Below are 57,671 nucleotides of genomic sequence, written 5' to 3'. Positions count from 1 at the left end.
AATCCTGCGGCCCTAGCACGCCTCCTGTAGAGTTTTGGATGAAATGAAGGTCATCGCCAAGCTTTTCATCATTCACCACGACAAGACCCGCTACAACATCGCTGTGTCCCCCCAGGTACTTCGTCGCGCTATGAAGCACGATATCGGCTCCAAGTGAAAGCGGATTTTGCCAGTATGGCGTACTGAAGGTATTATCCACAATGGTGAGGATGCCGTTTTCTTTAGCTATTTTTGATACCTCTTCCAAATCGGTGATTTTCAATAATGGATTCGTCGGAGTTTCAATGAACAGTGCCTTCGTATTGTCCTTTATCTCTTTTTCGATCGAGTGAATGTCACTCGTATTGATGAACGTGGCTTCCACCCCGAAGCGGTTAAGCACTTTTGTGATGACCCGGAAAGACCCTCCATAAACGTCATCGGTCATCAATACATGATCACCATGACTGAACAGCATCATTACCGCAGTCATCGCTGCCATTCCTGATCCGAATGCGAAACCTCTTTTTCCTTCCTCGAGATCCTTGATCAATTCTTCGAGGGCATGGCGGGTTGGGTTGCCTGTGCGGGAATATTCATATCCCCGATGATTCCCCGGACCATCCTGTTTATAGGTGCTCACTTGATAAATCGGCACCGAAACCGCCCCTGTTTGTTCATCACCAAAAATGCCGCCATGGATCAATTGTGTTTTCTTTCTCATTTTACATTCCTCCCTGATAAATTTTTTTGCTTAAGTATCGTTCACTGGAATCCGGAAATATGACGACGATATTCTCCCCCCGGGAAGCCTCGGCTGCTTCTTTCATGGCCGCTGCAAATGCCGCACCGGAAGAACTGCCGACGAGAAGGCCTTCTTTAATCGCCAATTCCTTTACCATATGGAAAGCGTCACGATCGCTTATCGTATGGATTTGGTCAAAATACGTTTCATCCATATAGGCAGGTAAAAATTCCATCCCGATTCCCTCTGTTTTATGAGGTCCTGCTTTTCCGCCGTTTAAAATCGATCCTTCTGGTTCGACAATGACCGTTTTGACAGCAGCGTTCTTTTCTTTTAAATATCGCGATGTTCCCATGAATGTCCCGCCCGTCCCGGCACCGGCAACAAACACATCCACATCGCCTTCCATCTGTTCCCATATCTCAGGTCCCAGCGTTTTATAATATGCATCAGGATTGGATGGGTTGGCGAACTGCTGGGGACAATATGATCCTGGAATTTCAGCCAGCAGCTCCTTAGCCTTGGCAATTGCTCCTGTCATTCCTTCCTCTGTCGGGGTCTGGATCACATTCGCTCCAAGGGCACGCATCAATTCCTGTTTCTCGGTACTGAATTTCTCCGGAACACAAAATATCACGTCCACTCCGCTGTTTATCGCAGCCAACGCCAAGCCGATCCCGGTATTTCCGGCAGTCGGTTCGATGATCGTCCCGCCCTTTTTCACCTTCCCTGTCTGCAACGCTTTGGCTAACAGTTCTTGGCCAAGCCGATCCTTCACACTGCCTCCCGGATTGAAGTATTCCAGTTTGGCAAAGATACGGACTTCATCCGGAAGCGGGAAATGGGTGATTTCCATCATCGGCGTTTCCCCTATCAACTCATGAATGTTTTGAAAGACTTTCATATTCGGACATCCTTTCATAGTTATCCTACCAATTTAATAAGGATTATGCAATAAAGAATGATCAGCAGAAAGGCTTCCGCTGATCACTTACCTCTCATTTCATTTTTTCAACCATTTTCAAAATCAGTGACGCTGAATGAAGAGCCGCAGTTTCCAGGAATTTATCAAAGGAAATATTGGACTCCTTACCTGCGATATCCGAAAGGGAACGAATGATGACAAAAGGTGTTTTGAATTGGAAGGCTACCTGTGCAATGGCTGCCGCTTCCATTTCCACCGCGTATAAACCAGAGAATTTCCCTCTGACGAATTCAACCCTGTCAGGATCATTCATGAAAGAATCCCCCGTCACGATCAACCCTTTAGCAACTTGTATATCCTCGATTTCCTTTGCTGCTTCTTCTGCGATTGCAAAAAGCTTTTCATCAGGTGTGAAAGCTGCAGGCAGCTGAGGTACTTGACCGTATTCATATCCAAAAATCGTCACATCGACATCATGATGCCGTACTTCCGTGGATATGACCACATCCCCTACATTCAGTTCTGGATGATACCCGCCGGCAGAGCCAGTATTGATGACCGCATCCGGTTTGAATTTTTCCAACAGGATTGCAGTGGACATTGCCGCATTCACTTTACCGATACCCGATTTAAGCAAAATGACCTCGACACCATTCAGTGTGCCTGTATTGAACTCGGAACCGGCAATGGTCACCTGCTTCAAACCTTCCAATTTATCACGTAAAATCGTAACTTCTTCTTCCATTGCTCCTATTATGGCTACCTTCATTAGTAAAAACCTCTTCCTATAATTTTTCCGCCTCCATAATCCAGACAAATTGATTGCAGCGCTCGAAGTTTACTTTATATCCATTATCTTCAAGCACTTTTTCCAAAAAAGGAATCGTAGTATAATATTCCGTTTGCAAATCGCTCGCCAAATTATGAAAGCCTGCCTGCCTTGCATCTTGAATCGCTCGTTCATGCGCTTCCTTTGATTGATACATCGTATCCGCAAACACTATTTTACCATCAGTATTCAGTAACTTTCCATAGTTGACTATCGCTTTTTCTTTTTCTTCATCGGTTAAATGATGAAACGCGTACGTACTCACGATCGAATCAACCTGTTCCGGCTTCGGAAAATCAATAAAATCGCCATCTACAATTTCCGTTTTTCCGCTCAGCTTGCTTACCGCTATTTCCCTCATCGCAGGTGAAGGTTCTATTCCCGATACCTTTAGGCCTTTCTTCAAAAGCCTTTCCGTCAAATTCCCGGTACCTACCCCAAACTCCAGCACATGACCAAAAGCCCGATCGGTGACGCTGTCCAATATGCCATCATAATGTTTAAAAACCTCTTGGTACTCAATATCGTGTCCACCAACGGTATCATCATACGATATCGACCATTCTTCAAATAAATCTATAAATTCTCTGCCCATTTTTAATCACCTTTTATAATAAGATAATAAAACCTATAAGCATAGTATGAAATAAACTGAGAAACAGTTCTTGTTTTTAGGCAAATTCATTAGGTTCAGATTCTGCCAAAATGGTGTTAAACTAACAGTATCTGAATGTTGGAGGGGAACAGTCATGAGTTTTCAACTCGACTTAAACTTATTCGAAGATAAAATAGAATTTTTCGAGGCAGAAAGCATTAAGAATCTTGAAGAAAAAATTCAATCACAAATTGAAATCAATAAAGCGATCATGCTTCAGGTGGAATCCGTGTCACACCAAATGCATGTAAGTGAAGAGGGCAGACGTTTTTATAGTGCAGTCGTCCACTTTAAAGCAAAAAAATGATTACCATGAAAAACCCCCGAAAAGCGGAATTCCTTTCGGGGGTTTTTCGTTTATACATTTATGACCATTACCTTTTATCGTTTGTCTTCAGCTCTTCGACTTTTACAGGTTTCCAACCTGATCCGTCCACCCATTCAATATAAACCCGGAAGGTTTTAGGATTATCCCCTTCAGAAACGGTACCGATTGCTGTGGTGGTCGAACCGCCGTTTTGCAGCCACCATAGTTTCATGTTGCCTTCATCGATTCCAGCTCCACTTGCTATCGCTTTACTCATTTCATTCCAATCGACCGAGCCCTTTTCAAAGCTAGTAGTGTGCTCCCCGGATTGCTCCGTTCCTACTGGTTTCCAGCCCTCACTTGTATATGTAGCCGCAACGTTGCCATCGCCGCTGCCTTCCACTTCCACAAGTTCGGCATCTCCTGCTTTTTCTGGATCTGCATCATCTTCGGTCTTCTCTTCTGCATCTTCCTCTGTTGCTTTACTATCTTCTTTTTCGGCATCTTCTTCTGTTGCTTCACTATCACCTACTGCGTCTTCCTTCTCTGAATCCGTTTCTTCCTCTTTGCCAGAAGGTTTGTCCACTACTTTCCCCTTTTCTGTCTCGGCGACTTGCTTTGGTTCAGTCGTGGCTTTTTTTGATTCGGTGCCATCATCACTTAAGAAAATCGAGACTGCGACAATGACGATTAAAATGGAAACGATGGTGATTGCAATATTATATATTTTATTTACTTTTCTTTTTTGATCTCTCTGATTGAAACGTGAGCCCAAGGTCCATTCCTCCCTTACCATTTCTTACTGCCTCATTTTAACATGATTTAGCCAGAGATAGAAGGGAAGGGTTTCCTACACTTTTCGTCAATTCTCGCTCTTGTCCTGGTCCTTGGAGTACAGGACTTTTACAATATCTGAAAAAAGAGGCGTCATGCTGGAACTGTTTTCCTTCGTTTCAAAACTTACGGTAACAAGAGCATATTGGGGATCTTTATATGGAAAGTAGCCTGCAAACCATTTATTGAGCTCCCCTTTTTCGATATTGGTCTGAGCTGTTCCAGACTTGCCGGCGACCTCCACAGGCAAACCTCTCAAGGAAGCGCCCGTCCCTTTCTCTTCCGTCACGACCTTCCTAAGAAGATGCTGCATCTTCATCGTTGTATATGGAGAAAGTGTCGCGCCGCCAATACTTTGATTGGGAAAATCGACAACGGTCGTACTATTGTTAAATTCGACCTTTGAAACGGCTTTGACCTGTTCCTTCTTGCCGCCGCGGGCAATCGTTGCCATCATATTCGCGATCGCGAGCGGTGTCGTTTGGACATCCTGCTGGCCAATTGCCGTTTTGGCAATCATTTTGGGATCTTTTTTTAAATCGTCATCATGCCAGACCTTCCCTGTTTGTTCATGATGCAACTGAGTGACTTCAGTGTGATATACGTCCCCTTGCCAGCCCGTTTCACCAACCAGCCCTAACATTTTTGCATATTTATCCAAAAAGTCCGGATCCTTCTCTGCTATTTCCTGTGACAATTCGGCAAAAGTCCTATTGCAGCTTTGGGCAAAGCTATTTTCAAAATTAAGTACGCCCAGCTCCCTTTGTTTATCCGTTTTACCGTCTATCGTCAAATTACAATTAAATGTCCGGGTGGGACTAGCGGCTTCATAATCGATGGCCGCTGCTGCCGTGACCGTTTTAAAGACGGATCCCGGCGTTTTTTGAGTCAGCATCATATTGACGGCCCCTTCGCCATTCGGATCTTTTATATTAAGCGCCGGACGTGATACCATCGCAACGATTTCACTTTTTTCAATATCGATCAGTACGAGGCCGCCTTTTTTTATTCCGCGTTCATCGACGAGCTTCTCCGCTTTCTCCTGAATTTCTTTATCGATCGTCGTCATGACCTTCACCGGGTAAAGCGGATTTGCAGGTTCCACATATTTAACATCGACACCGAACATTGGTCCTCCGCTGGCGTCCACGTGAAAAACGAGCTTCGATTCCCCAGTGGAAAGCAAGAACTCATCGAAGGTCCTTTGCAGTCCTGTATTGCCTATTTTCGTCTCAGGAGATAAATTCATGTCCGGATAACGTTTTTTCTTTTCCGCATCTGATATGTTCGTCGTCCCGATCAATTGCGCTGCAGGCGTTTGATCATGATATAATTTCTCATTCACGGCAAAGACCCCGGGAATCTTCAATTCATTGATTGCCTTCGATTGGCTGGACGTCAGCTCTATCGGTTCATCACCGCCAAATACGAAAGGTTCATCCGCTTCTTCTATCGCACGTTTTAACTCCGCTTCCGATTTCCCTATTATCGAGGCCACTTCATCTATGGGCCATGTCATTTTCTTTAAAAATGGAAATAGGACGAGCGTCGGGATTTCTTCATGTGCAAGCGCTTCTCCATTTCTGTCATAAAACTTTCCGCGTCCATCATCAATCTTTAATATCTGTGAACGCTGATTCACGCTTGCTTCTAACAGGTTCACATCATGCTTTGAAAAAGATTCTGTCGATACAAGTTGGATGTAGGCAAGCCTGCCTATGAGCATCAGCATAAAAGTGGTCAAAAAAAGAGCCAGCAACCTCATTCGTTTCTTTTTCATAAAATACACCTCGGTAACCATTGTTGACGAGGTGCGAATTTTTAAACAATTATGAACAAATTTAACGCGGCACTTTTCCGCTAAAAAAGAGGATGCCCCCAAGGACATCCTCTTTTGCATTTTATTTAGTCGATGGAAACAATCTTGACACTCATTTCGCCGCCAGGAGTCATGATCGATACCTTGTCGCCGACCCGTTTCCCTATCAGGCTTTTCGCGATCGGGGAATCATTGGAGATTTTCCCTTCGAATGGGTCCGCTTCAACGCTTCCTACGATGGAATATGTTTCTTCGTCACCATCTGGAAGTTCCACGAATGTTACCGATTTTCCAAGTGAAACTGTATCTGTATCCGAATCATTGCCTTCAATGATTTTTGCATTACGGATCATGTTTTCGATTGTTGTAATACGTCCTTCAACGAAAGCCTGCTCTTCTTTTGCGGAATCGTACTCTGAGTTCTCGGAAAGGTCCCCAAAACTGCGGGCGATTTTGATTCTTTCCACCACTTCTTTACGTTTAACCGTTTTTAATTGTTCCAGTTCCTGTTCAAGCTTTAACTTACCTTCATTAGTCATTGGATATTCTTTTTCAATTGCCAAAACCCTTCACTCCTTCAAATTCTTTACAGCAAGCATTCGCTGTGACAAGTTTATGTACTATATAGTGCTTAACCCTAAATCGAGTCAAAATATATAATTGCGCGACTAAAAAGTCGCGCTTCGATACTAAGAAACAATCCGTTCCTTAGTATATAAACCGACTGCGGTGAGCAGCCGGTTCGTTCTGTATCAAGAATAGAGTATTGCGTTTTCCAACATTTGTCCAGTCTTTCCCAATAAATAAATGGGATTATTTTAATAAACGGAGGAAAATGGCACCTATCATTATTTATGCTATGTTATTACAAAAAAGACTTTTGTTCAAGGATTGTTTGTATTTTTGTCACCATAAGGTCAATCGCCACATGGTTCTGACCGCCTTCTGGAATGATGATGTCAGCATAACGCTTCGTCGGTTCTATGAACTGATTATGCATCGGACGGACGACACTGATGTATTGTTCGATGACGGAATCTATGGAACGGCCGCGTTCTTTAATATCACGGGTCATCCGGCGAAGGATCCGCAGGTCTGCGTCCGTATCAACATATAGCTTCATATCCATCAGGTCTCGGAGGCGCTCATCCTCCAGTACAAGAATCCCTTCAAGGATGATGACATCCTGGGGCTCAACTGTGATGACTTCTTCCGAACGTGTATGGATCGAATAATCATAAACGGGTTTTTCTATCGTTTCATAGCGCAGCAATGCGTTAATGTGATCGATTAGCAAATCATTATCAAATGCAAGCGGATGATCATAGTTCGTTTTCAAGCGCTCTTCAAAAGGCAGATGACTTTGATCTTTATAGTAATAATCTTGTTCGATCATCAAGATGGAATGTCCTTGAAAGAATTCAAAAATGGAACGGGTAACACTTGTTTTACCTGATCCCGACCCTCCGGTAACTCCGATGACCACTGGTTTCTTTCTTGTCATGTCAATTCTCCTTCCGCATCATATTGTTCACATAAACTCTATTATCTACTTGAATGCGGACAATTTGAAGCGGATGGCGGGCTGCCTCCAGCTCCTTACCTGACTCATCCCAGATCGTACCGATTTTTTGAGTGAAGTTTTCGATTTCCGGTCCAAAAAACTCCACTTCATCCCCAGGCTTGAAGAAGTTGCGTTGCTGCATGGTAACGATTTTAGTTTCCTCGTCGTAATCAAGCACCAATCCTGCGAAGTCGAAGCGAGTCTTTACGGTATGATTCCCGAACATTTGCTGTTTATACCCAGGAATTTCCCCTTCCATGAACGATGATGCCGTCTCACGGTTCGCACACTTATCAAGCTCTTCCAGCCATTCTTGTTTAATCTTGAAATTGTCCGGATCGGCACAATACGCATCAATCACTTTACGATAGACGCTGACAACCGTTGCGATATAGTGAATGGACTTCATTCTTCCTTCGACTTTCAAGCTGTCTATCCCAATTTCAATCATGCCCGGCAGTGATTCAATCAGCTTCAAGTCCTTTGGACTCATTGCGAATGGAGCATCTTCCTTATCGAATAAAGCCTTTTCCCCGTCTTGACCCAACTCATATAAATCATAATCCCAACGGCAAGACTGGCAGCAGCCGCCGCGGTTCGAATCACGCGCCGTCATATGGTTCGAAAGGGTGCAGCGTCCAGAATAGGCAATGCACATGGCCCCATGAACGAAAGCCTCGATTTCGATATCGACCTTCTCTTTCATTTCACGGATTTCATCAGCACTCGTCTCACGTGCCAAAACAACACGCTCCAAGCCTTCCTCTTTCCAATACTGAACAGCCTTCCAGTTCGATAGCGATTGCTGTGTGCTTAAATGGATCTCGACGTTCGGAGCGACCCTTTTACAAGTTTCGATGATTAATGGATCGGCGACGATGATACCATGAACCCCAGCCTCCTGAAGACCTTCCAGGTATTCATCCAGTCCATCGATATTTTCATTATGTGCGAAGATATTCGTGGTTACATATACTTTGGCACCATACTTACTAGCGAATTCGACGCCTTCCTTCATTTCCTCAAACGTGAAGTTGCCGGCATTCGAACGAAGACCATATTCCTGACCGCCAATGAACACGGCATCCGCGCCGTAATGGACGGCAATTTTTAATTTTTCCAGGTTGCCGGCCGGAGCCAGCAATTCCGGTTTTTTTACAATGACTCTCTTTCCATCAACGATCTTGGAAATTTTATCAGCAATAGCATTCAAGGCTATTCCTCCTCTTTCTCTTACCCTTTTCTTTAATAAACCGATTCTTTAAAGAAGAACCCGGTATCCAACTCACGGTTATCCGGCTGAACCGCTTTGACTTTTTCAAAAAGTTCCGATTTGATATCATCATAGCGGTCAGGGTCTTCAGCACATACGTCAATCGCTTCCCGATATAACTTTGTCATTTCAATGACATATTCCGGTGTTTGTAATAACCCTTCGATTTTCAGTGAATCAATTTCCGCTTCAATCAATTCCTGAAGTTCATCAATCATGCACATATCATTCGGACTCATGATATGTGTACCATTTTCATCTTCATAAATCGGGTATTTATTTTCACGTTCTTTATCATGCAAGAACATATTTCTATGTTCCTTCCGATTTTCCACTTCCAATGCCTTGCCTTGGTATTCAAAGTAATTACCTAGGAGCGTACGCTTTGATTGGAACATGCATGTCATGCCATGCACTTGCACTTCAATCTCCACTTCGGCATTTTCCTTCATTTCCACTATCTCGTCCAGACTTATCTCACGGGCAGCAACGGCACGGACAGCACCGCGTTTTCCCCAGTAATTACATGTGTACCAGTTCGTTACCGTCATCTCTGTATTCCAGTGCAGGGGCATATCAGGTGCGACGGCACGGACAGCCATCAAGACTGCGGGATCACCGAAAATGATCCGGTCGGCACCAGCCTGCTTAAGGAATGTAACATACCCTTCAAGCTCGTCCACTTTTTCATTATGAAAAATGGCGTTCATGGATACGTACACTTTCTTGCCCGCAGCATGTGCAAGCTCAATTGCCTTCTCTACATCTTCACGATTGAACTCCCCTGCCAGCCTTAGCGCATAACGTTGTTCGCCAATCACGAAGGCGTCAGCGCCAGCCTCGATGAGTTCTGTTATATGATCGACACTTGTCGGAGTCACGAGTAATTCAGGCTTTTTCATTTTTGTCACCTCTATGTTTACTAATGGCCACACCATCACCAATCGGCAAAATTACTGTATCGAAATTGGGATGGTCATGTAACCAGATGTTAAAGTCCCTGATTTTTTTGATAAGAGCTCGCTTTCTTCTCGTCATTTCCATTTCTTCAATGTTTTCGGCAACCAAGCCTTTGAATAAAACATTGTCAGTAATGATAATGCCAGCACCAGCAAGGAATGGTTCAAACAGTTCAAAGAATCGCTTGTACTGCCCTTTAGCTGCATCAACGAAGATGATATCAAACGGGCCATGTTCCATCACTTTCGGTCCCGCTTCAAGGGCATCCCCTTCAATGAGGGTGATCCTTTCCGACAGTCCCGCTTTCTTGAAGTTAGCCCTTGCCTGCTCAATTCGGGCTTCATTCCGTTCAAGTGTGACGATTCGAGCTTCCGGAAGGGTCTCAGCCATCCTTATGGCCGAATAGCCAATTGCCGAACCTACTTCCAATATCACCTTTGGCTGATGAAGCCTTAAAATCTGAAGCAGCACCTCAATTCCTTCAGGCTCCATGATCGGCACATTATTTTCCATCGCAAAATCTTCCAACTCCTTAACCAAACCCGTACGCTCCGGAATTAAGGAATGAAGATATTGTTCTATTTTTCCGTTCAAAACGTTTCCTCCATTTATAAGGAAAACAAAAGCGCTTGGTCAGTAACATGAAAAAATCGATTGAACAATTTCTTCACAAGGAGCTGAAACAAGTATGCTTGACGATCTACATTTCCTTATCTTTCAAAATAAAACCCGGCATTCGCCGAGTTACGTCACCGATAAGAATCGGATCAAAAATTCACTTGTACTATTCTATCATAAAAACAAGGGGAAAGTAATATCTCTCCCCCCTCAGTCTCATTGCATTTTTTTATTTATTTATTGGAAATATGCTCTGCCTTTTTGTTATTGTGGTCATCCAAGGTCTTGGAGTAAAGGACTTCCCCTTCAGGTGTTGCCAAAAAGTACAGGTAATCCGTTTTCTCAGGTTTCAGTACCGCATCGATCGATGTCGTTCCGGCATTTGCAATCGGCCCTGGCGGCAGCCCCTTGTTCTTATACGTATTATAAGGGGATTTCACCTCAAGGTCTTTGTAATACACCCTGCTCTTATGTGAACCCTTCGCATACAAAACGGTCGGATCCGTTTGAAGCGGCATATCTTCTTCAATACGATTGTAAAAGACGGAAGCTATTTTTCCGCGATCGACCTGTGCCGTCGCCTCTTCTTCGACAAGAGAAGCGAAGGTCAGCATCTCGTGTACGGAATAATCGTTCTTGTCCATTTGGCTCTCGTAAGCCTGCAATGTCTCTTCGGTTTTCTTCAGCATCTCGATGACGATCGATTCCAGGGTCGGCTTTTCCTCGTAAAAGTCATACGTAGCTGGGAAAAGGTACCCTTCAAGTGGATATAAAACCTTTTCATTTTCAATTTCCGAGGTCAAGAGCTGCGGAAACTTCTCTTGCATGGAGTTAACGAACTTCTTATCATTCAATTTCTTAAAGACCTTTTTCGGATCTTCACCCGTTTTCACTGCGATGATATCGGCAATTTGAGTAAGCTGTTTTCCTTCAGGAATCGTGATCTTCATTGCAGCTTCCTTCATGAGTTTTCCGGTTTTGATGCTTGTGACGATATCTTCAATCGGCATGGAAGGTGATAATTTATACTCCCCTGCCTGAAAACCGGATTCATTGCGGAATTTAATATAATATTTGAATACGCGTGCGTCCTTGATTATTCCCTGCTCTTCAAGCAGTGTGGAAATTCCGTTAACGGAAGAACCGATTGGGATTTTCACTTTCTTGATGGTGTCATCATCCGGATCGACTGGTTTCATGGCTGAGTTGATATATAAAAAGCCCACAAGACCAACTATTCCAATTAGTAAAATAAGCGAAGCTATCGTAATCATGATGATTTTACGAACCAGCTTGGCTTCTCCTTGCTGTTCTAACAATTTCATTCGGATATGTTCCTTTTTAGATAAATTTTTATCTTTTTCATCCATGTTCATTCCCCCTGCAAACTCACACCAACTACAGAATGGTTTCTAGATGATGCTTTCTCTAATTAATCTTTGCTTCGAACATTATACTAAAATCAACAAATAATTACATGTTTTTTGCAAAACTACATTCATCAATACTCTATTTATGGCAAAAATGCACTAGTTTTGTCAATATACAGGTATTATTTAATAGGAAAATAGTGATAACTTTGTCTACATTTTTTTTGAGGGTATGTTGATTTCCACTTCAGGCACTCGCTTTCCGCGGGCGTTCCGCCCTCGGCTTACGCCTGCGGGGTCTCCCCTAGACGCGCTTTTCCCGCAGGAGTCTCGCACAACCGTTCCAATCAACTTTGTTTTAATTATTTACTCAACTTAAAAATTTGTTTCCTTCATGTGTTAGGCATTTCAGGCAATGACAGGAATATTCATGTAGGAATGGTATTATTAATTTAAGATGAAGAAAGGTGTGGAGGAGTTGGATCATTCTTATTTTGTAGGTTGGGGGACATTGGCACTCATAAACGCTGGACTTGCTCAAGGTAAAAATAGAACGGCGCTGAATTGGTTCTTGCTATCATTATTTTTGGGCCCGTTCGCTACTTTTATGCTTTTATTCGTAAAGAAAAGATAAGGGGTTACTGGTACATAAATGAAAAACCGGCCATTATGTCTACAATTTGGTTTGTATAATTTGAACGTTGATTTCCTTTCCAGGCACTCGCTTTCCGCGAAGGAGTCTCGCTCACCCGCTCCAATCAACTTTGTTTTAAAATTTCAGATTGAGCCTCTTTTCAAAAAAAAACCGACCTAATAGGGGCCGGTTTTTTTCTGATCTTATTCTTCTTCCGCTTCTTCTTGGTCAAGGAATGTATTTAACATTTCTTCGACAAGATCCCACTCTTCTTCTGTTTCGATCGGTGTAAGTTCGCCATCTTTATTATCTTCGCTCGGTACGAATGATGAAGCGTGGATTTCAATTTCTTCCTCTTCATCTTCTGCAGACATTGGATAGTAAAGTACATAAGATTTGTTGAATTTATCTGAGTCGAATGTGAAAAGGATTTCGCATAGCTGCTCGTTTCCGTTTTCATCTACTACTGTAATGTTGTTTTCGCCGTGTTCCATTTGTATTCACCTCATATTGAATTTGTTTGTCTGTCCAAGAATCCTTGCAGAATCATGACAGCTGCCATTTTATCAATGACTTTCTTGCGTTTGCTTCGGCTCACGTCCGCCTCAAGAAGGACACGTTCAGCCGCCATAGTTGTCAACCGTTCATCCCAGAGAAACACCGGCAGCTTGAATTTATTTTCTAATCGTTTAGCGAAATCTTGGCTGATCTCGCCTCGCGGTCCAACAGTCCCATTCATGTTTTTAGGTAAACCGAGGACAATTTTAGAAACATCATGCTCTTTTATAATTTCATTGAGGCGTTTAAAGCCGAAGTCATTTCCAGCTTCGTTAATTTTGATCGTTTCCAATCCTTGTGCAGTCCAACCCATCGCGTCGCTCAGGGCAACGCCGATGGTTTTTGAACCTAAATCAAGTCCCATTGTGCGCATTAGTATTCCTCTCGATGGTTCTTAAGATACGACTTAACCAATTCTTCGATGATTTCATCGCGTTCAAGCTTACGAATAATGTTTCGAGCATCCATATGGCGCGGGATGTAGGCCGGGTCACCAGATAATAGATAACCGACAATCTGGTTTATCGGGTTATAACCTTTTTCCTGAAGTGCAACATAAACTTGAGACAATACTTCTTGTACATCTCTTTCGAATGGTTCTTCGGGAAAATTAAATTTCATCGTTTTATCAAAGGAACTCATTAACATGCACCTCTCCTCAGCGTCCAGAATCCACTATTACCTACATTGTACAACACTTTCCATTGATTATGAAATCGATAAGACCCATTCTTCAACAAAATTAAGTGCTGCATCCAATTTTTCAGGGTCTTTTCCGCCTGCTTGGGCCATATCTGGACGTCCGCCACCGCCACCGCCGCAACGGGAAGCAACTTCTTTGACCAATTTACCAGCATGGAAACCGCGGTCGATGTAATCCTTGGTCACCCCGGCAATCAAATTGACTTTATCGCCTTGAGCCGAACCTAATACGATAATGACAGAATCGAGCTTTTGTTTCAAATCATCCGCCATGGCACGCAGATTATTCATGTCGGTAGCTTGAACCTTTGCCACCAATACTTGAACCCCATTTACGTCTTTTACGTTAGAAACAAGGCTGCTTGCTTCAATATTACTTAATTTTGCAGTAAGGCTTTCATTCTCGCGATGAAGATCCTTCACTTCAGCCAGTACCGTTTCAATTCTTGAAGGTACGTCTTTCAAGTTCGTTTTCAATTTAGCAGCCGCGTCTTTCAAGACACCGATTTGATCAGTCATCAATTTGTACGCCCCGGCACCCGTTACCGCTTCTATACGGCGAGTCCCTGCACCGATGCCGCTTTCGGAAACGATTTTGAACAAGCCGATCACCGCTGTATTCGGGACGTGGACACCGCCGCAAAGCTCAAGACTGTAATCGCCTATTTGAACGACACGTACAATCTTGCCGTATTTTTCGCCGAACAAGGCCATTGCGCCCATAGCCTTCGCTTCTTCGATGTTTTTATAATCCGTATTCACTTGTAAGCTTTGCCAAATCTTTTCATTTACAATCGTTTCGATTTTTTCAATCTCTTCCGCCGTTATCTGGCCAAAATGAGAGAAATCGAAGCGAAGGCGCTCAGCCTGTACGAGTGAACCAGCCTGGTTGACATGTGTACCAAGCACATCTTTCAACGCCTGATGCAGAAGATGCGTCGCTGTATGGTTTTTCGTGATGTGGATGCGATTTTCTTGATTTACCGAAGCAACGATATTGGAATCTGCTGTTAACGTGCCTGCAGTAACTGTTACACGGTGCAGATTCTGGCCATTAGGAGCTTTTTGGACATCAAGGACATCTACCTTCACCGATTCACTGGCCATCGTTCCTATATCGGCTATTTGTCCGCCGCTTTCCGCGTAGAAAGGAGTCCTGTCCAGTATCACTTGAACTTCCTCTCCTTCTTGTGCCTCCGTTACAAGCTCGCCATTTTGTATGATGGCTGCAACTTTGGCTTCGACAGCAACTTGATCATATCCGACAAATTCACTTTCAACTTTAATATCGCCCAATACCCCGCCTTGGATTTGCATGGAATCAACATCTTGACGCGCTGAACGGGCACGTTCACGCTGTGCATCCATCTCTTTTTCAAATCCAGCTTGATCGACCGTCATGCCTTCTTCCTCTGCATATTCTTCCGTTAACTCAATCGGGAAACCATATGTGTCATATAAACGGAATGCATCGCTGCCTGGAATGGTCGTATTGCCTTTTTCCTTTTCCTTTTTAATGACTTCAGAAAGGATGGACAGTCCATCATTTAGCGTTTCATGGAAACGTTCCTCTTCATTTTTGATTACTTTTGCAATGAACTCCTTATTCTTGAGGACTTCAGGATAGAAGTCTTTCATGATTTCACCGACGACCGTCACAAGCTCGAACATGAATGGTCGATTGATGTTGATTTGCTTAGCATATCGAACCGCTCTGCGGAGTAAACGGCGCAATACATAACCGCGGCCTTCGTTTGATGGAAGAGCCCCGTCACCTACTGCAAAGGCTACCGTACGAATATGGTCGGCAATGACCTTGAATGCAACATCTTTTTCTGAATCAACACCATATTTCACATCGGATATCTCTTCGACTGCGCGGATGATTGGCATGAATAAATCCGTATCATAGTTCGTCGCCACATCTTGAACGACGGAAGCCATACGTTCAAGGCCCATCCCTGTATCGATATTTTTCTTTGGAAGCGGTGTGTAAGAACCGTCCGGATTATGGTTGAATTGAGAAAACACAAGATTCCATACTTCCAGATGACGTTCATTTTCCCCGCCTGGATATAGTTCCGGATCATTCGGATCATCGCCATATGCTGGTCCGCGGTCATAGAAAATCTCCGTATTCGGGCCGCTTGGACCTTCGCCGATATCCCAGAAATTTTCTTCCAGGCGAATGATCCTTTCAGCAGGAACACCGATTTTCTTATTCCAAAGTTCGAACGCTTCATCATCTTCAGGATGGATCGTCACAGCCAATTTAACTTTGTCGAACCCAATCCATTTTTCATCGGTCAAAAATTCCCATGCCCATGTGATGGCTTCTTCTTTGAAATATTCACCAATGGAGAAATTACCGAGCATTTCGAAAAACGTATGATGACGTGCCGTTTTCCCCACGTTTTCAATATCGTTTGTACGGATTGCCTTTTGAGCATTCGTAATCCTTGGATTTTCAGGAATCACCCGTCCATCAAAATATTTCTTTAACGTCGCCACCCCGGAATTGATCCATAGCAATGATGGATCTTCATGAGGGACCAGTGACGCACTTGGTTCGATGTTATGGCCTTTTTCACTAAAAAAATCTAAATACATTTGGCGGATTTGAGCACCAGTTAAATACTTCATATATATATCCTCCTTTTAAAAAATTATGTAATTTTGAGCACACAAAAAACCCCCATCCCAAAAACAGGGACGAGAGTTGACTCGCGGTACCACCCTGATTATGGACGCAGGAATTCATCCCAGGCCCATCACCTTCATAAAAGCCTTAACGCGGCATGACGGCAGGTATTAGCTGCTCTCAGGACTAGCTTTCTGCTGCTCTTCACCTGGCAGTCCCTTTCAGCCTGGGGGACCCCTCTCTTTAGATGGACTTCAGCATACTTCATCCTTCAACGAATTATCTTATGTTATGGATTATATTCACAAGACTTTTATTTGTCAATAAGGGGCGGCTTCTTTCTAAAGTGAACGCGGGCATGAAGTACAAAAACTTTCAACACAGCCAAGATGGGAATCGAAAGGACCATGCCCGCGATACCGCCTATTTCGCCTCCGGTCAATAATGCAAGCATGATGAACAGCGGATGCATATGGAGGCTTTTACCGACTATTAGCGGTGACAGGATATTTCCCTCAAGAAATTGAAGTACAAGCACGATGACCGCGATGATCAACACCATTTTAACTGACATTGTCGCGGCGATGACCACAGCAGGAATGGCCCCAATAATCGGCCCGAAATACGGAATGACATTCGTTATCCCGATTATCGCCCCCAAAAGAAGCGGATATTTCATTCCGACTATCCAGAAGAGCAGCGAGGAAATCAAACCGATCACGACACAGACGATGATTTGTCCGCGGATATAGCCGCCAAGCGATGCATCGACATCACGAACGAATGCCCGTCCCTGCTTGCGCCATTTTTTCGGGGTCATATACCATGCCATTTTTTTTAAAACGGTGAAATCTTTCAAAATATAAAAAGCTATGAATGGAATCAACGCAATCAGGACGATGAAATCAATCATCTTCATTGCATACTCCATCGCCTTTTCAGGAATACGCTTCAGCCAGCCTTCGAAAAGGGTGACACCCTCTTCGAACCTTTCATGAATTCCGAACGGCCAGGCCGCCGTTTGATGATTGAGCTTATCAATCCTGCCCCGGTACTGTTCAACCAGTTCCGGCACGCTTTCCGACAGCTCGCGAACCTGGCTGACGATCACTGGAATACCTTTATAAACAGCAAAACCGATCCCCCCGAAAAACAATAAATAGATGATCGTTATCGAAAGCCAGCGACGCATCCCTTTCTCATTTAAATATTCCACTACAGGGTGCAGCAAGTAACTGATGAACGCACCGATCAAAAAAGGCAGCAGTACCGTTACACATACAGTAACGGCAGGTCCCCACATGGGCTTAAGTTTCATAAAAATATAGATAACGAAAAATAAGAGCAATAAAAAACCCAGGCGATAAAACCACTTTAGACGAATACTCACAATAAACACCTCCCGCTCATTTATTCTTCGAAAGGCGGAAGGTTTTCATACATAAAAAAGAGTGCCCTCATTATCAGGACACCCATTCCTGCTATAATAATGACTTTAATCTTTTGCGTATTTTCTTCATGTTCCGTTTGATCATCTTCGAGTTCATCAAGTCCGAACCCATATTCATTAGAGTATTGCGTGAACGTCTAGCCATTGCAAACACCTCTTCCGTTAATTACATACTGAAGCGGCGGTCATTTTCCTCAAACAAATCGTCCAATGAGCTTAAACTTCCATCTTCCTCGACCTGGTGCGTATTGATGAGCCCTTCGGACAGAGTCATTTCAATAAAGCAATTCCAACAATAATATTGATTTACGCCAATCTTCCCAACATCTTTACTGCGGCAATTCGGACATTTAATTTCCAAAATGGACACCTCACTGTTCATAAACTGAAACAATGATGGTATCCTTCCCTAATGCAGGCGGCTGTTTTGATTCTATCACTGTCGACTCCGAGAAAAACCCATCCGTTGTTTCATACGCTATAATCGTGCCCATTTTTTCCTTGAAATATACATCCTGCAGTAAACCAAGTTCTTCGCCCATTTCTGAAAACAGCATGCGTCCCAATAATTCGTCCTTCGATAGGCAAATGGAATCCGCAGGCACTTTCCTGAAGGTCGAATCTTGTTCGCTGATGACGATCCCATCTGGACCGAATGAAGAAATATCGTCAAGTTTCAAATGAAAAGCTCTTTTGAACAATGCTTGCTGATGAACGACCAAGCCTGTTACCTGTCCCATTTCAGAAATTGATAAATCGTGGACCGTGCCGATTCTTTCTCCTTTGATTGTAAAAACCGGCATTCCTTTCAATAAAGAAAACGTCCGCAAGGTCATCCCGCCTTTCCGAACATTTTTATTATCTCTTTACTAATGAAAATAGATGTGCTGAAAGGTTTTCCATTGTTGGTCCAATACAGGGGCCATGCATAAAAAAAAGACCGGTTTCCCGGTCAGATCCACCTGCTTTCACCAGCCCCTGCTGGCACCTCCGCCACCGGAACTTCCTCCGCCGCCGCCTCGTGGACCGCCGCCGCCTCCACGGCCGCCGCCACCTCCGCGACTGATGAATATCAAAAGGATATTGATTAGCGTTTGAAGGAAAAACCCTTTAAAGAACTTGGCATCGAGGATGAATACGATGATGACAACGATGATAATGAGGAAAATCTGTAAACCTGATGGCTGAAAGGTTTCTGACTCAGGCTGGACGGAGAGATCTTGATAAAACTCGTCACCCAGGTTGTATTCTTTCGTGACATCGTTATATACGGCCTTATAGGTTTCCGTCAGGGCAACATCATATTTGCCCTCTTTCAGCGCAGGGATAGCCACATTGTCCAAAATCTGTCCAGATTTTATATCGGTAATGGCCCCTTCCAAACCGTACCCCACTTCAATACGGATTTTCTGTTCTTCCATGGCTAGCACAATGAGGACTCCATTATTCAGCTCGGCATCACCAAGTTTGAATGATCTTAACGCTTCGACCGAGTACTCCTCGATCTCGGATCCTTCCATCGAATCAACCGTCAAAACGGAAATTTGCGTTTTTGTGGCATCATCCAGTCGTTTCCCAAGTTCGATGAGTTCGGATTTTTCCTGATCATCCAGGACTCCGGCGAAGTCCTGAACATATATATCCCCAACTGGTTCAGGAATGTTAGGTTGTGCTGTGGCCACGTTTGCTAAACTGAACGTGAGATTGAAGAATAGCGCAAACACAGCGAGTTTTTTCATTATTTATCGCTCCCGAAATCAACCTTTGGCGTTTCTTTTTCTTGATCGGTCACTTCAAAATATGGTTTGGCATCGAACCCGAACGCTCCTGCCATCATATTCTTCGGAAAGCGTTTAATCATCTTATTATAGTTGGTAACTTCATCATTATAGTCTTTTCGTGCTACCGTCAGCCGATTTTCAGTTCCTTCCAAACTATCCATGAGTCCCTTAAAGTTCTCATTGGCCTTTAAATCCGGATAGTTCTCGACAACAACCAAAAGACGGCTCAAGGCCCCGCTCAATTCTTGATCAGCTTCAATCGCATCTTCAGTCGAATTGGCACCGGCCAGCTTCGAGCGGGCATCACTCACCGCTTTTATGGCTTCCGTTTCGTGCGAAGCATAACCCTTCACCGTTTCGACAAGATTCGGAATCAAATCCGCTCTTCGTTTTAATTGGTTATCCACCTGTGACCATTTATTATCGACGTCTTCACTGGCACTTACAAGTCCGTTGTACGAAGATGCCCCGTAAATGACCAGTAAAACGGCAACGACTATACCGATTATCCATCCTTTTTTCATCAAATCCCCCCTACTCTATCACATATAAGTTATATCCTTATTAGTTCCACCAAAACCATGAATTTTAAACAAAATTAACAAAAAGAACCTACATAAAATCATATGGTGTGACATTCTCCATCCCGATCATCGGGTCAGCATGCATAAGAATATCAAGATAACTTGCCTCTTGATGTACCTCTCCCTTTTCCACCGGCATTTCTTCTTCACTCAAAATCTCCCGCAGCTTTTCACGCAAAGTCGTTTTCCGGCGCATCTCATCATTACGCTCGATCCCTAAACGGAATGCATCTTCTTCACCACATAGGATTAAGAAATTTTTACTGCGGGTAATCGCCGTATACAATAAATTACGGCGGAGCATCCGGTAATAACTTTTCACTACAGGTAAAATGACGATCGGGAATTCGCTTCCCTGCGACTTATGGATGGAGCAGCAATATGCATGTGTAATCTGGTTCAAATCCTGTTTCGTGTAAGTCACTTCGATGCCTTCGAAAGATATGATAACTTTATCGACATGATCGGTATTTTCTTTAGCAAACAATATGGACACGATTTCCCCCATATCGCCATTAAAGACACCCTCCTCTGGCTGGTTCACCAGTTGAAGCACCTTATCTCCCGTTCTGTATATCACATCTCCGAATTTTATTTCCCGCCGCTTTTCACTCGCATTGCTATTGAACACTTCCTGAAGCATTTTATTCAGTGCATCAATCCCGGCAGGCCCTCTATACATGGGTGCAAGCACCTGTATATCCTTGGCCGTGAAGCCTTTCGTCCTGGCATTGGCTACCACTTTCTCGATTACTTGGGGGATTTGATTGGTTTGGCAGCGAATGAACGATCGATCTTCTTGCTGTTTCGTGACATCATCCGGAAGCCTTCCTTTTTTGATTTCATGGGCCAATTCAATGATCGATGAGCCATCAGCTTGACGATATATATGTTCCAGACTGACAGTCGGTACACAATTCGATGCAAGCAAATCCTTTAAAACCTGCCCAGGGCCAACAGATGGCAGCTGATCTTCATCACCAACCAATATCACTTGGACATTTTCCGGCAGAGCTTTAAACAATTGATGGGCCAGCCACGTATCCACCATCGAAACCTCATCGATGATTACGATACGGCCATCCAGCTGATTATCCTCATCATGGGAAAAGCCTTCACTCCCGTTCCACCCCAGCAACCGGTGGATCGTAACGGCGGGGAGCCCAGTCGATTCGGCCATGCGTTTCGCTGCACGGCCAGTAGGAGCCGCAAGTACGAATGGAAATGGATCGCTTCCTTCTTTTTTATAATCGTTAATGTCCATGGATACACCATGCAGCTCTGCATATAGCTCAACGATGCCTTTGATGACTGTCGTCTTACCGGTACCCGGTCCCCCCGTCAAGATTAACATGGGTGATTGCAGGGCTGTCTGGATCGCTTCCTTTTGGGCCGGGGCATAGGAAACATCCAGCCGCTCTTCCAGCTCCCCAAGTGCCAGCAAGAACTCCGATTCGGGGAACTGGTCCTCGTACTCGGTTTGAGCAAGCAGCCGCTTGATGTTCATCACGATTCCCTTTTCCGAATAGAATAGCGAAGGCGGATAAATTCGCTGATCCTCGACAACTATTTTCCCTTCTTGCGTCAATTCGATTATTTCCGAGGAAATGCTCGTGAACTCAATGCGATCCCGCTTATTTTCCTCCAGCAGCCGTTTGACCGCTTCCAAAAGCTGCTCGGCTTCTATGTAGATATTTCCGTCCTGGAGGCATTGGGATTCAAGCGTATACAAACACGCAGCCTTGATCCGGTCGGGATGGCTGCCGGAAATGCCCAGCTGATGCCCAAGCTCATCCGCCCGTCCAAACCCAATCCCTTCAATATCCTCTACGAGCTTATACGGATTTCCCTGAACCATCGTGATTGTATCCTGCTTATACATTTGATAGATCTTCATCGACAGCTGCGGACCGAAGCCATATTGATTCAGGGCGATCATCACCTGCTCCAGACCTTGATGCTCGACTAATGTATCATATAGGCCCTTTGCCTTCTCCCCGGATAGCTTCGGGATATCATCAAGTAGCGAAGGCTGAGCCAGAATTTTTGAAATGGCCTTTTCACCCAGTGTCTCAACAATGCTTTCGGCTGTTTTTTTCCCGATGCCCTTGAAAAGGTCACCTGATAAATAACTGACGATGCCCTCCTTGGATTGAGGCAGATCCTTACGAAAATGCTCTACATGAAATTGAAGCCCAAAACGCGGATGTTCCTTCATGGCCCCATAAAAAATATAGATCTCATCCTCATGCATCCTTGGAAAATAACCTGTTACGACCGCTTCCTTTTCTTCATAATTCAGATTCGTTTCATGCACACGAATTCTTACAACCGAGTACATATTTTCTTCATTATGAAAGATCGTCACTAAATGACTTCCTTTCATGAACATTTTCTCTTCTGAAAACAAATCCAATGAATCTTGCTGGCTCAACGCTTCTCCCCACCTTTCCATGCATATGCTTTTTATTTACTCAGCATTCATTTCTTCCAACAGTTTCTTACCGTGGGCAGCAAGCATATGGTCAGGCTGTGCTTCCAAAGCCTTATCAAAATAAACCATCGCGGCTTTAGCATCCTCACGATAACCAGCAAACGCAACGCCTAAATTATAATAAGCATCCGCATGGCCCGGATCCTGTTCCACAACTAAATTCAGTTGATTGATCAATTCATCATACAATTCCGCATTAGCAAGACATAGTGCATATTGGAATCTCGCATCAACATCCTCAGGGCTCAGCTCCACCGTTCTCTGTAGATAAGGCATCGCCAATTTCGGTTGATCCAACGCCATCAATGTCAATCCAAGCATGAAGTAAGCATCGCTGTTATCCAGTCCCAAACGGATGGCCTTTTCAAACATATCCTTCGCTTCGACCAGTTTAGAATCGGATTCATAATATAAGTTTCCTAATGAATAGTAAGCCGCTGCTGCATTTTCATCCAGCTCAATCGCCTTTTTGTAAAACTTGACCGCTTTATCCGTTTCACCCACGGCAGTCAATACATTCCCAAAGTTTATGTAGGCAACAGGCTCATTCGGATTTTCCTCGATCGCTTCATTAAAAACTTTCGCCGCTTCTTCGTATTTCCCTTGCTGCATAAATTCAATTCCTTGTTGATTTTTATCCATATCCATTCACACTCCATTTTTATATTAAAAAGTATAGCATAAGCCAGTGGTCGAATTCAGGCGGTACACCCGCAATCCAAAAGAAGTCCCCAACCGCAAACACAGCTGGGGACATGCTTATTTTACCCTACGTAAGTCAGTTTTTCACCTTTTTTAAATACTTCATCAATCGTACCGCCGCCAAGGCACACTTCACCATCATAGAATACGACTGCTTGTCCTGGTGTGATCGCGCGGACTGGCTCGTCAAAGATGACTTCGACATCACCATTTTCCAAGACCTTCACCTTAACACCGCTATCGTCTTGACGGTACCTGAATTTTGCCGTACATGTAAATTCATCAGCAGGCGTATGTTCCGCTACCCAGCTGACATTCACTGCACGAAGGGAATTCGAATACAGCACATCATTATCAAAGCCTTGACACACATATAGTACATTGCGCTTCAGGTCTTTTCCCGCAACAAACCAAGGTTCGCCGCTGCCGCCAATCCCCAGACCGTGACGCTGACCGATCGTGTAATACATCAATCCGTCATGCTTGCCCATTACCTTGCCATCCATCGTGACCATATCACCGGGCTGAGCTGGGAGGTAATTGCTTAAAAACTCTTTGAAATTGCGTTCACCGATAAAACAGATCCCTGTAGAATCTTTTTTCGTTGCCGTGGCAAGGCCAGCTTCTTTCGCAATTTCACGTACTTCCTTCTTATCAATGTGTCCAAGCGGAAACATGACTTTTTCCAATTGTTCTTGAGTAAGCTGGTTCAAGAAGTACGTTTGATCTTTATTATTATCGACACCGCGAAGCATTTTGTATTCGCCATCCCGGTATTCAACCTGTGCGTAATGACCTGTAGCCACATAATCGGCACCAAGGCTTACCGCATGTTCAAGAAAAGCCTTGAACTTGATTTCCTTATTGCACATTACATCCGGATTCGGGGTACGGCCCGCTTTATACTCATCCAAGAAATAAGTGAAAACTTTATCCCAATACTGCTTTTCAAAATTGACCGCATAATAAGGGATGCCGATTTGATTACAAACGGCAATTACATCATTGTAATCTTCCGTTGCCGTACAGACTCCGTTTTCATCCGTATCATCCCAGTTCTTCATGAAAATCCCGACCACATCATAGCCTTGATTCTTCAATAGCAGGGCAGACACAGAAGAATCCACGCCTCCTGACATACCCACGACGACGCGGGTGTCCTGTGGTGCTTTTCTCATTCTGTCACCTCATTTATTTAAAGTAAGAATTATCTTCCCACTAATCTATTAACTATTTTCACGGTGGTTTCAGCCGCCTGCCTTACTTCCTCTTCCGTGTTGTTCAGACCGAAGCTGAAACGAATCGAATTCTTCGTCCGCTCCGAATCTTTCCCGAACATCGCCACAAGCACATGCGACGGATCGATTGACCCGGCAGTACAAGCGGATCCGCTCGATACAGCAACACCTGCCAAGTCCATATTAACGAGCATCGATTCCACATTCGTACCCGGAAAACTAACATTCAGCAAATGCGGCAGCGACTGTTCCATAGATCCGTTAATTTCATATTGTACATCCGCCTCATCAAAGACGGCAAGCAATACGTCTTTAAATCGCTTGTATTGCTCCTTTTTCTTTCCCATCGTGCTTTGTGCAATTAAAACCGCTTCTGAAAAACCGGCAATTGCCGGCACACTCTCCGTACCAGCACGGCGCTTGCGTTCTTGTTCCCCGCCATATAAATGCGGATTCAGCTTCAATCCTTCACGAATATAAAGAAAGCCGATTCCCTTGGGACCGTTGATTTTATGCGCGGAAACACTCAGCAAATCCACACCCAACTCATGAACGTCGATGGAGATCAAACCATATGCCTGAACCGCATCCGTATGGAAAATGGCTTGATGACCCTTGAGCACCTGCCCTATTTCAGCAATCGGCTGGATCGTGCCAACCTCATTATTGCCGAACATGACCGAAACCAAAATCGTGTCGTCCCTCAATGCCGCCTTTAAATCGGCAATTGAAATAAGCCCCGCTTCATTCACAGGTAAATATGTGACCTCAAAGCCAGACTTCTCAAGGTATTGGCAAGTATGCAAGACTGCATGATGCTCAATCTCCGTCGTGATGATGTGCTTCCCTTGTTCTTTATAAGCATTCGCAACACCAATAATCGCCGTATTATCAGCCTCGGTTCCGCCGCTCGTGAAAATGATTTCATTCCGCCCAGCACCGATGCTTGCTGCAATGCTCGCACGCGCCTCATCCAAAACATGGCGCGCCTCCCGTCCGAAAGCATGAATGCTCGACGGATTTCCGAAATCATTGCTCATGACCCTCATCATCGTATCGATCACATTCGGATGCATCGGTGAAGTCGCAGCATGATCTAAATATATTCTGTCCACTTTTTCGTCGCCTCCATTAAAAAACGCAAGCGCCTACATAATAGGCGCATTGCTAATCACTTAAATATAGTACATATAAGAATCGATTTCACCCGTATCCTTGTAGCTTGCCAAATCCATAAGCGTCGTATTATCCAATACATCCTTCACAGCATCGCGAATCCGGATCCAAAGCTGACGCTTCACCGGCTCCTCATCCTCAATTCCTTCAACTGGCGTAATCGGCCCTTCCAATACACGAATGACATCACCCGAAGTAATCTCCTGAGGATCTTTAGAAAGGACATACCCGCCATACGCACCACGGACACTCTTCACCAACCCCGCATTACGAAGCGGCGCAATCAGTTGCTCCAAATAATGCTCCGACAGATTATGCGTCTGGGCAATCGATTTCAAACTCTTCGGTCCTTCTCCATAATGTTTTGCAAGCTCGATCATGATCGTCAAACCATAACGGCCTTTAGTAGATATCTTCATACATATACACCTCAAATTATTTATCCGTTTCTAAATTCTTTTGAAATTATAGCATATTCCCGCCGGAAATGCATTCACCCGCCCTTCCTTTGTCAAATTATCCTATTGGAGAGGTAGGAAAAGTGAAAATAAAGAATGAAATGTAACCGATCGATGTTGGGGATAGATCGAATTATTTGCTCGGACAGCCGGATTATCGTGAGGTTAGGTCGATTTATAAACCCTACAGCACAAATTAAATCCCCAAAGGGACCACCATAATAGGAAATCACCCCCTTTTACAGCATAATCAGCGCATTTCCCCCATCAATTGTGATACCTTATATAAAAAGGAGAGGTGCGCAATGAACATTAAACCGCTTGCTTTCCGGATGCGGCCTCGATCGATTGATGAGATCATCGGGCAGGAGCATCTGGTCGGTGAAGGAAAAATTATCGCAAGGATGGTGAAAGCCAAACAGCTTTCTTCCATGATCCTGCATGGTCCGCCGGGAATTGGCAAGACATCGATTGCAAGTGCGATTGCCGGAAGCACGAAGTTTGCTTTCCGGACGCTGAACGCGGTGACCAATAATAAAAAGGATATGGAAATCGTTGCAGCCGAAGCTAAGATGTCCGGTAAAGTGATTCTGCTGCTTGACGAGGTTCACCGGCTCGATAAGGCGAAGCAGGATTTCCTATTGCCTTATCTTGAAAACGGGATGATCACCTTGATCGGTGCAACGACCAGCAATCCCTATCATGCCATCAACCCGGCCATAAGAAGCCGGTGCCAGATTTTCGAGCTCAAATCATTGGTAACCAATGATATAACCAAAGCGCTGGAACGGGCCCTTCATGATGAAGAGCGTGGACTTGGTGCGTATAAAACCGAGGTCAGCTTTGATGCCCTTACACATTTCGCGACTGCTTCGAACGGAGATGTCCGCAGTGCCCTTAACGCACTTGAGCTCGCCGTCATCTCCACCGAACCCGATGAGTCCGGAACCATTCATATAGATCTGCAAATTGCCGAGGAATGCATGCAGAAAAAAAGCTTCTCGCATGACAAGGATGGAGATGCCCATTATGATGTTCTGTCGGCTTTCCAAAAATCAATTCGCGGCAGTGATGTGAATGCAGCCCTTCATTATTTGGGGCGCTTGGTCGAAGCCGGCGACCTTGTAAGCATTGCCCGCCGCTTGGTAGTCATCGCTTACGAAGACATAGCCCTTGCCAATCCCCAGGCTGGTCCCAGGGCCCTCGCTGCAGTCGAAGCCGCTGAACGGCTCGGTTTCCCTGAAGCCCGGATTCCACTTGCCAACTCAGTGATCGAGTTATGCCTATCACCTAAATCGAACACGGCCATTGTCGCAATTGATGCAGCTCTGTCAGACATTCGCAGCGGCCATAGTGGCGATGTACCAGATCATCTTAAGGATGCCCATTACAAAGGGGCCACAGAACTCGGCCGCGGCATCGGCTATCTTTATCCGCATGACTACGAAAATGGCTGGGTGAAGCAGCAATACTTACCGGACAAACTGCGCAGCAAAAAATATTACAAACCGAAAAAGAGCGGGAAATTCGAACAAGCCCTTGCCTCGGTCTATGAAAATATCGAGAAAAAGAAATAACTCCGGATCACTTCAAATCCGGAGTTTTTTATTGTGGCAAATGAAAACATTTAACATGCCTCATATAGTCAAAATCGCCTTCCCATAATCATTCATCATCTAATAATCTGCGAATGCATAACTAAATTGAGCACGACAAGAATATTGGTTTGTATACAGAAAAGTGTACAGCTATATTTCATTTAAATTAAAATCTAGTTCAATATATTGACCCTTATTCAGTTAAAAACCACCAGTAAGCCATTGTATCCAAATCATCCACATGAAGTATGTAAAACTGTAAGCCAAACGCTCCGGCTAGGCCTTTCTTAGTAAGGAAGCGCTTAGGCTAAATTCCTTTTGAATCGCCTTGCTTGGCCAATTTTTCCCGCAGAAACATTTCAATATATGATTCCAGACCGATAACTTTTACAACGATTAAATCCGGATTTTTCCAGACTGTAATCCGCATACTATTAGCCGCAGAAAAATCAGGCTGTTCGAATCTAGTAAATGGATTACAACCCTAGACTAATAGGATATGTCCATTACGAGTCTAGCGGCATGTCCCTTTACAAAAGAAGGCACAACAACTCTTTGGTTGCTGTACCTATATGGTCAATCTTCGTCTTTATAGATACCCTTCGATGCTTTGATCATATTATCCAGCCACATTTTCTTAAATATATTCACACGACGAGGACTGCCATTCTCCTCACCCTCGGCTGAATTTTCAGTTTCTTCTTCTACGGCCTCGGAAAGGATTTCATCTGAAATGCCTTCATCTGATGAGCTCTCCGTTGAACTGCTTTCATCTGATGAACTTTCCGTTGAACTGCTTTCATCTGATGAACTTTCCGTTGAACTGCTTTCATCTGATGAACTTTCCGTTGAATCACTTTCGTACGATGAGCTTTCCGTTGAATAACTTTCGTACGATGAGCTTTCCGTTGAATCACTCTCGTACGATGAGCTTTCCGTTGAATCACTCTCGTACGGTGAGCTTTCCGTTGAATCGCTTTCGTACGATGAGCTTTCCGTTGTATATTCCATTTATTCTTTAACCTCCAATATTTATTTATCCTTTAGGGATATCCGTACTGCATATATATGTCCCTTCTTTCTAATAGGGACTTTGCTTATCACCCATTTTAAAGGAAATCTTCTTTCTAATTTAACTATTTGTTAAAGCTGATTAGCTTTCAGTTGAACTACTTTCATCTTCTGATAAGCTCTCCGTTGAATCACCCTCGTCCGATGAGCTTTCCGTTGAATCGCCCTCGACCGATGAGCTTTCCGTTGAATCGCTTTCGTACGATGAGCTTTCCGCTGAATCGCCCTCGACCGATGAGCTTTCCGCTGAATCACTTTCGTATGATGAACTTTCCGTTGAATTACTTTCGTCGTATGATGAACTTTCAGTTAAATATTCCATTTATGCTTTAGCCTCCAATATTTATTTATTAATTCTTTAGGGATATCCGTATTGCATATATATGCGCCTTCTTTCTAATAGGGACTTTGCTTATCACCCATTTTGAAGTAAAAATTCATTCATTCGGAAATTTTCAGGAATCCATTTTACTTGGTCAAATTTATTAGATTCAAAGTTTTTTTCTCCCTGCATCGGAATCTTTTCCGAAGCTATTTTATTATTCCTTCATTTAGCTATGATTTCCCTTTAGCCAACCGACTACTGATTTCCCACTAGATTCACGAAGACCCTCGACATTTTCCTTGGAGATGATCTCACCATCGTTAATCCGAATGAATTATCCATTGGCCCCTAACACCCCATAAATCTTCCCCACTTCAAACATCAAGGGCAGTAAAGCTGGCTGTAAGATCATGATTATCCAAGCGCAATATAAAAAAAGCTATGCAACAATTATCTGTAATCTAAAAAAGAAATAAACACTAGGCCAAATTGCACAACCAATAACCAGAGAAGTGGAGATTTTCCGATCAGCCACTCCTTTAGCAAAAAACTTTAAATGAAGATTTATTCTAGTTAAGTTTCACTAAAATATGCCAAAGGTATTATAAAATAGCAAAATATACTATTCTTTTACTATGAAATTAAATATAATAGATGAAGTGGTTACAAAAAGAGGAAGGAAGTAAACTATGAGACATGAAAAAAAGAAGAAAAAGAAACGGACATGGCTGAAGATAGTTGGTATAATTGTCCTACTTTTTATACTAGCCGGGGGAGCCTTTGCTTACTCCGTATGGAATTCACTGACAAAAACCGTTGACACGATGCATACACCAATAGACCGTACCACGGATAAACGAACGAAAGACCTTGCACTCTCAGATCAGGAGCCCTTCTCGATGCTCATGCTCGGTGTCGATGAACGTGATGGCGACAAAGGCCGTTCAGATACAATGATCGTCTTGACAGTCAATCCACAAAAGAAATCGGTCAAAATGCTAAGCATTCCGCGTGATACACGGACCGAGATCGTCGGTCATGGGACACAAGATAAAATCAACCATGCATTTGCCTTCGGGGGCGCGAAAATGTCCATGGATACCGTTGAAAACTTCCTGGACATCCCAATCGACTATTATATGAAGATCAATATGGAAGGCTTTAAGGATATCGTTGACGCAGTCGGCGGCGTGACCGTGCAAAACGATTTGGACTTCACTTATGAAGGCGTCCATTTTGCAAAGGGAAGCATTAATCTTAATGGAGAAGATGCACTTAAATATTCGCGAATGAGGTATGAAGATCCTAACGGTGATTATGGCCGTCAATCCAGACAACGTGCCATCATCGAGGCTGTCATCAAGGAAGGCGCTAGCCTTTCATCGCTGACAAAATATGATGATGTTTTCGATGCATTAAGTAAAAATATCCAAACGAATTTGACGTTTGATGACATGATGGACATCCAAAAGAACTACAGGGACGCAAGCAGAAGCATAACCCAAGCGACCATTCCAGGAAATGGAACGAAAATCGACGGAGTCTACTATAATATTGTGTCGGATCAAGAAAAAGAAAAGGTTCAATCCGAATTAAAAGAACAATTATCCATCAAATAAGAAAAAATGAAAAAGCTGTCCGGACCCGCATCCTGCCAGCTTTTTCATTTTCCACATCCAATATTCTGACAAAAAACGAACACCAATTGTAGAGATTTGTTGGAATATTTGTTGTTTATTAGGCATAAAAAGACGGTATAATCTAATATGAGCTGACGATTCCATCTTCCCTTTGCCCCTTTCATCACTTGACACTAATTATTCTTTGGACCCGGAATTCCATCAACCATCATTCATCAACTATAATAAATGATCCTAAACAAAAGGAGTGGATTTAAATGAAAATCAAAGCAGGCAGCTGGGCTATGCTAAGCAAACAGGACAAAATGTTTATTCTGAAAGCCATCAGTGACCGTTCAAGAATGAAATATGTTTCATGAGAAGTAACTCTTTTCGCCATTACATGAGGGCATCGCCTCTCCCTTTTCAATAAAACGAACTTGAGCCTGAAAAAGGAGAGGAATCTATTTAAACTGGTAACCCATATAAACACCATTCGCCTTTTTCCTTTACGACATAGCAATTTTTGTTCCAAAATAAACATCCCATAGCGAGAAATGAAGACCTGTGTAACTCTGGTATTTCATAGGCTAGTTTATGCTGCCTCCCAACCTAATCCAGACCCCAGTTCTTTACTTTATTAATCAGTCTACAAATCTATATACTGTGTAAAATATTTATTAGGTTCTTACTTTTTCTCCTCGCGCAACACAGGTTATCATTCATAAACAACAAAAAAAGAAGCATGTTATAGACATGCTCCTTCAAAATATGTAGCCCTATGAGTTCTTCAGATTCAATGGCGGCTTCTTCATCGAAACAAGAAAAGAAGCTTCCTAGCAAACGCCAAACATGTCCAGCATGGCATCCTGCCATAAAGGGGTACGGCCACCGGTTAGTTTCCAATCACCCAAAATCAATAAGATTGTGACGAAGTATCTATGAATCATATACTATCAGGTTCTTCAATGATCCCGCTTAATTTCTCCTTAATCTCTTCCACAAGTTCATTTACTGTAATATCCTGACCAGACTGTCCTTTTGCAAAAGTGTCTTTTAAAATATCAAAAAAATCCATTTGAAATTTCCACTCCAATATATAATTGAGCCACCATTTCATACTGTTGTCCTAATCCTTTTTTCAAAAATAAGGAATATAGCTCACTTATTTGATAATCACATATATAGTAGGGATTGGCAAGCGGAAACTCGTTTACCAACAGAGAATTCACAGAAAATTAACAATTACTAAACATTAGTAGAAAGGAATACTAGTAAAACTAAATTATTTATGTGATTTAAAGAAAACAAAAAAAGGCCGATTCCTCAGCCCCTCGACACCCCATATTATGCTTGTCCCATAAAATAAGTCATTAATGAAATCAATACTAAAATAATAGTAATATAAGTCCCAATAAAAATTTTCTTGCTTCTTTGTTTCTTTTCATAAACTTCCTCGAACGTAATAAATTTGTTTTTTGTCATCAAATAGTCTCCTTATATTTTGATGGCTGCTATCTGACATCGCCTTTGCGAAGTCCCTTTGCTTGATCTCTATAATTAGTATCGGCACATAACCAAAAATTCTTAAGTATTATTAACTATTTTTTATAGGCTATATTTCTTAATTTTAAATGAGGTTACGACTAACGAACTATGTATAATAACTAAATTCTATCATCATCCTGTTAAATCCTGCCTAGATATCATTTTAATAATCTAAATATTAAGCGTTTACTTGATAATAGTCATTATTATTTTTATCCAACCAATAAATGACAACCATAGAGGTATACTGAATAAAGTTCCCCATATTAATCCCTTCATAAAAGCATTAAGTCCATCCATAATAAGAATCCCTCTCAAATAGGTTGCATTTTTATTATTATCCCCATGTTCTTTATTTTAGATACCTTTGTAATTTCCGAGAATGGAAACAAAAAAAAAGACTGTATAACAGCCTTCCCTAACGAAACTTTATTAATCTCTAATATCTGCTTTCCCCGTCCATTTTTCCCTTAATGAACTCCCGCACATCTTTAATAGATAATCCTAGATTTTTTGCCTCTAAAATTAGAGCAACCCATTCTTCCCGTTCATTATTAGTTTCCATGACAAATCCCACCCAACTTGTGATAACACAGCCATCTTAGAATTAAGCCCTAGACCTGTAATTTTGCGTCCCTACTTTTCAATAGGTTTAACTTTCTCAAGAATATTTCACATTATTATTAACCAAGATTAATAAATCTCTTGAATCCTATTTCCATGGTACTAAATAAACCATCTAGCACTAAAAACATATCCCGTTAATTAAAACTATATTAATGTTAATTATACTTAAAAACGTAATAATAGTTCTTAATACTATTCGTTTTTTTATGTCATTTTTCAGCATCTTTCATCAAAAAATGACATCACAATGTAAAAACGCTGTTATATTACGTTTTCTTTAAAACACTTTTATATAAAATAAAGATATCACCGCTCAAATTAACTCCTATTTACTATTCTGAAAAAATAACTTCCGAATTATTAATTCAGTTTTATTAATTCTCCTCAAGAAAAACAGCCAGCATTACAAACCATAAGATGGGCTGTAACCTGACTGTTCGTAAATATTTACACACTTGATTCCATTTGGATACCTAATAAACTGCTAAACATTCCTCTTTTTTCATTCGCTAACTTGTTATATTCACCGACCTGAATGATTTCTCCCTGATCCATGACCAGCACTTGATCGGCATTGCGAATCGTCGATAATCGGTGAGCTATTACGATGATGGTCATTTTTCCTTTTAATCTTTCAATAGCGGATTGAATCTTCGCTTCGTTCTCCGTATCCAAAGCACTCGTCGCTTCATCCAATACCAGGATGGCCGGTTTACGTAAGATCGCTCTGGCTAACACTAGACGCTGCCTTTCCCCTCCTGACAGTCGGACACCTCGGTCACCAATGAGTGTATCCAGACCTTGTGGAAGCTTACTGACAAACTCATCAGCTGCAGCGAACTCCAAAGACTCCCATATGGATTTCTCACTTGCATCAGGGTCAATGATCAGCAAATTTTCCCTTATTGTTGCATTAAAGAGAAATGGATCTTGCGGGATATAACTTATGGACCTCCGCAGTGATAATAATCGGTCATTAGTAAGGGGAACATCATCTATTCTGACTTCGCCCCTATTAGGGTGATTCAACCCCATTAATATATCTATTAAGGTGCTTTTCCCTGCACCTGATCGTCCTACAATAGCGGTCATACGGTTAGAGGGAATGTGTATGCTTATATTTTTCAGGGCATATGTGCTCTCTTTTTGATCATAACTAAAATAAACATTACGGCAATCTAACCCTCTTTTAATTTCAATAGGCATGATATTTTTATAATCGGATTCATATAACTCTCTTGCTTCTCTACATTCGTTTTGTAAATCCGACAATGCTTTAAAAGATGGAAGCGTAGATCCTATTTGCTCTAAATTTGATTGAATGCTAGTAAATCTTGGCCATAACCTTGAAAAAATAACCATTATCAGCATTAGTTGAGCTGGCTGGGCCATGAACATCTTTATCGAAAAAAACACAAAAATGGCAATTAAGACTGAAGATACAATTTTGAAGATCATCTGGGACGTCGTATTTAAAGTCGTTAACTTGATTCTGTTTTTTTCCATTCTCTCACTTAAAGACAGAAACCAATTCAAATGAGATTCCTCAAGTGAATTACTTTTGATATCTTTCATTCCATTAAGGTGATCAGTCATGCCCGCTAAATAGGTTTGTGTAAGCTGAAAGGTTTCCTTTCCAATAGACTGAGACTTTTTCACAAATTTCCGTGACGAAAAAATGAGAATGCCCCCAAAGGCTATGATAAAACTCGTCATTGGAACAGATAAATAAAAAGCTATTCCGATTTGAATCAAAGTAAAAATAAGAGAAGATATAAACTGTAAAAATAAATTAATACCTGCACTTACATTGAAGGTTTCATTTGTCATGATGTTGATAATATCGGATTTCCTCTTTTTTAAGTAAAATCCCCAATTGACCTGCAGCAGACTTCCATACGCCTCATCCCTTAACTTTCTAACAAAACCTTGTTGGATTTTGACTCCCAAGATTGTTTGATTCCGCTTAAATACACTTTGTCCGACCATTAATATCACATAAACACCAAGTATTAATAAAAGACTGAGCGTTTCCGGAATTCCTGTGAATAATCCATTAATCCAGCTTAAGAAAGGAACGTCATCCGTTTTTATGTCCATTACACCGCTCAATCCAATCAATGGGATCAATAAGAAAATTCCTACGCCTTCTAAAAAGCCTATTAAAATCATACAAATAAGATTGATATATAATATTTTCCCCGAATAATCATGTATTTGTTTCGTAAAAAGTAAAAGATGCTTCATTACCATATCCTCCATTTACAGGCCATATTTAACCGTTTTCCTCCATGTTACATGTGGTAAAGCGCGAAAATGGAAGGAAAGGAATTGGCTATCACTTTTCTAAAATTATTATTTTAATGAAGATATAAATGAGTATATGTGGGGTTAGTGACGCGTGGACTCCTGGTGAAAGGTTTATTTGGTTCAAATAGAATGTTTTCAGATTAACTAGATTCTTGTTCTTTCATACCCTTAATTATATTCTCTTTAGAGAACATAGAAACAACAGTGAACCTATCCATCACTTCAGCTCCCGTTATGTAAAAAGGTCCACTACGCAGCCAAGCATGTGCAATGAGCTCTCCATTCTCATCTTTGGCTGTTCCTAAATAAAGAGTGCTATCAATCTCACGTTTTTCCAGCATCTTCATAGCCGCCATTGCCTTTACAAGACACTGGCTTTCCCATATGGTGTAGCGGCTCATAATATTTATAGCTCGCGATACATTTGCTAAAATCTCTTTATCCCCTATATTTAATTCATATGATGACTCTTTCATCTGTTCACCAATTGTTGGGGCTACTTTTGAAAAGGAAATGCTTTTAAGGTAACGGGCCCAGCCTAATTGTAAAAAGGCTTCGATATACAGCAGCTTTATCTTGAAATCTAATCGAAGAAAAGTCTGAGCTTTCTTTACGATATTCATAGTTTTAGCCTCCTAGACTAAAGATTCATGATACTAGGAATGGATGCTGACTAAGCCTTGTTCCAGCAATTGACTTAAAAAGTCCGTGACATGCTCTTTACAATCGGTTTGATCGACATTGTATTGTGACTGTAATGTTGTAACTAACTCATGAATTGTGATGGGCTCCTTCATTAACTCCCATATTTCCCCGCCCAGTTCACCTAAATTATAATATTTACCGTTAGAAACACTTAACATCACTTTTTCCCCATCCATGTCACTTACTATGTTTCCTGGACTTTGGCTATATTTCGTATCAAGTTGATTAATAATCATGAACTCTTACCTCCCGTTTTATTTAATACGTTTAAAATTATTTCCGATAAGTCTGGCGCCGTAAAGCGATTCGTTGGTCTACGTAATTGGAAAAACTCGATTTTCTTAATCATTTTGGCAGAAGTATTAAAATGCCAGTCCATCAATCCAGATTTTTGGATAAAAAAATTACGGTATGTATGATGATACAATTTATAAAACCTTTGAAGGGATGGTATAGGCGTAATACCTATCTCGTCATTTCCTCCCTTGATCAATTCAAATACACCAGCAAGCGGGAGTTGTTCGGTAATAAACTGATCTTGGACCGGAACAGCGAATTTATCTTCTCTAACAATGAGTGGCTGATAGTGATTTGAATCCATTTCAAAATGATTTAAGCTCTCCAGCCATAATTTTTGTTGTGGATATGAAGGTGTTACAATTGGAATATTTTCATCATTTAGTGTTACTGGTATGACATCATCACTCATGAGCTTATAGCCCCTTTTTAAAAAAGCTGAAGCAAGAGTGGATTTGCCAGCACCAGAATCACCAACAATTGCATATGCCTTTCCATCTATGGCCACCGCACTTCCATGTATAGGAAGAATTTTTCTTTGCATCAAAATGGCTCCCATGCATGTTCCGAGGATATAAAGACGAATCTCATCCTCTTGTGCTTCATCAATTGGACAAAATTCTATTCTATTTCCGCTTTGGATCAAGAAAATGGCCGTATTGGAAACATGAAACATGATCCAGTCTTTCTTAATGATAAAATCATCATCAGGAACTGAGTGCTCAAACCATAATGTATGTAAATCAGCTTTTTCAATAACAATATCAGCTTTATCATCCTCTATATTAATAGGAAGCAATTCGGTTAAAGCTATATCACTTGTAACGGTTAAACCATACGCTTCATATACAGTTCTTGTTTTGATACCGATCATATAAATACCCCCGCACATAAATAACGTCTCTTAGCTAGACTAGCTTTAATGTATAAGTCATACCCCTATTAACTGGATAAATAGGGGCTTAGGGGAATCCTAACAGACTTAGTAACGGAATAAGATTAACTAAAAGTTATGTCACCTTTAGGTGTGTTTGATGGGAAAGCAGCATCTGTATATTCCCCTTCAGTTCCAAGCATTGTTTGATTAACATCAAGAATTTCCAATTCAGGTTTTTTCCATTCCTTTTTCATAGTATTCACCTCCTTTTAATTGAATCGTTTTAAAAATCGATACACGATTAAACTCCGCATTAGGAATTTATGGTCTGGATTTGTAGCAAGTTCGGGACTAGTTCCTTTTTTAATCGTTCCTAAAGCATTCTTTATCGCCTGACCATCAAGGAACTCCAGGGCTTTATCATCTGTAATCAGCTGCTCAATCTCCTCTATGAATTCACCCCATTTGGGCAGCATTCGGTGAACCCAATCAGCTCCCTGCACACCCCTGTACCGTTGGTTTAGCCTTACCTTATCAGGTAAAACATTCACTGTAGCATTCCGAATCAGGGCACGATCCATCCCATTCTGTACATATTGATCTTCCGGGAGTGATAAACAAAAGCGAATAACACGGATATCATTGGTCGGATCTCGCTTCCACAATTTGTATCGTAAGGAGAGCTTTGTGGAAAGCGTATTTCCTGCATTCCACTGAAAGATATCTTCAAAGTGCTTTTTTCTTTCATTAAAAATATCAGAATTCGAATACCAGCCTGTTTCATCCATGCCGAATTCTTTAAATTTGTCATATACGCCTATTCCTTCTGCAAACCTTGGATTGATTAAGGATGGAATTTTATATGACACGCCTTCCGGAAAGATCCGATCAATGATTGGAAAGCCGATTCTAGCAATAGCTTTCACCTTTCGCAATCTAGATCCTCCGACATTTCTCCTATATTGGTCCAACTCTTGATATAGTCGAACCCACTTTAATCTTTTTAATAGGAGGGAGTAATACTCTAAGGGGAATCCCCAGGAAATTGAAAAGTTCCCCCTATCTCCATTAAGCAAAACACCTATGCCGTCCTCATTCGCTTTTTCAAACATGCCTTTCAACCAGAAAGAATTTTCAAAAAACTTATAGGGCATCTCCAAGATGTCAAGGAAGTCTTCCATTTCAGAAAAGGAGTCTTTGCCCTTAAAGTCACAATAATGATCAATAATGCCGCCAACATGTCCTACCGTCGATTTGATGAAAGGCCGCTCATCAGCCAAAAAGTATTTAGGCGTAAAATCTTTAAAATCTTCGGGAGGTATATAACTATATGTATGTAGTGCAGTGCTTTCCCGCTGCAATTGATTCACAGCAAAGCCAACAACAGCCCCGGAATCCAACCCACCACTTAATTGGGCGCCAACTTTCCGATGCGTCCTTAACCTGGATGTAACAGCTTCCTGGAAGACACTTTGAAATGCTTCGATGTAATCTTCATTAGATTTAAGTTTTAGCTTTTCTCCCTGAGTTAAGAAGCAATATCGTTTTAAAGTCACCCTATTATTCTCTATTGTTAAGCTATGTGATGGTGGTACCTGATTTATGGTTGTATATGGCGTTATTGAAGAATCTACTGCATCAATCATTCCCGATACGGCCAAATACTCAGCAAGCCACTGCTCATTCAACTTTTTTTCAATAAAAGGTAATCTTAATAGCGGTTCCATAGTCGTACAAAAGGCAAATTTCTGATAGTTTTGGTGATAATAAAGAGTTCTGGTTCCTGAAAAATCCCTTGCCCCAAACAACTTCCGTTTCTTTTCGTCCCAAATGACAAAAGCAAAATCCCCTACCAAGAACTTCGGGGCATCTTCACCCCACTTATAATAAGAAAGGAGAATCAGTTCACTATCCGTCATGCCCTTTTGATTGGATGGCTTAACCTGTAACCTCTGGAACAAATCATCACGATTATCAATAATGGCATCAGCAGTAATCGTACATTGCCTTTCAAAATCATAAAGCGGGAGCTGCTCACCAACAGATTCAGGCGTGATCCATTGAGCATGACAACCGAGAAACACCTTTTCTGAATGCCACATTTGGATAGAATCAGCAGGGTACTTTTGTAAAGCCGTCATCAAATTATGGCAATGTGGAAGATTCATAGGCTCTTCATTAAAATGATAAATACCGGCTATAACACTCATGTTATCCCCCTGATTGTTTTGTTATGTAAGATGTAAATACTAATCTTTTCAAATCCAATGTATATATGCACAATTTAAGGAGACTATTAAAATTTCAGCTTTCTCCTGCGTTGATTCATTACTTTGATGAAAATACTTCTATCATCTGACTTAAAAAATTTCACGCCAACTAATTTTAAAGGTGTCCATATTTCTTTCATTAGATATAGAGGCATTATATTCATCCTTTCGTTGTAACTTAAAGAATAAAAGGTCACACTAGCCAAAAAAAGTAGCAACCTTTACTAAATTAATATTAAATTAATATTATTATGTAATTGGGTTAACTTGTACATTTTATAGAACCATTCGTTCTCTATAACGAATATTATAAGCTAAATTTACCATCTATTCACTCAAGTGTCAATAAATTAAATTCTAATAATACTTTAAATACAAGTTTTATTTAAAAACAAATTTCATCTAATTATTTTTGTAAATAGACCAGAAATTACACACCATTAAGTAACTTCTTTATGAGGTTCAAATTGAGATTGTGTAAGAGCACAAGAGGGAAAAGGAGGAATATGATTGGAAGTAGTAATCCAAGAAAAAGTACAAATAAGTTATTAATATTGAATTGTTTCTCAAATTGCAATACCTAAATTAATTAGCAATTGAAAAACGTAACCTTGTTTTTAAGATATAAATCTTAAATAAAACCTTAAATGTAAATTTTAGATAACATGGAAATAAAAAATATTCCTTTAAAATAAACTAATATGTCTATTTTAAAAGAATACGTTCAAAGATTGAAAAGATCTCTTTATTGTAAGCGCCAACGATAATAAGAAGGATTTTTCAGGACACAAAAATAACATTTGAAAATTCCAGAATAAAGTAGTAGATCTATATATATAACTTAAATCCAGAAAAATTTTTTTTGCTATCAAATTCTCATATTATAACCGCTTTATAACAACTTTCCTTGCTATTCTCCATGTTTTTAAAAAAGGGCGTAAAGGAAAGTATAAAAAATGTAGTGACTTAGGTAATTTTAAAGTATTAAAATCTGCTTTCCCCGGATAAAATAAGATTAAAAGAAAAATTGTTTTTTGCTCAGCTGATTTTAATGAAAATAAATAGCGCCTATATTTATTAGTAGACATTATTATTTCATAAGATTCAATCTCATTAATAAAATATAGTGCCTTTTTAGCCAACTTTTTAGAATGATTTTCTTTTAAGAATATTTGCATTTCTTTATTGACAGGAGTATTTAAAAGTTGTGAAGATAATATTATTGCTTGACCTACCATATAATGATTTTTATACTCTTTTATTAATAATTTTACTTTATCAGTATTTAACGATTTTCGTGAAATTTTATCTATATCTAATAGCCAACGAAGTCGTCCCCAACCATGACGTGCACCATGAGAAACTAGAAATAAAAATAAATCTTCATTTCCCAAAAAGTAAACAGGAAAGTTTGTTAACTTACTTTTCCTTTTTCTCTCCCATAATGCAAAAAAACTTGGTTCCTTTGATGGTCGACTTTGCAATCTCCAATGGAGTTCAATACAAATTCCCTTTTTAGCATGAAAGAAGGTTATGTGGTGTCTTCTCCAATTTCTTTCATTCATTAATCCTTCCTCTTCATGCCTCTCATAACCATAATCCAATAGAATCTTTTCTGCTCTTTCTAAATCACTTATTTTAATAAGAATATCTAAATCTCGTGAAGTTCTAAGAGAAATATCACCATATAGGTCGTCAGCAATAACAGGCCCTTTTAGATATAGAAGAGGGATTTTACTTTCAATAAAAAGTTTACTAATTACCTCCATCTCTCCACTTAAGTTGAGCATTTGAAAGGTATTCTTTTTATATTCTTGGTGCAGCTTTTGAATAACATATGCTGGGATCCCTTTATGATTAATTTTTTTAAATTTAAAATAAATATAGGAATATACACGATGACGCCATACTAGATGGAGAAAATGATTCCAGTTAATTTCCTGTAATAGATTAGAGTCAATATTCAACTTATTATTATCCTTTAGTAGTTCAAGTAACAAACTTAATTCCAAAGAATCAGATTCCACTTTATAGGTAAATTTATTGAGCATATTAATCTCCTTTCCTACTTAATTTACTTATATTCAAACAAAATCACCCTACTATAATTACCCTTAAATGCATATTTTTTCCGATGTGTTTATAATGAAATAGAAATAGAAATTTTAAAATTTACACGATAACTTTTTTATATTCCTATAAATATTTAATATACTTTAATAATTTCCACCGTTCCCTTTATATTTCTAGGTTTTACAATTTGGATACCATCTTTTACATTTTTTACATCATATACTTTTATGCTTACAGAATATTTACTGCCGTGTAAATATTTAAGGTTAATAAGTAATCCCGTTCCATTATTATTTTCTGTAAAAGGATTTATTATTTCTACACTTTCGAGACGTTCCATTGGATTGTTAGGCTCCAAATCAATTCCACTTTCAGGAGCTTTTCCTTTTGTATCACTTATAAATGGATTTACAATTTTCAATTTGATTACGGATATAACTGAAATACCTTGTCTTTGGTTATTCTTTAAAACAGGGTTATTAATAGTAATGTTCTTACTATAACTTTTATTTTCAGTGCTTCCTATATATATTCCATCTCCCCAACAATTTTTAATCGTAATATTTTCAAGAAGAATATTTTCTGATCCTCTAATACTAACTCCAAAACCCCATTCCCCTTTTTCCCCTATATGTTCTTCCCTTTCCCCCTCAATTACTACATTGCCTGTCAAAGAAGCATTCTTTACTCCATGAATCCTAACTATTTCATAAGAACCTTTATCATTGGGAAGAGCTTTTAAGATAGTACCTTTATCAAATTTTAAAATTATATTATCTCGCAATACAATAGATCTTATTGCATCAATTAGGTAAGTACCTTTTGGAAAAAGAATAGTTCCTCCTCCATCTTTAGCAACATGATCGATTGCCTTTTGAATAAAAAGTGTATCTTCATTATTATCATTTGGTAGTGCTTTAAAATTTTCAACACTAACCTTATTATTCATTTTAATATTTTTATGATTTCTATTAAAATTGTTATTTAGATTTATAAAAATAAAAAAAATTACAAGGAAAAATATAATCGCACTTTTCAATCGCCATTTTTTTATAATCATTTGTACTCCTAAAAACTAGATTTTAAGCTCAATAATTTTACCGTTGCAAATTTACCTTGTATACATTTTTGTTAGCTTTTTAGAACTGGACTCCTATTAAAAATATTTTTGATATATTGCCTAGACTCCAACAACTAAAAAAAAATAAATTAATTATATAACACGCCTTCCTGAAAGTTGGGTTTGTCTTATGCTTTATTATTTTTGTTTGAGGCTTTTATATAATTTGAAGGGAATTAATCTAGGAACTACTTGGGGTTACTCTATTTGTAGGCAATTATGATTCTTTGTGTTTTTTCGGAAAATCCATATGTCTTTATTATTTATTCTTTTAGAGATAATCATTATAAAAATTAAGGTATGCGTTTTTTATAGTATAGCAAAATGATCGACTCCTACGGAATTCCCAAGTTAGATGGATACTAACAAAATTATGCATATCTTTTGGTAATTCACCTTACATAAAACAGAGAGCCGATCCCACTTTCCCTAAATAAATACAACTCATTTCAATAACTATTTCAGTTCGAAGTTTTACCTCTTGCTACTCTATATATAACCGTAAGAATTATCAAATAGTTAATAAAAAACATTATACTAGTTAATAATAGGTAAGTATCAATTGAAAAACCTGATATTTTCGCATAAATATAAATTAATAGTGAAAATAAAATAAATGTTATTTGCATTACAAATTCAACACTTTGTTTTCCGATAATTAACAAAGAACTTATAACAGGGATTGTAATAAAACGGATTGCAAACATAGGTGCCATAATTTGGGCATATTCCCCAGCGACTCCCCATTCGTTCCCGAACGCAAAAGTAAAAATTTTATTAGAGAAAAGAAACAAAATCAAGAAAATTGGTATCGAACCTACTGATAATATTAATATAGTCTTTTTAAATACGGAAAAGAAACTCCCCTTTTTTTGATATGCTTCACCCGCCTGCCTAAAAAACACACGTGAAACATTACTACAAATTATTGTTATAGGCATTCCTAGAACTGTTTGGCAAAGGGCATAAAACCCCACTTCTTTTACTCCATACATATTTGTTATAAAAAAATAGGTTAATGAGTAGGACAATGCATTTACCACATTTGCAGGCAAAGAATACATTGGCTGATTTTTATATTTTTTTACTATGCAGTATACCTCAGATTTCCTTACCGTTATTAAATCTCTTATATTACCAAAACAAAATTTTGCTTGTCTCTTAACTCCAAGTGCTAAAGAGATTACTTGAGAAGCAATTAAGCCTATAATACCCAATCCAAAAAAACCAAATATTACTTGTCCAAAGGACAGAACAATTGATCTCATTACTGAAACCGACCTTATAAGCTTGTATTGTTTATATTTATTATTATAACTTAATAAAGTATTGATTACTCCTGATAACAAAAAAATAGGAATTAAAATAAATATCCAAGGCCCTATTTTTTTAAAAGTATCAGGTACAAAAATATAAATGAAGAGTAGCCCTACTGAAATAAAAAAGGTCATCATTAAGCAGAATAGCATACTGGTTACAGTTAATACATCTGCTTCTTTTTTATTTTCAGATGTCACTATAGCCATATCAAATCGACCATTAATATTTGGTCCAATTACTGATACAATTGTCATTAATAGCGTATATACCCCAAATTGAGCTGGAGTATATAGCCTTGTTATTAGGGGGGATGAAATAACCATAATCAACTGCGCAATAATAGAACCTATTGACAGAGTTATTATGTCACTTAAATACTTACCTGAAAAAACTTTCCTTAAAAAAAACATTTCAATGATACCTCTTAATATCTAGATATTAAACATTTTATACTATGCTTATACCTTACTAAACCTATAATTTTTAAACATTTTAAAACTAATTATCATGATAATCAAAATCCAAAACCCTTGTTCCTTCCAATAAATAGAAGATACTATTAGTTTTGGAATTGCCAAAGAAAATATAAAGCAAATAAAAAGTTTAAAACTTTGGTCTATTTTTTTACTTAAGAAAAGTAAAAATATACAATATAAAATTAAAAACACAAATGGAATAATTAATAACACTCCACTTTCATTTAACATTTGTAAAAAGATATTATGTATATATGTTCCGTAATGATCGTGAAAAAAACCTATTCCTTTTCCATAGAACCAGCTCTCTTTAAAACCATTAAATGCAGACTCATACAGAATATCCCTACCATTAAAAACATTGTTCCCTTCTATTAATAAAACGCTTTTTTCAATAAAGTTACTTTTAATATTTAGGTTCTCCAATAAATTTCTTGCAACTAAAAGCAATGGCAAAATATTAGTATAAACAAAAATCAAAGTACCTAAGCCCAAAAGATAAATAATAATTCTATTAATAGTTATTTTCTTTGTAATAACAAATAATAAAAATATATATAGACCGATTGATAAAAAAGCGCCCCTTGTGCCAACTTTCATCATAAAATAACCATACCAAACGATTATAATAAAATAATATAACTTCTGGGAGGACTTTATCTTTATATAAAAAAGTTGATAGATACAGACAAGAATTACTGGTAATATAAGGTAGCCCAATCCCATTTTATTTCCTGGTAACATATTCTCTAAATCTAAGAATAGGAAAATCCAAGATGTAAAAACATATATTAGAGTAATGTATTTCATTATTTTTTTCACCTCAAAAGGCTGCGAGGTTACAATAAATGATGTGATTCCAAAAGCGAAAAAGGACATTAGATAGTCCTTCCAATGTGGGCTTGCTCCAATTTGCAAATATGATAACAAAAAATATATAAGAAAAAAAAGACTTAAAGGAATTACAATTACGAGATTTTGTTTTCTATTTATAACAAATGAAATCAATGAACATACAATAAAAGGAATTATCACTGTATTATTAAGTCCCGTTATGAGATTGATTGCAATAGCTAATATATTAGCAGAAATAATTATGGCAACTAGTAAACTATTAATTTTTATTAGCCGTTTTGAAATTATTAAATGTTTTATTTCCTTATTTTCCATCTTATCTTCCTAACTTTATAAGCATTTGACGAAAATAGTAGGCAGTTGAATCTAGAAATACTTTATATAAACCCTTAAAAGGACTTCCTGAGGCTTTAACATACCATAGACCTTTCTTAATATTTTTTTGTTTAAAAAATTGTTTTGCAATATCAATATTATGCGTATAAAATATATACTTTTTTTTATTTTTAGGCAGAATTTCGATAGCATTATTAAACTTCTCTAAAAAGTATTTTTTACGTACCTCAAATTGTTCGGCATTTTTTGATCTATTAGAATCAGAATGCATATATATATTAACTAATGACTCCTTTTCAACTTCTATTTTATAATTCCGAGAAATTCGTAGAATAAATTCTATATCCTGATGCCTAAGGAAACTTTCATCAAAATAGCCAACCTTATTAATAACTTCACTTTTAATCATTAATGTACTACCTGCACAATGATCTATTTTACTTGCAAGTATTTCAAAGTACAAGTCTCCACGATGTTTAGGAACATGAATAAACTTAGCCCCAGTTGGATATATTCTAGTATGTCCAGAGTAACAAGCTCCCCAATTTTCATCTTGATTTTCAAGTAATTTTACTTGGTTACGAATTTTACTTGGTTCAAACTGATCATCATCATCTAGAAAACAAATATAGTTACCACTAGAATTTTTAATACCGGTATTACGTGCACAAGAACCATTTAAGTTTATTTCATGTGCAATATATTTAAAATTTCCCAACTTTATATACCTTTTGATTTTTTTGTATGTTTCAATTTGTTCTATAGTTCCTTGACCATTATCATCTACAACTATAATTTCTAAATCAGCGTAATCTTGGCTGAGCACGCTATCAATTGCTCTTTCTAAAAAAACAGGACGTTTATATGTAGGTATAACAACAGAAACTTTTTTCATAATTACTTAAACTCCCATCAAAAAACATCAGTCTTCAATTTATCTATATTATATATTTCCTTAGAATAAAAATCTTCTAACCAATTTGAAGTTGTTACAATATCATATCCATTTTCTATGATTTTATTATGAGAGTTGACTATTTGACTATTTTTTGATATTTCCTCAACCCATTTTGATACTGAATCATTTAAACTTATAAATTTCGCAAGTCCTAAACCTAAATCAACATCCGTTGTGACAGCATTGGAAATAATACACTTTAACCCAATTGCTTGAGCTTCTACTAATGTTACTGGTAAACCTTCATATAATGATGGCAATAATAATACATTAAATGCTTGCATAACTTCATGAACATCGTCTCGAACACCTAAAAAATAAACTACTTTATTTAAATTCAGTTCTTTTACTTTTTGTTCAATTTTTTGCTTTAGTATACCATCGCCTACTAATACCAAAACTGAATTTGAATTCTTCTTATGAAATTCAGCAAAAACATCAATTAAAAAATCGTGGTTTTTCATTTGTTGAAATCTTCCTACATGCCCTATAACAAGTGTTTCATCATTTACTTCTAATTCTCTCCTAATTTTGTTTCTAATTTCTTTATTATAAGTGAATTTTTTTAAATCCACTCCATTTTTAATGTGAATCATTTTACCGTTCGCTATTTTTTTACCAAAAAGACTAATACCTGCTAATTGCGAACAGGAAAAAAAGTGCGTGGCCACTGAGGGTATAGCCAAAGAAACTAACCTTTTATATGCCTTCTCAGGTAATGAGTTCCCATACTGTGCACTGTGACTATGAGCGATACGAATTGGAACACACTGTTTCTTTGCAGATTTTAAAATTAGGCCACTCATTGCATTCATATGTGAATGAACTACTTGGTACTCTGAATGGTTTTTAAAAAAATTATTTAAAGCCTCTTTATATCTAAAATGACCTACTTTAGTTACATAAGGAATATAGTGGATTTTTCCACCAAGGCTTTGAATTTCGTTATCAAAATCACCCGACTCTTCTCTATGAACTAAAAAATCAAATTGTAAATGATTGCGGTCAATATTTCTGTATATATTCATTATTAAAGTTTCTAATCCACCACGATTCATTATTCCTACCGAATGTAATATGCGTTTAGGGCTCAAAAAGTACTTCCTCCTTTTATCAATTGCCTTGAATATTTTTTGGTCGATCAACAAGATATTCTTTATACCATTCGATAGTTAATTTGAATCCTTGTTCAAAGTTCCATGAAGGATTATACCCTAATAGCGTTCTTGCTTTAGATATATCTGCAAGTGAATGCTTAATATCTCCAGTTCTTTCAGGACCAAAAATCGGTTCAATATTACTATCTAAAAGATTGCAAATCTTTTTATAAAGTAAATTAAGCGTTATGCTTTCTCCATATGCAATATTATAAGCTTTCCCACAAGCTTCTAAAGAAGCTAAGCAAGACTTTAAATTAGCCTCTATAACATTTTCAATAAATGTAAAATCCCTACTCTGACTTCCATCACCATTTATGGTAGGAGACTGATTTAATAATAATTTTTTAACAAAAATAGGTATCACCGCTGAATATTGCGAGTGAGGGTCTTGACGGCGACCAAAAACATTAAAGTAACGAAGACCAATACATGGCAACCCATATAAACGAGTATACAAAGCTCCGTAATATTCATTAACTGCTTTAGTTACTGCATAAGGTGATAGTAATTCACCCTCATCGCCTTCAACTTTGGGTGAAATAGCAGAATCACCGTAAACCGAGGAGGAAGACGCGTAAATGAATCTCTTAACCTTTCCTGTTTTTCGTGCAGCTTCCATCATATTATGAGTTCCCTTAATATTAGTTTCTTCATATATAAGGGGAAGATTGATAGAACGTGGAACAGACCCTAAAGCTGCTTGATGGAATATATACTCAACTCCATCACATATTTTTTGACAAGTTTCAAAATCACAAATATCACCTTCAATAAATTCAAAACTTGGGTTATTTTTAAATAATAATAGATTTTCCTGCTTTCCTGAAGCGAAATTATCAACCCCACGTACTCTCATCCCAAGATTAAGTAGAGCTTCTACTAAGTTTGATCCAATAAAACCAGCAGCACCAGTTACAAGGAATTGTGTGCCTGCTGGAAATTCCACTTTTTCAAAATTCATTTTAGAGCCTCCAGTATAAATAATTCATATTTTCTGCTTCTTTTCGATTAAACATTCCTTTTACATCTATTAAAACTGGTTTATGATTCCAGTATAGCTCTCTTACCTGTTCTAAACTAAAGGATTTAAACTCTTCATGAGGTACTGCAAAGATTAAAGCATCCATTTCTTTTATGTCTTCTAGGTTACATGGATTTATCCTATATTCATTCCATAAATCTTCTTTATCTGCTAAAGGATCTACTACTCTGGTTTCAATTCCATATTCCTCTAATTCATTAATAATATCTACTACTTTTGTATTTCTTACGTCTGGACAGTTTTCTTTGAAAGTTACACCAAAAATCCCTACTTTTGCACCTTTAATCTGCTTATCAGCTTTTATAAGATTCTTAACGGTATTTTCGGCTACATACTTACCCATATCATCATTAATCTTTCTACCTGAAAGGACAATTTGAGAGTGGTATCCCATTTCTTCAGCTTTATAAGTCAGATAATAGGGATCAACGCCAATACAATGCCCTCCAACAAGACCAGGTGAAAAGTTAAGGAAATTCCATTTCGTTCCTGCTGCTTTTAATACTGCATTTGTATCTATTCCTAACTTATTAAAAATAATGGATAATTCATTCATAAATGCAATATTAATATCTCTCTGAGAATTTTCAATAACCTTAGCTGCTTCTGCTACTTTTATACTTTCTGCTTTGTATACTCCGGCTTCAATTATCATTTTATAAACATTTGCTATTTCCTCTAGAGAATCTTCGTCCATACCAGAAACAACTTTCACTATACTTTCAAGCCTATGTACTTTGTCTCCTGGATTTATTCTTTCCGGTGAGTATCCCACCTTAAAATCGATTCCGTATTTTAAACCTGATTCTTCTTCTAAAATTGGTACACAAATATCTTCAGTAACCCCAGGATATACGGTAGATTCAAATACTACGATTGATCCTTTTGTAAGGTTTTTTCCTACTGTTTTACTTGCACCTATAATAGGGCTAAGATTCGGTGTTTTATCAGAGTTAATAGGTGTTGGGACAGCTACAATATGAAACTTACAATCTCTCAAATACTTTTCTTCCCAAGTTAATACAGCTGAGGTTACTTTAATTGCTTCGTTACCCACTTCTTTAGTAACATCTATACCATTTAAATAATTCTGTACTTTTTCTTTAGAAATATCAAAACCCACTACATCTACAATTTTAGAAAATGATATAGCAAGAGGCATTCCTACGTAACCTAAACCAATAACTGATATTTTTTCTTTTTTATTTTTTATTGCTTCATATAAGCTCATTTTTACCGCCCTTTATGATGTAATTTATTACTTTCGTATACTCGTTTATTACTAAACTTCTGTCAAATTCATCTTCAACTTTAATTCTTGCTTTTTTCCCCATGTTCTCTTTATCATTTTTATCTAATTCTATAAACTGTATAAGTGTTTTTTTAAGGGATTTTGCACTTTTGACTTCAAATAAGTATCCATTTTGACCATCATCTATAATTTCTTTACAACCGGGTATGTTAGAAGCTATTAAAGGCTTGCCCATTGCTGCACTTTCTAATAAAACATTGGACATCCCTTCGTGATGTGAAGGATTTACTATACAATCAACCTCTCTAATTTCATTTCTAACATCGTTAGATACTCCAAGATATTTTATTTGTTTATTTTTATTGTTTAACATATTAACTTTATACTTTTCTTCTTCAATTGGACCTAATATTTGAAATTCTATATTTTTGTATTTCTTTGATAGAGTATCAGCTACTCCAAGATATTCCTCTATTCCTTTTTCTTTCATTAATCTTCCTATAAATAAAAATCTAACTTTCTCATCTCTTTTTATTTTTGAAACTGGCATAAACCTGTTAGTGTTTACTCCAGAACCTGGTAATACTATAGTTTTATTAGGGTTTACCATGTTGTTGGAAATAAATAGGTTATAATTGCTTTTATTTTGAAAGAATACAAATTTCGCTTTTTTGCATGCATACTTATATAAATTTATAACTATTTTCTTAAGTTTTGAATTGGTTAATGAAGTACCTATTCCTGTTATATTCATAATGACTGGAACATCAGTAGTTTTCGCAGCATATGTTCCATAAATATTTGGTTTAATAGTATATGTTAATATTAAATCAGGGTTTACTTCTTTAATTATTTTTTTATAGTCTTTTATTAGCTTCCAATCTTCGAAGGGATTAATTCCCCTTCTATTTATATATGTTTCAATATGCTGAGCCCCAGCTTTGATTATTAATTGTACTTTTTCATCATCTAGTTGTTCAGGAACTGAAAAATAAACTTCATATTTTTGATTTATTAATTCTTTTATTAACTCAAATCTAAAGTTATATAAACCTATTGAGTTATTTGCTAATATTAATATTTTTTTCATTTATTTACTCTGTATAAGTCACTTAAATTTTCTAAGACGATATTTACTTCGTCTCTTACCAAATTACTACTACAAGGAATATTAATTATACTTCTCTCATAAAAATCTGCTTTTTCGATCCTATGCCCTTGATTTCCTAAATATGGTTTTTGCTTATGAATTAACCCCCATAGTGGTCTTGTTTGAATTTTATTTTCATTTAGCATAAATAATAATTCATCACGATTCATTCCATACTTTTCCTTATCAACAATTACTGAGTAAAACCAATGATTAGCTCTTGTATCATTCCTAAATGGTAATAAAGTTAATCCTTCTATATTATTTATAGCTTTTTTATAAAGATTATAGTTCTTTATCTTTGTATCAATAAATCCCTCAAGTCTATCTATTTGATCCGTTCCAAATGCGGCTTGTATATTGGTCATACGATAATTATATCCTACTTCGTCATGAGTGAAATATAATGGATTTGTTTTAGCTTGAACTGATAAAAAAGCTATCTCTTCTAATAACTGCTCGTTATGAGATACTACCATTCCACCACCACCGGTAGTGAGAATCTTATTTGCATTAAATGAATATACTCCTATATCCCCTAGAGTTCCACAATGTTTCCCCGCATATTCACCTTCTGAATAGTAAGAACCCAGAGCCTCAGTAGCATCCTCTATAAGCTTTAAATTATACTTATTCTTAATCTCTATAAGTCTTTCTATCTTGACTGGATTGCCAAAAACATGTACTGCAATAATTGCTTTTATTACTTTTTTAGATTTTTTATTAATTACTCTTCCTTCAATATAACTACATTCATTCTCCAAGAAATCTTCCAATTTATCCATGTCCATATTTAGATCATCATCGCAGTCCATAAATACAGGCTCCGCACCCATATATCGGACAGGATTAACTGCCGCAATAAAGGTAAGGGTTGGTACGATTACTTCATCATCGTGAACAATACCCAATACTCTTAGGGCAAGATGTAATCCCGATGTACCACTTTGGCATGCTATAGCTTTATCTACACCAACGTATTTAGCTATTTTACTTTCAAATTCTTCAATAAATCTTCCCCCGGTAGATACCCACCCTGTTTCAATAGTTTCTTTTACGTTTTCTAAGATGTCTAGTGAGAGATTTGGTACTGAAAGGGGTATCGTTTTGTTAGTCATTTTCAAACACTCCAACCTGCTTTTTTATTGTTGCTGGGACTCCTGCCGCCAAAACATTATCAGGAACATTTTTATTAACAATTGCTCCAGCTGCCAAAACTACATTACTTCCTATACTGATATTATTAATTACACTTGAACCTATGCATACCCAAGTGTACTCCCCTATTGTTACAGTACCACCAATATTTACACCAGGTGAGACATGTACACCATGACTTAACCTACAGTCATGGTCTATGGTTGAAGAAGTATTTATAATACACCCTTTTCCAATATGAGTATCAGCATTAATCACTGCCCCAGCCATTACAACTGTTCCCTCACCTAGGATGCTTGTTTTACTTATTGAGCTATAGGGATGAACTAAGACAGGAATTATAAACCCTTCTCTTGACAATATCTCTATCCATAAACTTCTTAATTTATTATCTCCAATTGCAACAAAGGCATATTTATATTTATTTATAAATAAAGAATAATCATCGAACTCACCGATTACCGGAATACCCGAAGCATTTTTTATATTTTTTCTATTATCTAGAAAAGCGATACTGTCCCATCCCTTACTTAGTAAAGCTATTTCAGAAACTACTTTTCCATGTCCACCGGCTCCTAGGATTAATAAGTTCTTCATGATCAATTGACCTCCGATGTTTAAAAATTATATTTAGTTTTTATTTGTGTCTCTTGTAAAGTAAGGCATTGTATCACCTTGAGAATTATTAATATCTTTTCTTTTTAAGACATTATATATAGTGAGCCAAAGTATCTTTAAGTCAAGAGATAAACTGATATTATCCACATACCAATTATCGAATTTAAACTTTTCTTCCCAACTTATTGTATTTCTCCCATTTACCTGGGCCCACCCTGATATTCCTGGTGTTACTTCATGTCTTCTCATTTGTTCTTCAGAGTAATACTCTAAATATTTAACAAGTAAAGGCCTTGGTCCTATAAAACTCATTTCACCACGTAGAATATTAATAAGCTGAGGCAATTCATCGATACTTGTCTTACGTAGCAATGAACCAATCCTTGTCATTCTTTCCATATCTGAAAGGGCTTTTCCGTCTTTCTCTGTTTCAACTCTCATTGTTCTAAATTTAAATACTCTGAACACCTTTGCATCTTTTCCAGGTCGTTGTTGCTTAAATATTGCAGGTCCGTTTGATTCTACCTTAATCGCAACACATGCTAAAAACATGATAGGAGATACTAGAATTAATAATAATATTGAAAAAAATAAGTCAGTAATTCTTTTTAAATTTAAATATGAATTCTTATCTAATATACCTTTTTGCTCATTATTCAATATTACACATCCTTTTGATATATTTATTTTGCGATTTCAATAAATTCTAACGTGTAAATAACTAGAATTCCGACGTCTAGTTTTATTACTTCGCTAATAAATAAACTTTGTTTTTTCTCCTATTGGCTAAATTCACAACGAATTCTTTAAGTTCTAATGATGATAGTTTATCATGGAAGCTGAGTAGATAATCCACCTCTTCTTCCTGGTCTAGGATCGCTTTCCCAATGAATATCTTAGGAAATACTGCTTCTTTATGAACTTCATTCTTCCCTAATAATTCCTCAAACATCTTTTCTCCAGGTCGAATTCCTGAATAATCAATTCCAATTTCATCAAGGGTATAACCTGATAATTGAATAAGATTAGTAGCTAAATCTACAATTTTCACCGGCTCTCCCATATCTAATACAAAGATTTCTCCTCCTCTGGCTAGGGATCCAGCTTGGATAACTAACCGGGATGCTTCTGGGATGGTCATAAAATAACGAGTCATATCAGGATGTGTAACCGTAATAGGTCCCCCTGCTTGAATTTGCTTTTTGAATAGAGGTATAACACTACCTCTGCTTCCCAAAACATTACCAAATCTTACAGCGACGAATTTTGTTGAACTCATCTTATTTAGCTGTTGAATGACCATTTCAGCTATCCGCTTAGTTGATCCCATTACATTCGTTGGGTTAACAGCTTTATCAGATGAGATCATAACAAAAGTTTCCACAGCATATGTATCCGCTGCTTCTGCAACATTTTTTGTACCTAAAATATTATTCTTTACTGCTTCCCTTGGATTGTATTCCATAAGAGGAACATGTTTATGAGCAGCCGCATGATATATCACGTCCGGTCTATAAGTACCCATTACTTCAAAAATTCTATTCCGATCTTGGATATCAGCAATAACCGGTACTATTTCTATTTTCCCGGAGTCAGAATAAAGGTTTCTCAACTCCATATCAATTTGATAAATACTATTTTCACCATGCCCCAGTAGTACTATTTTTTGTGGTGAAAATCTACATATTTGACGACAAATTTCAGACCCTATAGATCCCCCAGCACCTGTCACTAGAATAGTTTTACTTGTAACATATTCTGATATACTAGTTATATCTAGTTCAACTGGTTCTCTACCTAAAAGATCTTCAACTTCCACTTCCTTGAATTGATTGACAGCTACTTTCCCTAACATAATATCTTCAAGCATCGGCATGATTTGTGTTTTTGCATTCGTTTTCACACATTCATCAAAAATGACCTTCAATTCTTTCTTACTTAATGAAGGTATCGCAATGACAATATTATCTATATGATATTTTTCAACCATTTCAGGGATATGTGTAGAATTACCCACAACGGGTATACCTAAAATGTCTAGCTTATCTTTTTTTGGATCATCATCTATGAATGCTACCGGTTTTAGTTCCGTATCATGATTATTAAGAAGTTGACGTACAACCATGGTTCCAGCAGAACCCGCCCCAATTACCAATGTGTTTCTGGTTTCCTTTTGCTTATTTATCAAACGGTCACGAAGCATTCTCCACGAAAAGCGTGAACCACCAATTAGGATGACATGCATCATCCAGGTCAATGCCATGGCTCTTACGTAAACATCTTGAAAAACCATTAACTGGATGGCGATTACAGTGATAACCGATAGGCTTACGGCTTTAACAATGGACAGTAACTCTCCAATACTTGCATACTCCCAAGCCTTCTTATACAGTTTATAAATAGAAGCGAAAAAATGATGGCTGATTAATAGAGAGACTGATGTGACTAAGAGTGTTGGTAATTTAAATATTTCCAAATAGGGATACAAGAATAAATAACTTACATAAATGGCCGATAATACTATTAATGAGTCTAATAGGGCCAGAAGTGTTAATCTTTTTCGGTAGGCCAACCACATTTCCCCCTTTAATATTGTTTGATTTACTCTCTATTGAATACAGTTTTAATGTATTGTATTCTATTTCACATGAAATTAATTTTTAATATAAGATTGAAATATGCTGTTTATTTATCTTTTTATTTTTTTATGTCCTATCCCATAAGGCTTGTTGTGGTTGAACAATTGGTCGTTCGGTAACATTAAACTCTAAAACTTTACACGAAGGCAAAATTTTTTTATAATATTGAAGCGTTTCCTGACAATATATCATTCTAAAAGATTCCTAAGATTTTCTTTTTGAATGGCACTGGTTTTTCAATAGTAGGACTTTGGTCCTTTAATAGCTGTTCAGCGTTTTCTTTGAAATAAAATGTACGTTCTATCCCATATACTTTTGTGATTGTTTCATAGGCACGTTGTAACGTGAACCCTCTAGGGCCAATATTATGGGCATCTGTTGCAATAAAATGAGCCAGATTATGTTCGATTATCTTTTTTGAAAAAGATTGGATACTTTTACCGAAGTTCCCGATAATACTGCCAGAGGTTATTTGAGTTAGCGCGCCTTCCTGAACCAATTCAAATAATAGTTTATGATTTTCAATCAATTCCTTATTTCTCTCCGGATGTACGATTATCGGTGTAATTCCTTTCAACAGTAGCTCATATATTAATTCTTGTGTATATGTAGGAACTCTTCCCGACGGGAGCTCTAACAATAAATACGTACCGTTATCGTCCAGTGTTAGGATTTCATCCTTTTCAAATGAAGTAAATATATCCCGGTGTATTCTTACTTCTTGTCCGAGATGAATAGTAAGAGGAATATTTTCTTGTTGCAAACTCTCATTTAACCTCACTGCACGGTCAATGATGTTACTTTTAACATTTACATATTTCTCATTTAAGTGATGTGGCGTAGCAAAAATATGGGTGATTCCTGACTCTACCGCTTTTCTTGCCATGTTCATGCTTTCCTTCAAGTCCGCAGATCCATCATCCATTCCTGGGAGAATATGACAATGTATGTCAATCAATTTTCATACACTTCCTTTATGGGCTTATAGGCTTAATCACTAAGAAATCAGATAGGAATTAATACCCTGACTAATAGTAGCATATAAAACTGCCATTAAACAGGGTGTTATTTTGTCGAAAAATGTTTTATTTTGTTAAGTTTGATAATAATAATAATTGCTGTTATCCGTTTCAACACCATTCAAAACGACTCCAAGCAAGGATGTATTAGCTTTCACTAAAAGCTCCTTTGCTTTTACTGCACTTTGTTTGTTTGTCTTGCCGCTCGCCACTACCATGATCACGCCATCACATTTATTGGCTACGATCTGGGAATCCGGCACTACAAGAACGGGAGGTGTATCAAAAATGATATAATCATACATTTCTTTTAATTCCACAATTGCTGTTTCTATCGCTTTGGAATTTAATAACTCCGAAGGGTTAGGCGGAATTGGCCCACTCGTCAGAATTTCCAAATTAGGCACATTCGTTTTCATGATTGCTTTTTCTATGCTCATCTTCTTCGTTAGCACACTCGTAAGTCCCTCTATATTACTAAGGCTAAAAGCATAATGGACCGATGGTTTCCTTAAGTCTGCATCCACAAGCACTACTTTTTTATCCTCCTGTGCCAATACGATGGCTAGGTTGGCAGCTGTGGTCGATTTTCCGTCATTAGGCTCCGATGAAGTTACCACTATGGTTTGTATGTCTTTATCCACTGAGGAAAATTGAATGTTCGTTCTAATTAATCGATATTGCTCAGTAATAGGTGACTTAGGATTAGTCTGTGCAATCAAGTTCACCTGTTTTTTATCTTTACTTCTCAAAAATCCCGCTTCCTTTCATACTGCTTCTTATCCGGATTATCCTTTACTATGTACCTGTGTAATCTTTTGAATCGATCCAAGGATGGGTAATTCTAGGAGTCTCTCAATATCATCCTCGTCCTTGATCGTATTATCCATATACTCTAGCAGGAATGCCAAGCCTATTCCAGCCATCAATCCAACTACCACCGCAATAGCGA

General features: G+C 38.6%; 56 protein-coding genes and 1 riboswitch (2 of these 57 only partly in view). Of the genes, 3 read left to right on the top strand and 53 right to left on the bottom strand.

All coding sequences use genetic code 11. The annotated features are described in order from the left end of the window. The 4 genes from ACIQ0C_RS01610 to ACIQ0C_RS01595 all read right to left on the bottom strand — a co-directional run. On the bottom strand, positions 1-703 hold the 5' portion of the coding sequence (locus ACIQ0C_RS01610) for a bifunctional cystathionine gamma-lyase/homocysteine desulfhydrase (RefSeq protein WP_402835108.1). The gene continues 434 nt to the left of window position 1, outside the view; 703 of the gene's 1,137 nt are visible here — the first part of the coding sequence; its start codon is at positions 701-703; the stop codon falls past the left edge of the window. A 1-nt stretch (position 704) separates the two neighbouring features. Further along, positions 705-1,628 (bottom strand): PLP-dependent cysteine synthase family protein, encoded by a 924-nt coding sequence (locus ACIQ0C_RS01605; protein WP_403056317.1) that lies wholly within the window; start codon positions 1,626-1,628, stop codon positions 705-707. 94 nt (positions 1,629-1,722) lie between these two features. Further along, positions 1,723-2,418 (bottom strand): 5'-methylthioadenosine/S-adenosylhomocysteine nucleosidase, encoded by a 696-nt coding sequence (gene mtnN, locus ACIQ0C_RS01600; RefSeq protein WP_403056314.1) that lies wholly within the window; start codon positions 2,416-2,418, stop codon positions 1,723-1,725. Between the two features lie 16 nt (positions 2,419-2,434). Then, the gene (locus ACIQ0C_RS01595) at positions 2,435-3,073 is read right to left on the bottom strand and encodes a class I SAM-dependent DNA methyltransferase (RefSeq protein ID WP_403056311.1); all 639 of its coding nucleotides are present in this window, start codon (positions 3,071-3,073) and stop codon (positions 2,435-2,437) included. A 154-nt stretch (positions 3,074-3,227) separates the two neighbouring features. Between ACIQ0C_RS01595 and ACIQ0C_RS01590 the strand changes: the two genes are divergently transcribed. Further along, entirely contained in the window at positions 3,228-3,440 is a 213-nt protein-coding gene (locus ACIQ0C_RS01590; RefSeq protein ID WP_402835113.1) for a DUF2536 family protein, read from the top strand. Between the two features lie 67 nt (positions 3,441-3,507). Here the strand turns inward: ACIQ0C_RS01590 and ACIQ0C_RS01585 are convergent, their stop codons facing one another. The 22 genes from ACIQ0C_RS01585 to cymR form a co-directional block, all read right to left on the bottom strand. Then, positions 3,508-4,215, bottom strand: a complete 708-nt coding sequence (locus tag ACIQ0C_RS01585; protein ID WP_403056308.1) for a YrrS family protein — start codon at positions 4,213-4,215, stop codon at positions 3,508-3,510. Between the two features lie 87 nt (positions 4,216-4,302). After that, positions 4,303-6,054 carry a peptidoglycan D,D-transpeptidase FtsI family protein gene (locus tag ACIQ0C_RS01580; RefSeq protein ID WP_403056305.1) on the bottom strand — a complete coding sequence of 584 codons (1,752 nt, stop codon included), beginning with the start codon at positions 6,052-6,054 and terminating at the stop codon, positions 4,303-4,305. Positions 6,055-6,179: 125 nt separating this feature from the next. Then, positions 6,180-6,656: a transcription elongation factor GreA gene (greA, locus tag ACIQ0C_RS01575; RefSeq protein ID WP_403056302.1), complete on the bottom strand. Its 477-nt coding sequence runs from the start codon at positions 6,654-6,656 to the stop codon at positions 6,180-6,182. A 302-nt stretch (positions 6,657-6,958) separates the two neighbouring features. After that, positions 6,959-7,597 carry a uridine kinase gene (udk, locus tag ACIQ0C_RS01570; RefSeq protein ID WP_034308619.1) on the bottom strand — a complete coding sequence of 213 codons (639 nt, stop codon included), beginning with the start codon at positions 7,595-7,597 and terminating at the stop codon, positions 6,959-6,961. Position 7,598: 1 nt separating this feature from the next. Further along, entirely contained in the window at positions 7,599-8,870 is a 1,272-nt protein-coding gene (locus ACIQ0C_RS01565; RefSeq protein ID WP_402835118.1) for a peptidase U32 family protein, read from the bottom strand. 32 nt (positions 8,871-8,902) lie between these two features. Then, complete coding sequence (locus tag ACIQ0C_RS01560) at positions 8,903-9,832, bottom strand: peptidase U32 family protein (RefSeq protein ID WP_402835119.1); 930 nt, start codon at positions 9,830-9,832, stop codon at positions 8,903-8,905. Next, complete coding sequence (locus ACIQ0C_RS01555) at positions 9,819-10,484, bottom strand: O-methyltransferase (RefSeq protein ID WP_403056299.1); 666 nt, start codon at positions 10,482-10,484, stop codon at positions 9,819-9,821. Before ACIQ0C_RS01555 ends, ACIQ0C_RS01560 begins: the two co-directional genes overlap by 14 nt. A 257-nt stretch (positions 10,485-10,741) precedes the next feature. After that, complete coding sequence (gene mltG, locus ACIQ0C_RS01550; protein WP_403056296.1) at positions 10,742-11,878, bottom strand: endolytic transglycosylase MltG; 1,137 nt, start codon at positions 11,876-11,878, stop codon at positions 10,742-10,744. Positions 11,879-12,715: 837 nt separating this feature from the next. Continuing rightward, positions 12,716-13,006 (bottom strand): DUF1292 domain-containing protein, encoded by a 291-nt coding sequence (locus ACIQ0C_RS01545; protein WP_034308630.1) that lies wholly within the window; start codon positions 13,004-13,006, stop codon positions 12,716-12,718. 11 nt (positions 13,007-13,017) lie between these two features. Further along, positions 13,018-13,443 (bottom strand): Holliday junction resolvase RuvX, encoded by a 426-nt coding sequence (gene ruvX / locus ACIQ0C_RS01540; protein WP_034308633.1) that lies wholly within the window; start codon positions 13,441-13,443, stop codon positions 13,018-13,020. Then, positions 13,443-13,712: an IreB family regulatory phosphoprotein gene (locus tag ACIQ0C_RS01535; RefSeq protein WP_034311358.1), complete on the bottom strand. Its 270-nt coding sequence runs from the start codon at positions 13,710-13,712 to the stop codon at positions 13,443-13,445. Before ACIQ0C_RS01535 ends, ruvX begins: the two co-directional genes overlap by 1 nt. Positions 13,713-13,778: 66 nt before the next feature. Continuing rightward, positions 13,779-16,415 (bottom strand): alanine--tRNA ligase, encoded by a 2,637-nt coding sequence (alaS, locus tag ACIQ0C_RS01530; RefSeq protein ID WP_403056293.1) that lies wholly within the window; start codon positions 16,413-16,415, stop codon positions 13,779-13,781. Between the two features lie 311 nt (positions 16,416-16,726). Continuing rightward, positions 16,727-17,803, bottom strand: coding sequence for an AI-2E family transporter (locus tag ACIQ0C_RS01525; RefSeq protein WP_402835123.1), 1,077 nt, complete (start codon positions 17,801-17,803; stop codon positions 16,727-16,729). A gap of 226 nt (positions 17,804-18,029) precedes the next feature. After that, entirely contained in the window at positions 18,030-18,245 is a 216-nt protein-coding gene (locus tag ACIQ0C_RS01520) for a hypothetical protein (protein ID WP_063233024.1), read from the bottom strand. Continuing rightward, on the bottom strand, positions 18,235-18,693 hold the full coding sequence (locus tag ACIQ0C_RS01515; protein WP_403056290.1) for a PRC-barrel domain-containing protein: 459 nt from the start codon (positions 18,691-18,693) through the stop codon (positions 18,235-18,237). The genes ACIQ0C_RS01520 and ACIQ0C_RS01515 overlap by 11 nt, the downstream gene beginning before the upstream one ends. A 138-nt stretch (positions 18,694-18,831) precedes the next feature. Continuing rightward, positions 18,832-19,602 (bottom strand): TPM domain-containing protein, encoded by a 771-nt coding sequence (locus ACIQ0C_RS01510; protein ID WP_403056287.1) that lies wholly within the window; start codon positions 19,600-19,602, stop codon positions 18,832-18,834. After that, entirely contained in the window at positions 19,602-20,171 is a 570-nt protein-coding gene (locus tag ACIQ0C_RS01505) for a LemA family protein (protein WP_403056284.1), read from the bottom strand. Before ACIQ0C_RS01505 ends, ACIQ0C_RS01510 begins: the two co-directional genes overlap by 1 nt. Before the next feature lie 85 nt (positions 20,172-20,256). Beyond that, on the bottom strand, positions 20,257-22,662 hold the full coding sequence (gene recD2, locus ACIQ0C_RS01500; RefSeq protein ID WP_403056281.1) for an SF1B family DNA helicase RecD2: 2,406 nt from the start codon (positions 22,660-22,662) through the stop codon (positions 20,257-20,259). A gap of 36 nt (positions 22,663-22,698) precedes the next feature. Then, on the bottom strand, positions 22,699-23,364 hold the full coding sequence (locus ACIQ0C_RS01495; RefSeq protein ID WP_048681430.1) for a tetratricopeptide repeat protein: 666 nt from the start codon (positions 23,362-23,364) through the stop codon (positions 22,699-22,701). Positions 23,365-23,486: 122 nt separating this feature from the next. Beyond that, the gene (gene mnmA, locus ACIQ0C_RS01490; RefSeq protein ID WP_403056277.1) at positions 23,487-24,602 is read right to left on the bottom strand and encodes a tRNA 2-thiouridine(34) synthase MnmA; all 1,116 of its coding nucleotides are present in this window, start codon (positions 24,600-24,602) and stop codon (positions 23,487-23,489) included. A gap of 29 nt (positions 24,603-24,631) precedes the next feature. Next, complete coding sequence (locus ACIQ0C_RS01485; RefSeq protein ID WP_403056274.1) at positions 24,632-25,777, bottom strand: cysteine desulfurase family protein; 1,146 nt, start codon at positions 25,775-25,777, stop codon at positions 24,632-24,634. A gap of 60 nt (positions 25,778-25,837) precedes the next feature. Continuing rightward, a complete protein-coding gene (gene cymR / locus ACIQ0C_RS01480) occupies positions 25,838-26,257 on the bottom strand; it encodes a cysteine metabolism transcriptional regulator CymR (protein ID WP_034308657.1) in 420 nt (139 codons plus the stop codon). Positions 26,258-26,601: 344 nt separating this feature from the next. On the opposite strand from cymR, the gene ACIQ0C_RS01475 reads away from it, so the two are divergent. After that, on the top strand, positions 26,602-27,873 hold the full coding sequence (locus ACIQ0C_RS01475; RefSeq protein ID WP_403056271.1) for a replication-associated recombination protein A: 1,272 nt from the start codon (positions 26,602-26,604) through the stop codon (positions 27,871-27,873). 597 nt (positions 27,874-28,470) lie between these two features. Here ACIQ0C_RS01475 and ACIQ0C_RS01470 read toward each other — a convergent pair. Together ACIQ0C_RS01470 and ACIQ0C_RS01465 are read right to left on the bottom strand one after the other, a co-directional pair. Beyond that, the gene (locus ACIQ0C_RS01470) at positions 28,471-28,905 is read right to left on the bottom strand and encodes a hypothetical protein (RefSeq protein WP_403056268.1); all 435 of its coding nucleotides are present in this window, start codon (positions 28,903-28,905) and stop codon (positions 28,471-28,473) included. 142 nt (positions 28,906-29,047) lie between these two features. Next, positions 29,048-29,287, bottom strand: coding sequence for a hypothetical protein (locus ACIQ0C_RS01465; protein WP_403056265.1), 240 nt, complete (start codon positions 29,285-29,287; stop codon positions 29,048-29,050). A gap of 692 nt (positions 29,288-29,979) precedes the next feature. Between ACIQ0C_RS01465 and tagU the strand changes: the two genes are divergently transcribed. Further along, the gene (gene tagU, locus ACIQ0C_RS01460) at positions 29,980-30,909 is read left to right on the top strand and encodes a polyisoprenyl-teichoic acid--peptidoglycan teichoic acid transferase TagU (RefSeq protein ID WP_403056262.1); all 930 of its coding nucleotides are present in this window, start codon (positions 29,980-29,982) and stop codon (positions 30,907-30,909) included. A gap of 946 nt (positions 30,910-31,855) precedes the next feature. Here the strand turns inward: tagU and ACIQ0C_RS01455 are convergent. From ACIQ0C_RS01455 to ACIQ0C_RS01335, 25 genes are all read right to left on the bottom strand, one after another. Further along, the gene (locus ACIQ0C_RS01455) at positions 31,856-31,987 is read right to left on the bottom strand and encodes a YwzD family small protein (RefSeq protein ID WP_403056259.1); all 132 of its coding nucleotides are present in this window, start codon (positions 31,985-31,987) and stop codon (positions 31,856-31,858) included. 269 nt (positions 31,988-32,256) lie between these two features. Further along, the gene (locus tag ACIQ0C_RS01450) at positions 32,257-32,394 is read right to left on the bottom strand and encodes a hypothetical protein (protein WP_192205834.1); all 138 of its coding nucleotides are present in this window, start codon (positions 32,392-32,394) and stop codon (positions 32,257-32,259) included. Between the two features lie 502 nt (positions 32,395-32,896). Next, the gene (locus ACIQ0C_RS01445) at positions 32,897-33,022 is read right to left on the bottom strand and encodes an anti-repressor SinI family protein (RefSeq protein WP_403056254.1); all 126 of its coding nucleotides are present in this window, start codon (positions 33,020-33,022) and stop codon (positions 32,897-32,899) included. 18 nt (positions 33,023-33,040) lie between these two features. Then, positions 33,041-33,124: riboswitch (cyclic di-GMP riboswitch) on the bottom strand. A gap of 407 nt (positions 33,125-33,531) precedes the next feature. Beyond that, positions 33,532-35,331 carry an ABC transporter ATP-binding protein gene (locus tag ACIQ0C_RS01440; protein WP_403056251.1) on the bottom strand — a complete coding sequence of 600 codons (1,800 nt, stop codon included), beginning with the start codon at positions 35,329-35,331 and terminating at the stop codon, positions 33,532-33,534. A gap of 203 nt (positions 35,332-35,534) precedes the next feature. Next, complete coding sequence (locus ACIQ0C_RS01435; protein WP_403056248.1) at positions 35,535-36,017, bottom strand: lasso peptide biosynthesis B2 protein; 483 nt, start codon at positions 36,015-36,017, stop codon at positions 35,535-35,537. A gap of 33 nt (positions 36,018-36,050) precedes the next feature. After that, entirely contained in the window at positions 36,051-36,335 is a 285-nt protein-coding gene (locus ACIQ0C_RS01430; RefSeq protein WP_403056245.1) for a lasso peptide biosynthesis PqqD family chaperone, read from the bottom strand. Beyond that, positions 36,332-37,270 carry an HPr kinase/phosphorylase gene (locus ACIQ0C_RS01425; protein WP_403056242.1) on the bottom strand — a complete coding sequence of 313 codons (939 nt, stop codon included), beginning with the start codon at positions 37,268-37,270 and terminating at the stop codon, positions 36,332-36,334. The genes ACIQ0C_RS01430 and ACIQ0C_RS01425 overlap by 4 nt, the downstream gene beginning before the upstream one ends. Before the next feature lie 125 nt (positions 37,271-37,395). Continuing rightward, positions 37,396-37,527, bottom strand: a complete 132-nt coding sequence (locus ACIQ0C_RS01420) for a paeninodin family lasso peptide (RefSeq protein WP_127778420.1) — start codon at positions 37,525-37,527, stop codon at positions 37,396-37,398. 15 nt (positions 37,528-37,542) lie between these two features. Continuing rightward, positions 37,543-39,483: a lasso peptide isopeptide bond-forming cyclase gene (locus ACIQ0C_RS01415; RefSeq protein WP_403056239.1), complete on the bottom strand. Its 1,941-nt coding sequence runs from the start codon at positions 39,481-39,483 to the stop codon at positions 37,543-37,545. A gap of 941 nt (positions 39,484-40,424) precedes the next feature. Beyond that, a complete protein-coding gene (locus tag ACIQ0C_RS01410; protein WP_403056236.1) occupies positions 40,425-41,594 on the bottom strand; it encodes a nucleotidyltransferase domain-containing protein in 1,170 nt (389 codons plus the stop codon). Between the two features lie 155 nt (positions 41,595-41,749). Then, positions 41,750-42,676, bottom strand: a complete 927-nt coding sequence (locus ACIQ0C_RS01405) for a right-handed parallel beta-helix repeat-containing protein (RefSeq protein WP_403056233.1) — start codon at positions 42,674-42,676, stop codon at positions 41,750-41,752. Between the two features lie 521 nt (positions 42,677-43,197). Beyond that, positions 43,198-44,466 (bottom strand): lipopolysaccharide biosynthesis protein, encoded by a 1,269-nt coding sequence (locus ACIQ0C_RS01400; RefSeq protein ID WP_403056230.1) that lies wholly within the window; start codon positions 44,464-44,466, stop codon positions 43,198-43,200. Positions 44,467-44,514: 48 nt separating this feature from the next. Then, complete coding sequence (locus ACIQ0C_RS01395) at positions 44,515-45,702, bottom strand: O-antigen ligase family protein (protein WP_403056227.1); 1,188 nt, start codon at positions 45,700-45,702, stop codon at positions 44,515-44,517. A gap of 1 nt (position 45,703) precedes the next feature. Further along, positions 45,704-46,618, bottom strand: a complete 915-nt coding sequence (locus tag ACIQ0C_RS01390) for a glycosyltransferase family 2 protein (RefSeq protein ID WP_403056224.1) — start codon at positions 46,616-46,618, stop codon at positions 45,704-45,706. A 17-nt stretch (positions 46,619-46,635) separates the two neighbouring features. After that, entirely contained in the window at positions 46,636-47,739 is a 1,104-nt protein-coding gene (locus tag ACIQ0C_RS01385) for a glycosyltransferase family 1 protein (protein ID WP_403057088.1), read from the bottom strand. A 55-nt stretch (positions 47,740-47,794) separates the two neighbouring features. Next, the gene (locus ACIQ0C_RS01380) at positions 47,795-48,802 is read right to left on the bottom strand and encodes an SDR family oxidoreductase (RefSeq protein WP_403056221.1); all 1,008 of its coding nucleotides are present in this window, start codon (positions 48,800-48,802) and stop codon (positions 47,795-47,797) included. Position 48,803: 1 nt separating this feature from the next. Further along, positions 48,804-50,114: a nucleotide sugar dehydrogenase gene (locus ACIQ0C_RS01375; protein ID WP_403056218.1), complete on the bottom strand. Its 1,311-nt coding sequence runs from the start codon at positions 50,112-50,114 to the stop codon at positions 48,804-48,806. Next, complete coding sequence (locus ACIQ0C_RS01370; protein WP_403056215.1) at positions 50,101-51,225, bottom strand: glycosyltransferase family 4 protein; 1,125 nt, start codon at positions 51,223-51,225, stop codon at positions 50,101-50,103. Before ACIQ0C_RS01370 ends, ACIQ0C_RS01375 begins: the two co-directional genes overlap by 14 nt. Beyond that, positions 51,222-52,403: a LegC family aminotransferase gene (locus tag ACIQ0C_RS01365; RefSeq protein WP_403056212.1), complete on the bottom strand. Its 1,182-nt coding sequence runs from the start codon at positions 52,401-52,403 to the stop codon at positions 51,222-51,224. The genes ACIQ0C_RS01370 and ACIQ0C_RS01365 overlap by 4 nt, the downstream gene beginning before the upstream one ends. Then, positions 52,396-53,040 (bottom strand): acetyltransferase, encoded by a 645-nt coding sequence (locus ACIQ0C_RS01360; RefSeq protein ID WP_403056209.1) that lies wholly within the window; start codon positions 53,038-53,040, stop codon positions 52,396-52,398. The genes ACIQ0C_RS01365 and ACIQ0C_RS01360 overlap by 8 nt, the downstream gene beginning before the upstream one ends. 33 nt (positions 53,041-53,073) lie before the next feature. Continuing rightward, entirely contained in the window at positions 53,074-53,721 is a 648-nt protein-coding gene (locus ACIQ0C_RS01355) for a sugar transferase (protein WP_403056206.1), read from the bottom strand. Positions 53,722-53,806: 85 nt separating this feature from the next. Further along, positions 53,807-55,633 (bottom strand): polysaccharide biosynthesis protein, encoded by a 1,827-nt coding sequence (locus ACIQ0C_RS01350; RefSeq protein ID WP_403056203.1) that lies wholly within the window; start codon positions 55,631-55,633, stop codon positions 53,807-53,809. A gap of 260 nt (positions 55,634-55,893) precedes the next feature. Further along, on the bottom strand, positions 55,894-56,658 hold the full coding sequence (locus tag ACIQ0C_RS01345) for a tyrosine-protein phosphatase (protein ID WP_403056200.1): 765 nt from the start codon (positions 56,656-56,658) through the stop codon (positions 55,894-55,896). 135 nt (positions 56,659-56,793) lie between these two features. Continuing rightward, positions 56,794-57,471, bottom strand: a complete 678-nt coding sequence (locus ACIQ0C_RS01340) for a CpsD/CapB family tyrosine-protein kinase (RefSeq protein WP_403056197.1) — start codon at positions 57,469-57,471, stop codon at positions 56,794-56,796. Between the two features lie 36 nt (positions 57,472-57,507). Beyond that, a protein-coding gene (locus ACIQ0C_RS01335) for a YveK family protein (protein ID WP_403056194.1) crosses the window boundary here: on the bottom strand, positions 57,508-57,671 show its 3' end. It continues 526 nt past the right edge of the window; only the last 164 of its 690 coding nucleotides appear in the window; its start codon lies off the right edge, out of view; the stop codon is at positions 57,508-57,510.

This window comes from Peribacillus sp. NPDC096448 (assembly GCF_044762675.1).
GTDB lineage: Bacteria > Bacillota > Bacilli > Bacillales > DSM-1321 > Peribacillus > Peribacillus frigoritolerans_B.
Note: the sequence above shows the minus strand (reverse complement) of the source record. Positions and strands in the feature narration are given on the sequence as shown.

Bases quoted from the DNA above. Each gene is read 5' to 3' on its own strand.
- ACIQ0C_RS01605 (WP_403056317.1), bottom strand. From the start codon at position 1,628: ATGAAAGTCTTTCAAAACATTCATGAGTTGATAGGGGAAACGCCGATG.
- mtnN (WP_403056314.1), bottom strand. From the start codon at position 2,418: ATGAAGGTAGCCATAATAGGAGCAATGGAAGAAGAAGTTACGATTTTA.
- ACIQ0C_RS01595 (WP_403056311.1), bottom strand. From the start codon at position 3,073: ATGGGCAGAGAATTTATAGATTTATTTGAAGAATGGTCGATATCGTAT.
- ACIQ0C_RS01590 (WP_402835113.1), top strand. From the start codon at position 3,228: ATGAGTTTTCAACTCGACTTAAACTTATTCGAAGATAAAATAGAATTT.
- ACIQ0C_RS01580 (WP_403056305.1), bottom strand. From the start codon at position 6,054: ATGAAAAAGAAACGAATGAGGTTGCTGGCTCTTTTTTTGACCACTTTT.
- udk (WP_034308619.1), bottom strand. From the start codon at position 7,597: ATGACAAGAAAGAAACCAGTGGTCATCGGAGTTACCGGAGGGTCGGGA.
- ACIQ0C_RS01560 (WP_402835119.1), bottom strand. From the start codon at position 9,832: ATGAAAAAGCCTGAATTACTCGTGACTCCGACAAGTGTCGATCATATA.
- mltG (WP_403056296.1), bottom strand. From the start codon at position 11,878: ATGGATGAAAAAGATAAAAATTTATCTAAAAAGGAACATATCCGAATG.
- ACIQ0C_RS01545 (WP_034308630.1), bottom strand. From the start codon at position 13,006: ATGGAACACGGCGAAAACAACATTACAGTAGTAGATGAAAACGGAAAC.
- ruvX (WP_034308633.1), bottom strand. From the start codon at position 13,443: ATGCGCACAATGGGACTTGATTTAGGTTCAAAAACCATCGGCGTTGCC.
- ACIQ0C_RS01535 (WP_034311358.1), bottom strand. From the start codon at position 13,712: ATGAGTTCCTTTGATAAAACGATGAAATTTAATTTTCCCGAAGAACCA.
- alaS (WP_403056293.1), bottom strand. From the start codon at position 16,415: ATGAAGTATTTAACTGGTGCTCAAATCCGCCAAATGTATTTAGATTTT.
- ACIQ0C_RS01520 (WP_063233024.1), bottom strand. From the start codon at position 18,245: ATGAACAGTGAGGTGTCCATTTTGGAAATTAAATGTCCGAATTGCCGC.
- ACIQ0C_RS01510 (WP_403056287.1), bottom strand. From the start codon at position 19,602: ATGAAAAAACTCGCTGTGTTTGCGCTATTCTTCAATCTCACGTTCAGT.
- ACIQ0C_RS01495 (WP_048681430.1), bottom strand. From the start codon at position 23,364: ATGGATAAAAATCAACAAGGAATTGAATTTATGCAGCAAGGGAAATAC.
- mnmA (WP_403056277.1), bottom strand. From the start codon at position 24,602: ATGAGAAAAGCACCACAGGACACCCGCGTCGTCGTGGGTATGTCAGGA.
- cymR (WP_034308657.1), bottom strand. From the start codon at position 26,257: ATGAAGATATCTACTAAAGGCCGTTATGGTTTGACGATCATGATCGAG.
- ACIQ0C_RS01475 (WP_403056271.1), top strand. From the start codon at position 26,602: ATGAACATTAAACCGCTTGCTTTCCGGATGCGGCCTCGATCGATTGAT.
- ACIQ0C_RS01470 (WP_403056268.1), bottom strand. From the start codon at position 28,905: ATGGAATATACAACGGAAAGCTCATCGTACGAAAGCGATTCAACGGAA.
- ACIQ0C_RS01465 (WP_403056265.1), bottom strand. From the start codon at position 29,287: ATGGAATATTTAACTGAAAGTTCATCATACGACGAAAGTAATTCAACG.
- tagU (WP_403056262.1), top strand. From the start codon at position 29,980: ATGAGACATGAAAAAAAGAAGAAAAAGAAACGGACATGGCTGAAGATA.
- ACIQ0C_RS01455 (WP_403056259.1), bottom strand. From the start codon at position 31,987: ATGGATTTTTTTGATATTTTAAAAGACACTTTTGCAAAAGGACAGTCT.
- ACIQ0C_RS01450 (WP_192205834.1), bottom strand. From the start codon at position 32,394: ATGACAAAAAACAAATTTATTACGTTCGAGGAAGTTTATGAAAAGAAA.
- ACIQ0C_RS01445 (WP_403056254.1), bottom strand. From the start codon at position 33,022: ATGGAAACTAATAATGAACGGGAAGAATGGGTTGCTCTAATTTTAGAG.
- ACIQ0C_RS01440 (WP_403056251.1), bottom strand. From the start codon at position 35,331: ATGAAGCATCTTTTACTTTTTACGAAACAAATACATGATTATTCGGGG.
- ACIQ0C_RS01435 (WP_403056248.1), bottom strand. From the start codon at position 36,017: ATGAATATCGTAAAGAAAGCTCAGACTTTTCTTCGATTAGATTTCAAG.
- ACIQ0C_RS01430 (WP_403056245.1), bottom strand. From the start codon at position 36,335: ATGATTATTAATCAACTTGATACGAAATATAGCCAAAGTCCAGGAAAC.
- ACIQ0C_RS01425 (WP_403056242.1), bottom strand. From the start codon at position 37,270: ATGATCGGTATCAAAACAAGAACTGTATATGAAGCGTATGGTTTAACC.
- ACIQ0C_RS01420 (WP_127778420.1), bottom strand. From the start codon at position 37,527: ATGAAAAAGGAATGGAAAAAACCTGAATTGGAAATTCTTGATGTTAAT.
- ACIQ0C_RS01415 (WP_403056239.1), bottom strand. From the start codon at position 39,483: ATGAGTGTTATAGCCGGTATTTATCATTTTAATGAAGAGCCTATGAAT.
- ACIQ0C_RS01410 (WP_403056236.1), bottom strand. From the start codon at position 41,594: ATGCTCAATAAATTTACCTATAAAGTGGAATCTGATTCTTTGGAATTA.
- ACIQ0C_RS01405 (WP_403056233.1), bottom strand. From the start codon at position 42,676: ATGATTATAAAAAAATGGCGATTGAAAAGTGCGATTATATTTTTCCTT.
- ACIQ0C_RS01400 (WP_403056230.1), bottom strand. From the start codon at position 44,466: ATGTTTTTTTTAAGGAAAGTTTTTTCAGGTAAGTATTTAAGTGACATA.
- ACIQ0C_RS01395 (WP_403056227.1), bottom strand. From the start codon at position 45,702: ATGGAAAATAAGGAAATAAAACATTTAATAATTTCAAAACGGCTAATA.
- ACIQ0C_RS01390 (WP_403056224.1), bottom strand. From the start codon at position 46,618: ATGAAAAAAGTTTCTGTTGTTATACCTACATATAAACGTCCTGTTTTT.
- ACIQ0C_RS01385 (WP_403057088.1), bottom strand. From the start codon at position 47,739: ATGAATCGTGGTGGATTAGAAACTTTAATAATGAATATATACAGAAAT.
- ACIQ0C_RS01380 (WP_403056221.1), bottom strand. From the start codon at position 48,802: ATGAATTTTGAAAAAGTGGAATTTCCAGCAGGCACACAATTCCTTGTA.
- ACIQ0C_RS01375 (WP_403056218.1), bottom strand. From the start codon at position 50,114: ATGAGCTTATATGAAGCAATAAAAAATAAAAAAGAAAAAATATCAGTT.
- ACIQ0C_RS01370 (WP_403056215.1), bottom strand. From the start codon at position 51,225: ATGAAAAAAATATTAATATTAGCAAATAACTCAATAGGTTTATATAAC.
- ACIQ0C_RS01365 (WP_403056212.1), bottom strand. From the start codon at position 52,403: ATGACTAACAAAACGATACCCCTTTCAGTACCAAATCTCTCACTAGAC.
- ACIQ0C_RS01360 (WP_403056209.1), bottom strand. From the start codon at position 53,040: ATGAAGAACTTATTAATCCTAGGAGCCGGTGGACATGGAAAAGTAGTT.